Annotated in this window: 54 protein-coding genes (2 of these 54 only partly in view); 46 read left to right on the forward strand and 8 right to left on the reverse strand. The window is 45.2% G+C overall.

Annotated features, from left to right (window positions below):
* Positions 1–790 carry the 3' portion of an aldehyde dehydrogenase (NADP(+)) gene (locus O1D97_RS05215; RefSeq protein ID WP_269123494.1) on the forward strand. Its footprint begins 725 nt before the window's first position, so the window shows 790 of its 1515 coding nt (coding positions 726–1515); its start codon lies beyond the left edge, outside the window; it ends in the stop codon at positions 788–790.
* 455 nt (positions 791–1245) lie between these two features.
* Here O1D97_RS05215 and O1D97_RS05220 read toward each other — a convergent pair whose 3' ends face one another.
* The 4 genes from O1D97_RS05220 to O1D97_RS05235 form a co-directional block, all read right to left on the reverse strand.
* A complete protein-coding gene (locus O1D97_RS05220; protein ID WP_269123496.1) occupies positions 1246–2208 on the reverse strand; it encodes a dihydrodipicolinate synthase family protein in 963 nt (320 codons plus the stop codon).
* Positions 2209–2850: 642 nt separating this feature from the next.
* Positions 2851–4119 carry a translesion error-prone DNA polymerase V subunit UmuC gene (gene umuC / locus O1D97_RS05225; protein ID WP_269123498.1) on the reverse strand — a complete coding sequence of 423 codons (1269 nt, stop codon included), beginning with the start codon at positions 4117–4119 and terminating at the stop codon, positions 2851–2853.
* Positions 4119–4568 (reverse strand): translesion error-prone DNA polymerase V autoproteolytic subunit, encoded by a 450-nt coding sequence (gene umuD / locus O1D97_RS05230; protein WP_269123500.1) that lies wholly within the window; start codon positions 4566–4568, stop codon positions 4119–4121. The genes umuC and umuD overlap by 1 nt, the downstream gene beginning before the upstream one ends.
* A gap of 202 nt (positions 4569–4770) precedes the next feature.
* Positions 4771–5448: an HNH endonuclease family protein gene (locus tag O1D97_RS05235; protein ID WP_269123501.1), complete on the reverse strand. Its 678-nt coding sequence runs from the start codon at positions 5446–5448 to the stop codon at positions 4771–4773.
* An 895-nt stretch (positions 5449–6343) separates the two neighbouring features.
* On the opposite strand from O1D97_RS05235, the gene O1D97_RS05240 reads away from it, so the two are divergent.
* Positions 6344–7264 carry a 3'-5' exonuclease gene (locus O1D97_RS05240; RefSeq protein ID WP_269123503.1) on the forward strand — a complete coding sequence of 307 codons (921 nt, stop codon included), beginning with the start codon at positions 6344–6346 and terminating at the stop codon, positions 7262–7264.
* Between the two features lie 48 nt (positions 7265–7312).
* Here O1D97_RS05240 and O1D97_RS05245 read toward each other — a convergent pair whose 3' ends face one another.
* Positions 7313–7444 (reverse strand): hypothetical protein, encoded by a 132-nt coding sequence (locus tag O1D97_RS05245; RefSeq protein ID WP_269123869.1) that lies wholly within the window; start codon positions 7442–7444, stop codon positions 7313–7315.
* A 3-nt stretch (positions 7445–7447) separates the two neighbouring features.
* Here O1D97_RS05245 and O1D97_RS05250 point away from each other — a divergent pair, with 3 nt between their 5' ends.
* The 12 genes from O1D97_RS05250 (at position 7448) to O1D97_RS05300 (ending at position 24006) form a co-directional block, all read left to right on the forward strand.
* Positions 7448–7636 carry a hypothetical protein gene (locus O1D97_RS05250; RefSeq protein WP_428981091.1) on the forward strand — a complete coding sequence of 63 codons (189 nt, stop codon included), beginning with the start codon at positions 7448–7450 and terminating at the stop codon, positions 7634–7636.
* Between the two features lie 317 nt (positions 7637–7953).
* Positions 7954–8340, forward strand: coding sequence for a BrxR family helix-turn-helix transcriptional regulator (locus tag O1D97_RS19815; RefSeq protein ID WP_428981092.1), 387 nt, complete (start codon positions 7954–7956; stop codon positions 8338–8340).
* Positions 8341–8399: 59 nt separating this feature from the next.
* Positions 8400–8885 carry a WYL domain-containing protein gene (locus O1D97_RS19820; protein WP_428981093.1) on the forward strand — a complete coding sequence of 162 codons (486 nt, stop codon included), beginning with the start codon at positions 8400–8402 and terminating at the stop codon, positions 8883–8885.
* An 18-nt stretch (positions 8886–8903) separates the two neighbouring features.
* Positions 8904–11741 carry an SNF2-related protein gene (locus tag O1D97_RS05260; protein WP_269123505.1) on the forward strand — a complete coding sequence of 946 codons (2838 nt, stop codon included), beginning with the start codon at positions 8904–8906 and terminating at the stop codon, positions 11739–11741.
* Positions 11742–11743: 2 nt separating this feature from the next.
* Positions 11744–12511 carry a hypothetical protein gene (locus O1D97_RS05265; protein ID WP_269123507.1) on the forward strand — a complete coding sequence of 256 codons (768 nt, stop codon included), beginning with the start codon at positions 11744–11746 and terminating at the stop codon, positions 12509–12511.
* Positions 12512–12557: 46 nt separating this feature from the next.
* Positions 12558–14192: a site-specific DNA-methyltransferase gene (locus O1D97_RS05270; protein WP_269123509.1), complete on the forward strand. Its 1635-nt coding sequence runs from the start codon at positions 12558–12560 to the stop codon at positions 14190–14192.
* Positions 14182–15825, forward strand: a complete 1644-nt coding sequence (locus tag O1D97_RS05275) for a site-specific DNA-methyltransferase (protein ID WP_269123511.1) — start codon at positions 14182–14184, stop codon at positions 15823–15825. The genes O1D97_RS05270 and O1D97_RS05275 overlap by 11 nt, the downstream gene beginning before the upstream one ends.
* Before the next feature lie 3 nt (positions 15826–15828).
* Entirely contained in the window at positions 15829–18702 is a 2874-nt protein-coding gene (locus O1D97_RS05280; protein WP_269123513.1) for a DEAD/DEAH box helicase, read from the forward strand.
* A gap of 101 nt (positions 18703–18803) precedes the next feature.
* Positions 18804–20945, forward strand: a complete 2142-nt coding sequence (mobH, locus tag O1D97_RS05285; RefSeq protein ID WP_269123514.1) for a MobH family relaxase — start codon at positions 18804–18806, stop codon at positions 20943–20945.
* Positions 20946–20993: 48 nt separating this feature from the next.
* Positions 20994–22814, forward strand: a complete 1821-nt coding sequence (gene traD, locus O1D97_RS05290; protein WP_032482152.1) for a conjugative transfer system coupling protein TraD — start codon at positions 20994–20996, stop codon at positions 22812–22814.
* Between the two features lie 9 nt (positions 22815–22823).
* Complete coding sequence (locus tag O1D97_RS05295; protein ID WP_269123516.1) at positions 22824–23384, forward strand: conjugative transfer protein; 561 nt, start codon at positions 22824–22826, stop codon at positions 23382–23384.
* Positions 23371–24006, forward strand: coding sequence for an IncC plasmid conjugative DNA transfer DtrJ family protein (locus tag O1D97_RS05300; protein WP_213916555.1), 636 nt, complete (start codon positions 23371–23373; stop codon positions 24004–24006). Before O1D97_RS05295 ends, O1D97_RS05300 begins: the two co-directional genes overlap by 14 nt.
* A gap of 26 nt (positions 24007–24032) precedes the next feature.
* Here the strand turns inward: O1D97_RS05300 and O1D97_RS05305 are convergent, their stop codons facing one another.
* Positions 24033–24620, reverse strand: coding sequence for a P-loop NTPase family protein (locus O1D97_RS05305; protein WP_269123520.1), 588 nt, complete (start codon positions 24618–24620; stop codon positions 24033–24035).
* 288 nt (positions 24621–24908) lie between these two features.
* On the opposite strand from O1D97_RS05305, the gene traL reads away from it, so the two are divergent.
* The 18 genes from traL to O1D97_RS05390 all read left to right on the forward strand — a co-directional run bounded on the left by traL (position 24909) and on the right by O1D97_RS05390 (position 44618).
* The gene (gene traL / locus O1D97_RS05310) at positions 24909–25190 is read left to right on the forward strand and encodes a type IV conjugative transfer system protein TraL (RefSeq protein ID WP_000433891.1); all 282 of its coding nucleotides are present in this window, start codon (positions 24909–24911) and stop codon (positions 25188–25190) included.
* Positions 25187–25813, forward strand: coding sequence for a TraE/TraK family type IV conjugative transfer system protein (locus tag O1D97_RS05315; RefSeq protein ID WP_000667170.1), 627 nt, complete (start codon positions 25187–25189; stop codon positions 25811–25813). Before traL ends, O1D97_RS05315 begins: the two co-directional genes overlap by 4 nt.
* On the forward strand, positions 25794–26693 hold the full coding sequence (locus O1D97_RS05320; protein WP_346433181.1) for a TraK domain-containing protein: 900 nt from the start codon (positions 25794–25796) through the stop codon (positions 26691–26693). The genes O1D97_RS05315 and O1D97_RS05320 overlap by 20 nt, the downstream gene beginning before the upstream one ends.
* A 2-nt stretch (positions 26694–26695) precedes the next feature.
* The gene (locus tag O1D97_RS05325) at positions 26696–27985 is read left to right on the forward strand and encodes a TraB/VirB10 family protein (protein WP_169650375.1); all 1290 of its coding nucleotides are present in this window, start codon (positions 26696–26698) and stop codon (positions 27983–27985) included.
* 74 nt (positions 27986–28059) lie between these two features.
* Complete coding sequence (gene traV / locus O1D97_RS05330) at positions 28060–28632, forward strand: type IV conjugative transfer system lipoprotein TraV (protein WP_001944091.1); 573 nt, start codon at positions 28060–28062, stop codon at positions 28630–28632.
* Complete coding sequence (gene traA / locus O1D97_RS05335; protein WP_248434923.1) at positions 28629–29015, forward strand: TraA family conjugative transfer protein; 387 nt, start codon at positions 28629–28631, stop codon at positions 29013–29015. Before traV ends, traA begins: the two co-directional genes overlap by 4 nt.
* A 219-nt stretch (positions 29016–29234) precedes the next feature.
* On the forward strand, positions 29235–30026 hold the full coding sequence (locus O1D97_RS05340; RefSeq protein WP_269123536.1) for a type IV toxin-antitoxin system AbiEi family antitoxin: 792 nt from the start codon (positions 29235–29237) through the stop codon (positions 30024–30026).
* The gene (locus O1D97_RS05345) at positions 30019–30957 is read left to right on the forward strand and encodes a nucleotidyl transferase AbiEii/AbiGii toxin family protein (protein WP_269123538.1); all 939 of its coding nucleotides are present in this window, start codon (positions 30019–30021) and stop codon (positions 30955–30957) included. The genes O1D97_RS05340 and O1D97_RS05345 overlap by 8 nt, the downstream gene beginning before the upstream one ends.
* Positions 30958–31088: 131 nt before the next feature.
* Positions 31089–31781 (forward strand): DsbC family protein, encoded by a 693-nt coding sequence (locus O1D97_RS05350; RefSeq protein ID WP_001228926.1) that lies wholly within the window; start codon positions 31089–31091, stop codon positions 31779–31781.
* The gene (gene traC, locus O1D97_RS05355) at positions 31781–34180 is read left to right on the forward strand and encodes a type IV secretion system protein TraC (protein WP_078453671.1); all 2400 of its coding nucleotides are present in this window, start codon (positions 31781–31783) and stop codon (positions 34178–34180) included. Before O1D97_RS05350 ends, traC begins: the two co-directional genes overlap by 1 nt.
* On the forward strand, positions 34173–34520 hold the full coding sequence (locus O1D97_RS05360; RefSeq protein ID WP_269123542.1) for a plasmid-related protein: 348 nt from the start codon (positions 34173–34175) through the stop codon (positions 34518–34520). The genes traC and O1D97_RS05360 overlap by 8 nt, the downstream gene beginning before the upstream one ends.
* Positions 34504–35016, forward strand: a complete 513-nt coding sequence (locus O1D97_RS05365; protein WP_269123544.1) for a S26 family signal peptidase — start codon at positions 34504–34506, stop codon at positions 35014–35016. Before O1D97_RS05360 ends, O1D97_RS05365 begins: the two co-directional genes overlap by 17 nt.
* A 7-nt stretch (positions 35017–35023) precedes the next feature.
* Entirely contained in the window at positions 35024–36151 is a 1128-nt protein-coding gene (locus O1D97_RS05370) for a TrbC family F-type conjugative pilus assembly protein (RefSeq protein WP_269123546.1), read from the forward strand.
* A gap of 31 nt (positions 36152–36182) precedes the next feature.
* A complete protein-coding gene (locus O1D97_RS05375) occupies positions 36183–37163 on the forward strand; it encodes a TraU family protein (protein ID WP_428981094.1) in 981 nt (326 codons plus the stop codon).
* A 2-nt stretch (positions 37164–37165) separates the two neighbouring features.
* Positions 37166–40321 carry a conjugal transfer protein TraN gene (gene traN, locus O1D97_RS05380; protein WP_428981095.1) on the forward strand — a complete coding sequence of 1052 codons (3156 nt, stop codon included), beginning with the start codon at positions 37166–37168 and terminating at the stop codon, positions 40319–40321.
* 38 nt (positions 40322–40359) lie between these two features.
* Entirely contained in the window at positions 40360–40857 is a 498-nt protein-coding gene (gene traN, locus O1D97_RS19825; protein ID WP_428981103.1) for a conjugal transfer protein TraN, read from the forward strand.
* Between the two features lie 424 nt (positions 40858–41281).
* Positions 41282–42982 (forward strand): ATP-dependent nuclease, encoded by a 1701-nt coding sequence (locus tag O1D97_RS05385; RefSeq protein WP_269123550.1) that lies wholly within the window; start codon positions 41282–41284, stop codon positions 42980–42982.
* A gap of 1 nt (position 42983) precedes the next feature.
* Positions 42984–44618 carry a UvrD-helicase domain-containing protein gene (locus tag O1D97_RS05390; protein ID WP_269123551.1) on the forward strand — a complete coding sequence of 545 codons (1635 nt, stop codon included), beginning with the start codon at positions 42984–42986 and terminating at the stop codon, positions 44616–44618.
* A 191-nt stretch (positions 44619–44809) separates the two neighbouring features.
* Here the strand turns inward: O1D97_RS05390 and O1D97_RS05395 are convergent, their stop codons facing one another.
* Positions 44810–45493 (reverse strand): endonuclease, encoded by a 684-nt coding sequence (locus O1D97_RS05395; protein ID WP_269123553.1) that lies wholly within the window; start codon positions 45491–45493, stop codon positions 44810–44812.
* Between the two features lie 116 nt (positions 45494–45609).
* Entirely contained in the window at positions 45610–46212 is a 603-nt protein-coding gene (locus tag O1D97_RS05400; protein ID WP_000035786.1) for a hypothetical protein, read from the reverse strand.
* 367 nt (positions 46213–46579) lie between these two features.
* On the opposite strand from O1D97_RS05400, the gene O1D97_RS05405 reads away from it, so the two are divergent.
* The 14 genes from O1D97_RS05405 to O1D97_RS05470 all read left to right on the forward strand — a co-directional run.
* Positions 46580–46906, forward strand: a complete 327-nt coding sequence (locus O1D97_RS05405; RefSeq protein ID WP_269123555.1) for a plasmid-related protein — start codon at positions 46580–46582, stop codon at positions 46904–46906.
* A gap of 15 nt (positions 46907–46921) precedes the next feature.
* Entirely contained in the window at positions 46922–47341 is a 420-nt protein-coding gene (locus O1D97_RS05410) for a single-stranded DNA-binding protein (RefSeq protein WP_005398028.1), read from the forward strand.
* 79 nt (positions 47342–47420) lie between these two features.
* Positions 47421–48239 (forward strand): phage recombination protein Bet, encoded by an 819-nt coding sequence (gene bet, locus O1D97_RS05415; protein ID WP_014703121.1) that lies wholly within the window; start codon positions 47421–47423, stop codon positions 48237–48239.
* An 82-nt stretch (positions 48240–48321) separates the two neighbouring features.
* On the forward strand, positions 48322–48465 hold the full coding sequence (locus O1D97_RS05420) for a hypothetical protein (RefSeq protein ID WP_008844794.1): 144 nt from the start codon (positions 48322–48324) through the stop codon (positions 48463–48465).
* Between the two features lie 61 nt (positions 48466–48526).
* Entirely contained in the window at positions 48527–49543 is a 1017-nt protein-coding gene (locus O1D97_RS05425; RefSeq protein ID WP_269123563.1) for a YqaJ viral recombinase family nuclease, read from the forward strand.
* A 209-nt stretch (positions 49544–49752) separates the two neighbouring features.
* Positions 49753–50712 carry an AAA family ATPase gene (locus tag O1D97_RS05430; protein WP_269123565.1) on the forward strand — a complete coding sequence of 320 codons (960 nt, stop codon included), beginning with the start codon at positions 49753–49755 and terminating at the stop codon, positions 50710–50712.
* Positions 50712–51479 (forward strand): hypothetical protein, encoded by a 768-nt coding sequence (locus O1D97_RS05435; RefSeq protein ID WP_269123567.1) that lies wholly within the window; start codon positions 50712–50714, stop codon positions 51477–51479. The genes O1D97_RS05430 and O1D97_RS05435 overlap by 1 nt, the downstream gene beginning before the upstream one ends.
* A gap of 97 nt (positions 51480–51576) precedes the next feature.
* Positions 51577–52530, forward strand: coding sequence for a DUF3150 domain-containing protein (locus tag O1D97_RS05440; RefSeq protein WP_007104988.1), 954 nt, complete (start codon positions 51577–51579; stop codon positions 52528–52530).
* Between the two features lie 61 nt (positions 52531–52591).
* Positions 52592–53032, forward strand: coding sequence for a hypothetical protein (locus O1D97_RS05445; RefSeq protein ID WP_023584062.1), 441 nt, complete (start codon positions 52592–52594; stop codon positions 53030–53032).
* 69 nt (positions 53033–53101) lie between these two features.
* Positions 53102–54751, forward strand: coding sequence for a VWA domain-containing protein (locus O1D97_RS05450; RefSeq protein ID WP_269123571.1), 1650 nt, complete (start codon positions 53102–53104; stop codon positions 54749–54751).
* Between the two features lie 82 nt (positions 54752–54833).
* Positions 54834–55331: a RadC family protein gene (gene radC, locus O1D97_RS05455; RefSeq protein ID WP_225468059.1), complete on the forward strand. Its 498-nt coding sequence runs from the start codon at positions 54834–54836 to the stop codon at positions 55329–55331.
* Positions 55331–55672: a plasmid-related protein gene (locus O1D97_RS05460; RefSeq protein ID WP_224640830.1), complete on the forward strand. Its 342-nt coding sequence runs from the start codon at positions 55331–55333 to the stop codon at positions 55670–55672. The genes radC and O1D97_RS05460 overlap by 1 nt, the downstream gene beginning before the upstream one ends.
* 91 nt (positions 55673–55763) lie before the next feature.
* Positions 55764–56837, forward strand: coding sequence for a DUF7146 domain-containing protein (locus O1D97_RS05465; protein WP_269123577.1), 1074 nt, complete (start codon positions 55764–55766; stop codon positions 56835–56837).
* 89 nt (positions 56838–56926) lie between these two features.
* Positions 56927–57671, forward strand: the 5' portion of a protein-coding gene (locus O1D97_RS05470; RefSeq protein WP_269123579.1) for a hypothetical protein. The gene runs 8 nt beyond the window's last position; the window shows 745 of its 753 coding nt (coding positions 1–745); its start codon is at positions 56927–56929; its stop codon lies beyond the right edge, outside the window.

Genomic DNA, 57671 nt, shown 5'->3' on the forward strand with positions numbered 1-57671 from the left:
AGGCGGTCGTGCTTTGTTTGATTTGTGTGCTGCACGCCCAGAGCCGATCCCTTTCTTTGGTGAACTAGGTTCCGTGAACCCTATGTTCTTATTCCCCAATGCAGTATCACAACGTGGAGAAGCGTTAGCAAAAGGCTGGGCGACTTCGTTGTCCATGGGAGCAGGGCAATTCTGTACTAATCCAGGGATTGCCATTTTACTTGCTGGTTCATTTGGTGATAAGTTTTTATCTGTTGCGAGTCAGAGCTTGGCATCCGTACCGGCTCAAACTATGTTAACAATGGGTATTGCAGATGCTTATCGCGCAGGACAAAAACGTATTGCCGACACCACAGGAGTGCGTGAAGTACTCTCGACTTCTTGTTATATGAGGGATGCTACACCGTACCTGTATGCAACTACGGCAAAAGATTGGTTGAACAATGAAACATTAGCGGAAGAGGTTTTTGGGCCCTTAGGTGTTGTCGTGTTCGCTGAGTCTGTGGACGAAATGTTAGAAGTTGCTAAGCACTTAGATGGACAATTGACTTGTACGCTTCATATAGATGATGCGGACATCAGTGACGCCAAAAGTTTTTTACCTGTTCTGGAGCGCAAAGCAGGTCGAATTTTAGCAAATTCATTTCCTACAGGTGTGGAAGTATGTGACAGCATGGTTCATGGTGGCCCTTACCCTGCCTCGACAAATTTTGGTGCAACATCAGTAGGCACAATGTCGATACGTAGATTCCTGCGACCAGTGTGTTATCAAGATATCCCTTCAAGCTTGTTACCAGAAGATCTTATTTAATTTTTCACTCAGACATAAACTCCAATGCAGAATTATCTGTATTGGGGGGTAGTGGATATTAGGTTGAGGTTTATACTGTACCAATATATTTTCTTAAGACGCATGAGAGATGAAGAAGTATCACAACTAATTTGAACGATAAATACTGCATAACAAGAGCATATAATGTCTAAAATGAAGAGCTAAGTGTGCTATGTCTTGGTTAAAACAGCTATTCAAAAATCACCTCATAGCTATAAATACGTCATCCAATAATAGGTAGGGAGCCGAAGCGATAATACTGCTCAAAGTTGGCTGGTACTGATAAATTAAGTGCAGCTATATTTGGTTGAATTTCCACAGATGTTTAATAAACTACAGATACAGAAAAATTCCAGCGATCGTCGTTCTTTGTTTGATAAAATGACGATCGCTGGCTGATATCGGAAGATTTTAGCGATGATTTTACTTATAATCTACGCTAGACAATCACTAATCACGCCTCCTTGTTTCACCCATTGTGCAAACCAAGTATTGAAGAGCTTGAATTGTTTTTCACAATAGATGCGCTGCTCTTCATTTAATTTATCTGTTTCATTAAAGTGCAAGCTGTATTCTTGTTCGCCACTTAGTACCAATAGATATTTAAAAAACAAGACTAGTTCAGGACCTTCGTCAAAGCTTGCAAGTACAGACATAGCTTCTTCCAGTTCTTGAGCTCGTAAACGAGCTTCAGGATTACCTGAAGCCGCCATTTTTGATAGTTTGGTCAGCAATAAAACTTCCTTTGGCAATGCGGTACCTATACCTGTGATAGCACCTGTTGCGCCACAATTTACAATACCGTGATAAACTCTACTATCCACACCTACCATCAATAATACATCTTCATCTTTAGAAGTAATATTCTCTGCGGCATATCGCATGGCTTCTTTAGTTCCAAACTCTTTGAAACCTATTAGATTTTTGTGCTCTTCTCGAAGAGCAAAAAATACATCTGCTCTTGTTTCAAACCCATATACTGGACTGTTATAAATAATAGCAGGGGTAGAGGGTGCAGCATTAAGGATGGCTTTAAAATGGTCTTTCTGCGCTGAAATGACAGAACCGCGTGAGAGAACACGTGGGATAACCATTAAACCTGCAGCTCCAACTTTCTCAGCATGAGCGGCATGTGCTACTGCAGATTTGGTATTAATGGCTCCAGTACCAACCATGACAGGAATGCCAGCGTTAACTAGACGTTCAACCCCTTCCATACGCTCTTCGTCAGTTAATAATGGCCAGTCACCCATTGAACCGCAGTAAACGACAGCAGACATACCTGCATCTATCATCTGTTGCCCTTTACTCACAAGCGCATCGTAGTCTGGCGTGCGATCTGCTTTACAAGGTGTCATTAAAGCGGGAATTACGCCATAAAAGATTTCTTTGTTCATCATTTGATCCTTTTGTTTACTCATAAAAGACCGGTCGTTATGACTGGTATCATTGTTAGTAACGGCTGTCCTAGGTATCTATAGACGGGCCGTAATTTATGATATTGAGATTGTTCTATATCCTTATTTAGATGATAGCAGTCAGCTACAACTGTCATAAAAGCACCTCTATGTTTAGGATATTGGATACAAAATACATTTAGAAGGTGTTTTCGTCAAGGAGGAGAGTCAAATTACCAACAAATGAATGTATCTATCTAAAATAAGTAGAGGCGTCGCTTCTATGGTGCTATAGGGTTTCTTAATTCGAAAATTAGTAAGAAAGTAACTAATCATTTAGGGATATGAGAATAAGTCCTTATCATGAGGCAACTATGCTTTAAGACTTCGAATCATGCCATTTCACAACAATTTACTTCTACTGACAGTGAATTCAACAATACACGTCGTAAAATACCTAAGGAATTTTTCCTTTCGTGCTTAAATGAGCTGATGTATTAGGATCAACTAGAAGCAGTTAGTGATCCGTTATGTCCCAAACTGGGTAATGGCAGATTACACTCAGCTATTGCCTATCATGTTCTAGGCTCACTGCATGCAACATTCCGGCAGGAAAATTGGAAGTAATTAATGGATGATCAATTATTTTACCTTTGGTAACTGATTCCAGCGTGTCGTGTACGCTGGAGATAAATGATCTCGTTTCATCGACCAATCTTTCTTCAAGCCTTGTCCAGCAAAGAAAACCTTTCCTGCACCACTGTGGTTAATGTTGTCCAATACAGACATTAACTGTTGACTGTTAGAGCGGCTCGATACCTCATCAAATAGCCCAGGTTGAAACATCCCGAGATCGTAAAAGTCAGACAGCATTACGCCTACTTTGGCATAACGAAAACCATCCTTCCAAATCCGCTTGAGCAAGTGGTTGGCTAGCTCGATAAAATCTCGCGTATCGCAACTGGGTATTAGCAACTCACCCGATGCGGAGTTGCTGTATTGCGGCTCGTTGCCCTTGAATGGGCTGGTGCGTATGAATACGGTCAGCATCTTGGCTTGCTGCTGTTCTTTGCGTAGCTTCTCAGTAGCGCGAGTTGTGTATTCGCATAAGGCCTCACGTAGCAATTCAGATTGCGTCACTTTAACGCCAAATGAGCGGCTACAGACAATTTGTTTCTTGGTCGGTGGGATCTCTTCAAGTTCAATGCAGGAGTTACCATTTAGCTCTCTGACGGTTCTTTCTAGTACCACTGAGAACTGGTCTCTGATAGCTTCAGGGGAGGCATTTGCCAGTTCTAAAGCTGTGGTAATGCCCAGCATATTTAAACGCGTAGAAAGTCGCTTACCAACCCCCCAAACATCATTAACAGGGACTAATGCAAGCAATCGACGTTGTCGGTCTGGATTGGTTAGGTCTACCACACCGTGAGTAGCAGGGTACTTCTTGGCTGCATGGTTGGCCAGTTTGGCAAGCGTTTTGGTTGGTGCAATACCAACACAAACCGTGATCCCAACCCATTGGCTTATACGCTCTCGGACTTGTTTACCAAATTCGACTAGGGAAGTGACTGATTCAATACCGGATAAATCCAAAAAGGCTTCGTCAATGGAGTAGACTTCTACTTGTGGTGCCATCTTTTCCAAAATGCACATAACTCGATTGCTCAAATCAGCATAAAGTGCGTAGTTGGATGAGAATGCCAAAATGCGATGGCGCTCCACTTCGGCTTTGATTTGAAAGGCAGGAACGCCCATTTTAATACCGAGTGTCTTAGCTTCACGAGATCGTGCAACGACACATCCGTCATTGTTAGATAACACAATGACAGGGGTGTCTTTTAAATCAGGACGGAATAGCTTCTCACAGCTAGCATAAAAATTATTACAATCAACTAATGCAAATGTAGGCATTAATGTTTACGACGCATTTTTTTAACTACAAAAGTAACAACACCAAAGATTATCAATTCAGTATCCTCACTAATCGATATAGAAGAATAGCGGCAGTTCCTTGGGATTAATTTGATCTGAGGTCTTAATTGCAATTCTTTTACAGTAAATTCGCCATGAACACTTGCTATGACAATGTCACCTTGCTCTGCTTGTATTGAGCGATCAACTATTAAAATATCATTAGGGTGAATCCCGGCTTCGATCATAGAGTCACCTTCTACCCGAACAAAAAAGGTAGCAGCTGGCTGTTTAATGCAAAGCTCATTTAGGTCAAGGGTTTGTTTGATATAGTCCTGTGCAGGTGACGGGAAGCCAGCAGAAATGCTCTCCAAGAATAAAGGAATGTGAAACGGGGGACTTTTTATTGGTTCGTATGAATTGGTGTGGCCGATAATCTTAATGCTCATAGCAGACCTCATAAAAGACTGGATACTGTATATACATACAGTATCCAGTCTTTTGTCTTTTTTTACAACATTGTTATCGGTGTGTTTTTTTGTGCAGGTCGTCCTCGTCAACAGATGAGGGAATGTGCTTTAGAGTTGAAAGGCGAAAGGGGAAGCGCCTTCTAATATGATTCGCTGTCTGCACAGGAAATTATGAAATCATTTAGTAGTGTAGGCCGTATTTCAGGACAATTCTTTGAAAGCGCGCCTTGTATTGCACTATGTTGGCCGGAGGTAGCCACTCATCTAGTCCTTTGGCTCCTTTTGATCTGTTTAAAGATGCCTCTACGGGGACAAGGTTTATTGGGTCGTTTGCAAATTGTTCGCGTTTGTTTTTGCTCCAATTCTGAGCGCCATGTTCCCACGCCCATTTGAGTGGTACAACATGATCAATGTCTACTTTGGAGGCATCAAATAGTATTTCTCCTGAATACATAGATATCCAGCGTCCAAAAATGACTCTGCACTTCTGATCGTCTGCGAATCTTACAGAGGTTGTTGATGTAGAAATCAATACCTCTTGTCTGGTGTTTTGACAGTCCCTATCTTCGTCATCCCAACCATGACCAAAATAGTTACGTTTATATTTAACTAAACTGCTCTTGTGTTGTGCTGTTGCGTTTGAGGGTGAAGTGTCGTGTTGCTGCCCTTTTGGTAAGCGTCCGCCGCTTGCTAAGCAATCTTCAATTGTGTCGTATGGTTTGAAATTTTTAGTTCGAGAGTACGATGCTGAATCAGGCGCATGACAAATTGATGATCTCGATTTTTTAACGACTAAATCAGCCCATGCAGGCTGGTATAAAAGGGAAAAGAGCAGAAATAGGTGCAATAGTATTTTCAAAGTGGGCCTCAAAGTTTATTTCCTTTCATGTTCAATAAATTGCTAAGTGTATCCATTAAATAGATAAGCTTTTATGTGTATTAGTGAGCGCAGTCAGTGTACTTATGTTCGCTCTTATCTAATAAGTTTTAGATGGGCGCTCTTTACGGATTCTAAATGTACGGCGAAGCTAGTCCAGTGATTGTCAGGAAAAACGATAGTGCCATCGAGAACTATATTAGAAAGTGCAGAGAGTGGTATCTACTAATCGGTTGTAATTTTTTCATAAAACCCTTCCAGAGAAAAAACATTAAGACATAAGTGATTTAATGACTTTGAATCTCAGAACCAATTTTATTTTAAGCTTTAACTAGTCAAATTTACAGACATCATGAAATTTGAAAGGAAGAGGGTACTTAGCAAACAGTATCGAATTGAAACTAGCTCGGATAAAGCCTGCAAGGCTTGGACAATACTGCTTCTGCCTACTGATCTTGTTTCTGTTACTGATCCTGTTACTGCTACTGGTTAACGCATGGGTCAAGTAACCGTCAGATAAGGCTTGTTGAACCCTTTGCAAAGGGTTTCAAAACAGTTAGTAAAATTCTGCTTCGTATTGAATTTACTGGCCTAAAGCGAAGTCAGGAGCATCATTAAAATGCTCAGTCGAACTCAGTTCAAGCCTTCTGCAACCGTTTGAAAAGGGGTTGGCTAAGCCATACGTAAAGGGTATCGGTAAGGGTTACCTAAACGGTTTGGCTAAGGCTTTCTGAAAGCCTTAGCCAAACCCTTCATACATGGGTTCACCTAGTAGAAAGATTAAAAAAAACGCTGAGGTATCCAAGGTGCATTTTGTACAACCTGTGGCACAGTGAAATAACTCAAAGCGAACAATAGAATTGAAGAGGAACCATCAATGACAAGAGCCCCTGCGCCATTTCCGCTAGAGCGCCTCTCGGATATCCCAGAAAGACCAGAAGATTTTAGATTGCTGGAGCGTATTCCTTTAACGCGTGAGCCGCAGTCCTGGCCACTTGAACTCTCTCCTTTAGTCGGTGATGAACAGCCAATGGTGCTGCTCGATACAGAGACAACCGGACTGTCTGCCGATGACGAGTCCATTATTGAGCTTGGTATGGTTAAGGTGCTTTACAGCCAGTCAGCTAAGCGGATTGTGTCGATTGTTGATGTGATCAGCTTGTATGAAGATCCCGGTAAGCCAATCCCTGAGCTGATTACCGAGTTAACCGGTATCACCGATGATATGGTGCAAGGCCAGCACATTGATGATTCACTGGTAGCGAGTTGGTTATCCGATGATCCGCTGGTGGTTGCGCACAATGCACAGTTTGATCGTCCTTTCTTTGAAAAGCGGTTTGCCGCATTAGGCCATCTATCTTGGGCCTGTTCAGCCAGTGGCATAGATTGGAAAGCACTTGGCTTTGAAAGTCGAAAACTTGAGTACCTGCTGCTTCGCTTAGGTTGGTTCTATGAAGGGCACCGAGCTGCAACCGATTGTTTAGCGATGGCCTGGTTGTTCAATTTGTTGCCCGAGTCCGTTGCAAACTTGTTGTCAGAAGCAGACAGGCGAACTGTGTTAGTTCGTGCGTTTGGTGCGCCGTTTGACGTAAAGGACTATTTAAAAGAGCGCGGTTACCGCTGGCATGACGGTGTTAAAGGTGCCAACAAACATTGGTGGCGCGAAATCAGCGAAGACGAGTTGCCGCAGGAGCAAACTTACCTGGATGATTTGTACCATCGTGGCTCAGAGCATGCCCACTATGACTACAAAGATGCCCGCAATCGATTTAAAGCTTTGTCGCTCTCTATAAAGTGAGCCTTGCATATTTGAAAATCTCTGGAAAATGGAAAGTGAACTCATGGTTTAACCAATAAGAGGAATCTTTCCATGTACCAAGACACCTACATTGAATACTGGGGCGAAATCTTCGTCTCTGCCCGCATCATTGAATTTGGCATCACGTTCGAGCGCTTTCTTAAAGATCCATGGAAGCATTTGATGTCCTGTGGCCAAGAGTCTGCCCCAGACGCGATTGCTGAAGGGATGCTGCCATTGCTACCAGCTCAGGCAGAAGTTGCCAGGCGTATTCGGGAGAGTGAACAGCGAGCCCTGATGTCTACAGAGTCGGACAAAGGGGTATCTCATCGCGGTAACATCGTGGTGCCACTGGTTCGGGTAGCGCATTAATAGCAGCTATCAGCGATGACACGAAACAATGTTTTCACGCCCATATCTGAGCGGCAATTGCAATCCAGATCAAAAAGTTGCCGCTTAATCTTCCCTACAAAATAATTTGTGATAGGATGATACCTAATAAAATTAATTAGGTTGAAGCCTATTCAGTGTTTTATGGCCATCTGTCCAGCTTCAACCGGTAGAGGTTGATTTGTCATTGCGGATGAAAAGCAGCGTTAAGTGACGGTGTTTAATGTGATTACGCGATGTCTGACCGTACTTTATAAACAGAGTTTTAAGAATCTGGTTGAATTGGATAAACAAGACGCATGACAAATGATGGTCTGAAACAAACGATAGTGGCGAAGTCAGATAGGCTTTCGCCGATAGCGCAGTTGCCACAAGCAACCAGGGATCGCATTGCCCACATCGATTTCACCTTATTATTTAAGGGCGAAGCGGTACGGGCGGATTTAGTCGATCGCTTCAGCATAGCCGCTGCACAGGCAACGAAAGACTTCACAATGTACCGAGAGCTTGCACCAGGCAACATTGAGTATGACCAAAAGCTCAAATTGCATAAGCGTGGTGAAGCTTTTGAGCCCTTGTTCGACTATGACGTTGTGAGAGCACTGGCAACCATTAGCCAAGGGTACGGTGATGGCTTCACTGGAAAGGTAAAACCCCTCTGGCTTGTGAAGCGCCTTATCACTTAAACAAGCCAAGCCTATTTATAGTGGCGAAAGTCACCGAGGCCATACACAAAGGCAAAGCCTTGAGTATCACCTATGTGTCGTTATCGAGCGGTGAATCAACGCGTGAAATTGTACCTCATACGCTGGTGGACAATGGGCTGCGTTGGCATGTTCGTGGTTTTGACCGCAAGCATGGTGAGTTCCGTGACTTTGTGCTGACCCGCATTAAAGCAGCGGTTGTGCTTGAAGATTCCACTTTGTCTGAAACGGAGCTAGAAACCCAAGATCGGCAATGGAATCGCTTTGTAGAGCTAGAGTTAGTGCCGCATCCTCGTATTGAGCACAGCGAAGCGATAGAGCTTGACTATGGCATGACGAGTGGCGTTCTAAAGGTTGAGATTAGAGCTGCTACCGCCGGGTATTTGCTTCGGCTTTGGAATGTTGATTGTTCTAATAATTACTCATTAATTGGTCCTGAGTATCAACTTTGGTTAAGTAATGGGCAGGCGCTGTATGGAGTGAAAAATGATGCATTGCTTCCCGGCTATAGAACTGGTCAGAAATAAAAAAATGGAAGTACTAAATTGAATTATTCATCGCATCAAAAAGCTTGGTTAGCTCACTCTCTAACGCTCTCTGGAAAAGCAGAAGAGTCAATGACTCAAACTATTGCTAATTCAAAAGTTGATATGAACCCACATCAGGTTGAGGCTGCACTGTTTGCCTTATCATCACCTCTGTCTAGTGGCGTTATCTTAGCCGACGAGGTTGGATTAGGGAAAACGATCGAAGCTAGTCTGGTTCTAGCTCAGAAATGGGCAGAGCGTAAACGAAAGCTCTTACTGATTGTGCCTGCTACTTTAAGAAAGCAGTGGAGCCAAGAATTAGAAGAAAAATTTTCCTTACCGTCTGCAATTCTTGAAGCAACAACTTTTAACGCCGCGTTAAAAAGTGGTATCGCTAACCCTTTTGAAGTGGAAGTTAGTACAGGTAAGCCTGCTATATGTATCTGCTCCTATGAATTTGCAGCTAGGAAAGAAGTTGAACTAGCCCGGGTTTCTTGGGATCTTGTCGTCCTAGATGAAGCGCATAAACTTCGAAATATCTACAAAACTGATGGTGCAAAAACCGCGAAAAAATTAGAGCTTGCATTGCAGGGACGAAAAAAAGTAATGCTCTCTGCAACCCCTTTGCAAAACAGCATATTAGAGCTTTATGGGTTAGTTTCTATTTTAGATCCTCACTTTTTTGGTGATTTGAACTCATTTAAAGCCCGTTATGGCCGACAAAATTTGGATGAAATCGAACTAGCCTTATTACATGCAAGATTGAGCAAAGTTTGCAATCGTACGCTACGTCGACAAGTTCAAGAAGAGGGTGGTATTAGCTTTACTCACCGATATTCAATGACTGAAGACTTTCGTCCCTCAGCAGAAGAAGAACAACTTTACACAGAAGTATCTGAGTACTTGCAGAGGGAGGATCTTCTTTCTATCAAATCAGGTGCAAGGCATTTAGTTACACTTGTTATCCGCAAAATACTTGCTTCATCTTCCTATGCTGTACTAGGTACGCTTGAAACTATGATCAATCGATTAGAGCAAAAGCTACCAATCATCGAGGCTTTGCAGGATCTTGATTGCTTGAATGACTATCAAGATGAAGATGAAGATGAAGATGAAGATGCAGTAGAAGATGAAGATATCGATCCAGTAGCATTAAGTGCTGAAATTGAGTTGCTACGTTCATTTAAAGAGCTTGCACTAAAAATCAGTGGTAACGCCAAAGCTGAGGCTTTACTTCGTGTTTTGACAAGAGCATTTGATAAGACGAGTGAGCTAGGCGGAAGCAGGAAAGCTGTTGTCTTCACTGAATCCGTCAGAACTCAAACCTGGTTGGCAGAGTTGCTCGCAAGCAATGGATACAGTGGGCAGATTGTCTTGCTCAACGGAAGCAACAATGACGCTGCCTCGAAAGCTATTTACAAAGAGTGGCTAGAAAAACATCACGGTTCAACAAGGATATCAGGATCCAAAACTGCTGATATGAAGGCGGCTTTGGTCGATAAATTCAAAGATGAAGCCACTTTGATGATCTGTACAGAGGCTGGTGCAGAAGGTATTAACTTACAGTTTTGTTCGCTACTCGTGAACTACGATTTGCCATGGAACCCACAACGTGTCGAACAGCGTATCGGGCGTATTCACCGATATGGGCAAAAGCATGATGTTGTAGTGGTTAACTTTATCAATAAGGGGAATCGGGCTGACGAGCGTGTCTTTGAGTTGCTGAGTCAAAAGTTCCAGTTGTTTGAAGGGGTTTTTGGTGCGTCGGATGAAATTCTAGGCTCAATCGAGTCTGGTGTGGATATTGAACGAAGAATTTATGATATCTATCAGAATTGTAGAAGTGATGACCAAATTGAGCACGAATTTAACCAGTTACAAGAGCAGTTGAAAGAACAGCTTGAAGTAAAGGTTAATGAGACGCGTCGCTCTCTGTTGGAAAACTTTGACGCAGATGTTGTTGAGCGATTGAATACTCGCCGCAATAGAGTGACGGCCCAGTTATCTCAGTATCAGAAGAAATTACTTCTACTGGCGAGAATGACGTTTACATCAGATGGCTCTTTTACCGAGACAGAAAATGGTTTTAACGTGGGAGAAACTTTCTACTCTCTCGATTGGGCTTATGCAGTAAAGCATGACCACAGTTTGTTTCGCGTGTCTGATGGCTTGGGACTGGAGTTATTAGAACGTTACAAGGTTGATAGACTTGAAAACACCCATTTGGCATTCGTATATGAGCCTGAAGACACTCATTGGGCCGATGTAAAGAATTTAGTTTCTCAAAAGGGCATGTTGCGCATAACAAAAGTGAGCATTGGCTCTAGTGAAGAAAAACGTGAGCGACTAATTCTTACAGCGATTACCGATATTGGTCAGATTGTTCATCCTGAAACTGTAGAACGAATACTGCAATTGCCAATTTCGGTTCAAGGTAAACCTCAACCACTTGATTCTCATGTTGGACTGGATGGTGATATCAGTCACCAGCTTCAAGTGTTCATCAGTGAAGTTGAGCAAGACAATGAGCGGTATTATGCAGAAGAAGTTGAGAAGTTAGAGCGTTGGGCGGAAGATAAGAGAATTGCCCTAGATATCCGTATTAAGCAGTTAGACCTGGAAATAAAACAGGCAAGAAAAGCATCTCGGCAGCTTGGTACACTGCAAGAAAAAATGGCGGCAAAGCGAGCGTTGAAATCTCTTGAACGAGAAAGGGATCAAGTGATGCTCAATTACCATGAAGAGAAAAAGCTAATTGAGCAAGAGGAAGACCGCTTGCTAGAAGAAATTGAGGCTAGGTTGAAACTGGATACTCGTCTAGAGCTCATTTTTGAAGCAACATGGAGCGTTAATTGATCATGAAATTCACTCTTATGCCCGAAATAAACGGTTGGAGCTTCTACAAAGTGGAAGTTTTAGATGAACCGGAATTAATTGAGCTAGCAAAGCATCGAGCATTCAGAAAAGCCCCTAAAGTGGCTCATGGAGATCCAAGTGGGTCACCCAGAAGCCAACAAGAAAGATTCAGTCAAAACTTTCTAGGTGCTTTAGCTGATATTTCATGTAGCTATTTGTTGAGGAAGTTCTTTGAAAAGCATGATTTGCCAATAACAGTAGAAAGTTATGACCAAGTTCGAACAGACGACTTCCAAGAGCATGATTTATACGATATTAAAATAAAAACTGATGGTGCAGAGTCTATAGTGGAAGTTCGCTCTTCCTTATGTGTGCAAAAGAGCCTAGCTGGGGTTATTAATGATTGGCATATATTGGGGCCATACCAGTCTCAGTCGAAAGGAAAAACAGAGTCTGAAAAGGAGTTCTATATACGTCCAATGTTTCATTTGAAGAATTACCGAGACTACCAAAAAGATCATCAAAATAATATGCCACCAAAGAAAACTTACGATCGTTCAGATGGCATAAGGCTTTTTGAAGATGGAGAGGTTGATCTATATATTTTAGGTGGAGCGACTACTGAAATAATGTCTAGCAGTAAAGCTTGGGATGAAAAGGGTGAGACTTTGAAGCAGGGTAAGACGAGTTTTAGGGTTGCCTTTATAAAAGATGGACTTCAAACCCAATGTTTTTTGAATGCTATTGCTCGTGAGATGCTGGATAAATAATTTTCAATGGATGGTTATTAAACTGTCCACTATTAAGGTTTGTGAGATGAATAACATTAAAAATAACAAGTTGGAGCTGATCTGGATTGGTAAGGATAAGTTGCCAAGACTCGAGCCTCGAATTTTCTTGGAAAGTAAAGAATACTCATATTTCAATGTTTCAGAAGACATTGGCCAGGACGGTGGACAGGATTTTAGCAATTTACTGATTAAATCTGATAACTTATTGGCTCTCAAAGCACTAGAGCAAGATTTTACAGGTAAAGTTAAATGTATAGTAATTGACCCTCCCTATAATACAGGGAGTGCTTTCTCACATTATGATGATGGATTAGAGCACTCAATGTGGCTTACATTGATGAGAGATAGATTAGTGTTGCTCTATCAGCTCTTATCTGACGATGGCTCGTTGTGGATCACCATTGATGACAATGAATCTCACTATTTAAAAGTTATGTGTGATGAGATATTTGGAAGAGGAAACTTTGTTACTGATATTACTTGGCAGAGAAAATATAGTGTAAGTAATAATTTTAAAGGTATAGCCTCAATCTGTGACAGAATTCTTGTTTATCGAAAATCTGATAAATTTGTTAACAACTTGCTTCCTCGTACGGAGGATTCTGTTGCTAGATATAAAAATCCAGACAATGACCCGAGAGGGCCATGGAAATCAGTAGATTACCTAAACCAAGCAACCCCAGAAAAACGTCCTAATCTGTGTTACGACATTATAAACCCGAATACAGGGGAAGTGATTAAGAATACAAAGAAAGCTTGGAAGTATGATCGAGAAACTCACCGAAAACACGTAGAAGAAAAACGTATCTGGTGGGGTGTTAATGGTACGAATACTACACCAGCTGTGAAGCTGTTTTTATCAGAGGTGCGTGATGGTATGACGCCTCATAATTGGTGGCCTCATGAAGACGTAGGACATACAGACGAAGCAAAAAAAGAAATCATTCAGTTGTTTGGACGTCAAGATGTGTTCGACACACCAAAACCAGAGCGTTTAATTCAGCGTATATTGACCATCGCTACCAACCCTGGCGATTTGGTACTAGATTCTTTTGCAGGATCAGGAACTACAGGCGCAGTTGCACAAAAGATGGGGCGTCGTTGGATCATGGTTGAATTGGGTGACCATTGTGAAACTCATATTGTACCTCGTATTAAAAAGGTGATTGACGGTGAAGATCAAGGCGGTATCTCCAAGGCTGTCAACTGGCAAGGCGGCGGCGGTTTCCGTTACTTGCGTTTAGCACCATCTCTTCTGCAAAAAGATGAATGGGGTAACTGGGTTATCAATAAAGAATACAATGCAGAGATGCTATCAGCTGCCATGTGTAAACACATGGGCTTTACTTACGCTCCTAGTGAAACTCAATTCTGGAATCACGGTTACAGCACCGAGACTGATTTTATCTATGTAACCACAGGCTCGTTAGCGTATGACCAGCTCAAGCGTATCAGCGAAGACGTTGGTGAAGATCGAACGCTCCTGATTTGCTGCAAAGCCTTTATGAGTGAAGGAGCGGAGTTCCCGAACTTAACGATTAAGAAAATCCCTCAATTAATCTTGAATAAATGCGAGTGGGACAACGACGATTACAGCTTTACTTTGAACGTACTCGCTGAGCCTGAAGAATACGAATTGGATGACGAAGATGACCAATAAACAAAAACTAGAACTTACTTGGATTGGTAAAGAAAAACGACCTCGTTTGGAGCCACGGATTTTTCTTGAAGATAGTGAATTGTCTTTTCAAGGTGAGAAAAAAGAAGGGCTTTTTAATGATAACCTTCTTATTCATGGTGACAATCTTTTGGCCTTAAAAGCTTTAGAACAAGATTATGTTGGGAAAATTAAATGCATTTTTATTGATCCCCCTTATAATACGGGGAGTGCTTTTTCTCATTATGATGATGGTTTAGAGCATTCGATGTGGTTATCTCTTATTCGTGATAGGTTGTTAATTTTACAGTCTTTGTTATCTATAGAAGGGAGTATTTGGATTACAATTGATGATGCTGAGGGGCATTATTTAAAAGTACTTTGTGATGAGATTTTTGGTCGTTCTAACTTTATAGGTCAAGTCACTTGGCAGAAAACTACAAGTATTCATAATAATGCGATATTGTTTTCGTCAAATACTGATATGGTTTTGGCTTACGCCAAAAATATTGATTTTTTCTCAATGGGAAGAATTCCAAGATCTGAACGCAACACGCAAGATTACAAAAACCAAGATGATGATCCTAGAGGTCCATGGGCATCAAGTCCATTACATGTTAGTTTAACTTCTGGACAGAGGGGAAAACAATATGCACTGACTGGGAAAAGTACAGGCTTGTATCCTATAGTTGGACCTAATGGGCAAGAGGTTTATCCCCCCAAGGGCCGTTGTTGGGCATATTCTCCTGAGACAATAAAAGACTTTGAACGTCAAAATCTTATCTGGTGGGGGAAAGATGGAAATAATCAACCGCGCTTAAAAAGGTTTATTAAAGATAATAAAGAAGGTGTAGTTCCATCCACATTATGGCTTTCTGAAGACGTTGGCCACAATCAAGAAGCAAAGGCTGAAAATAATACTCTTTTACCAGATTTAGATAAGCTTTTTTCAACTCCGAAACCTGAACGATTATTAGAGAGAGTTATACGTTTAAGTACTAATCCAGGAGATATTGTTCTCGATTCATTTGCTGGTTCCGGTACTACCGGCGCAGTAGCACACAAAATGGGGCGTCGTTGGATCATGGTTGAGTTGGGTGACCATTGTGAAACGCATATTGTACCGCGTCTTAAAAAGGTTATTGACGGAGAAGATCAAGGCGGTATCTCCAAGTTAGTCAACTGGCAAGGCGGTGGTGGTTTCCGCTACCTGCGTTTAGCTCCGTCTCTACTGCAAAAAGACGAATGGGGTAACTGGGTAATCAATAAAGAGTACAACGCTGGGATGCTATCAGCAGCCATGTGTAAGCACATGGGCTTTACTTACGCTCCTAGTGAAACTCAATTCTGGAATCACGGTTACAGTACCGAGACTGATTTTATCTATGTAACCACAGGCTCGTTAGCGTATGACCAGCTCAAGCGTATTAGCGAAGATGTTGGTGAAGAGCGCACACTCCTGATTTGCTGTAAAGCCTTTATGAGCGAAGGCGCAGACTTCCCGAACTTAACGATTAAGAAAATCCCTCAATCAATCTTGAATAAATGCGAGTGGGACAACGACGATTACAGCTTTACTTTGAATGTGTTAGCTGAAGATGATGTTGAACTTTACGACGATGAAGAGGAAGCGTAATAAATGAGTGACGATGTAAAAGTAGCCAATCAAATTAGTGCTCGACTCTCTCTTCGTAATCCACAAGAAAAATCATTGCAAATTTTGTGTGATGTTCTTGAACAAATGGAATTGAGCAAAGATCCAGATTTGAATCGTTGGATTGAGGTATTAAGGCCACAATATCTTTCATTGAAAAAATTTGAACGTGATTTTCCTTCACTGTGTTTTGCACTGGCAACAGGTGTGGGTAAAACACGCTTGATGGGGGCGATGATTGCTTGGTTGTATTTGACCGGTCGCAGCAGACACTTTTTTGTTCTTGCACCTAACTTAACGATTTATGAGAAGCTGAAAAAAGATTTCCTTATGGGGAATCCAAAGTATGTTTTTCAAGGGATTCCGGAGTTAGTTCAAACACCACCTGTAATCATCACTGGTGATGATTATGAGGATGGTCGCGGTGTGCGATTAGACTATGCTGTTGCTGCGACAATGACAGGTGATTTATTTGCAGGCGAAGAGGCGCCACATATCAATATTTTCAACGTTTCGAAAATAAACGCGAAAGACAATAAAGTGGGCGCTAACAAATCTAATGATCCAAAAATGCGTCGATTGCAAGAGTATATTGGTGATTCGTATTTCAACTACCTTGCTGATTTGCCTGATCTTGTCGTTATTATGGATGAGGCACACAGGTACTATGCTTCTGCTGGTGCAAAAGCATTAAATGATCTGAAGCCTGTATTAGGTATTGAGCTTACTGCAACGCCCAAAACTGTTGGCTCAAAACCGAAAGAATTTTCAAATATTATTTATCATTATCCATTAGCAAGTGCTTTGAATGATGGGTATGTCAAAACACCAGCTGTTGCAACACGCAAGGAATTCAAACCTAGTGATTACTCTCTAGAACGCTTGGAGGAAATTAAATTAGAAGATGGCATTCACCATCACGAGTATGTGAAAACAGAGTTGGCTAGTTATGCAAACAATGCAGGAGTTAAGCTAGTTAAACCATTCATGCTTGTAGTGGCACAGGATACGTTACATGCAGAAGTCTTGAAGAAAAAAATTGAAGATGATTCTTTCTTTGAAGGTGCTTATAAAGGGAAAGTTATAACCGTTCACTCCAATCAAACTGGTGAGGAGTCAGAGGAGACGACTCAGAGATTACTTGCAGTTGAGCATGATAAAGATACGGAAATTGTGATTCATGTTAACAAGCTAAAAGAAGGATGGGATGTTACCAATCTCTATACTATTGTGCCTCTTCGTGCTTCTGCATCTGAAATTTTGACCGAGCAAACCATCGGTCGAGGGCTTCGTTTACCTTATGGAAAGAGAACAAATGTAGAGGCTGTTGATCGGTTGACGATTATTGCGCACGACCGATTCCAAGAGATTATCGATCAGGCAAACAATAAAGAGTCCATCATCAAAAAGACTCTTTATATAGGTTCCAGTGATGAAGATGATATTCCAGAAAAAAAACCTAAGCAGATTTTCGTACCTTCAATGGTGGATTACGCTTTAGGCAATAAGCCTGTTTACATTGACAACAGTTCAATAGGTGATGGGCGAGCGAACTATGAAGTAGGACGTTCGAAACAAATTGATAACTCTGATTCGAGCGATAATGCAACAAGCAAAGTATATAGCCCAACGCAGAAGAAGATTGCTGAGCTTACTGTTGCCATTGTTCAGCAAGAAGCAAAAAATCTCGACAGCAGTAAGCAACTGACAGCGGAGCACGTTAAAAAACACATTACTCAGCGTGTTCATCAAGTCGCGAAAGAATTATTTGTTATGAATGCTGAGGGATCAAATAGGGTGACTGAAGGGTATAACCACTCTGTTGCACAAGAAAAAGAGCAAGTCGAATTATTTGATGCCGCTACTGTAGATGAAATTGTTTCAACCGTTACACATAAAATCGCAGAATATACCATAGACATTCCCAAAATCGTGGTGCTTCCTACTCGTGATGTTAACTATGGTTTTAATGACTTTGATCTTTCAGGTTTGGGACGTATTTCTCTTAAACCACAGTCTAATGAAATCATCATAAGCAATCTGGAGACCAGTCAAATCAGTTCGATTAACTGGGAGCAAAGTGCTGTTTCAGAAGCTCGGCTTGAAAACTATTTGGTATTTTACCTCATGGATCACGACGAGATTGATTACGATGAGCATGCAGGAATGCTTTATAAGCTATCTGGTCAAATGGTTGCGCACCTAAAAAGCTATTTGAGCGATGTTGATGCAGAGGGAGTTCTTAAGTCGGCAGGCCGTATCTTAGCCGATTTTATTTGGTCGCAAATAAAACAGCACATGTGGACAACGCCAACTGACTATGTTGGTAGTGTGACTCAAGGTTTTGATGTGTTAAAACCTACTACTTTCAACTTTGCTAATGATGAGGAACCTAGAGACTTCCGTGCACCAATACCACCAGGGCAAAAGAACAAAGTAAGGCAGATGCTTTTCACTGGTTTTGACCGCTGTTGTTACCCATATCAGAAATTTGATTCAGTAGATGGAGAACTTCGTTTAGCTCAGGTGCTAGAGCAAGATCGAACAGTAGTTAGATGGATGAAACCAAGCCCAGGACAGTTCCGCATAGAATACCGAAGTGGCCAAAACTATGAGCCAGATTTTGTTGTTGAAACAGAAACGCTTTTCTTGTTAATGGAGCCAAAAAAGGCGAAAGAGTTGGAAGATGTTGATGTAATTGCTAAAGCAAAAGCTGCAACAAGGTGGTGTAGTTATGCGAATAAAAACGCAGCTAAAGTTGGCGGAAAACCTTGGCATTACGTTTTGTTACCTCATGATGCTATTACTTTATCAAGAACTGTTGATGGCCTTTTGAGTGAATTTGAGTACAAAGATTGACTAAATTGGCGTGATAGTGGCGATAGTTAGAAATTTTCATAACCTATCTGAATAGCAGCTCAGAAAGAAAGCCCAAATAATGTTTTTATTTGGGCTTTCTTATGTTCAAACTGTTTAATAAGCATGGTGAGAAAAAGGTAGATTTAATTTCTACAGAAATTCCACGCTACCCGCCATTCTTGAAGGGGTTGCCAGCAGCGTCCCCCGAGGATTTACAGTCCACACAAGACGAGCTAATAGCCAAACTGCGCCAGGTACTTGGCTTTAACCTGCGTGATTTTCAACGGTTGATTCAGCCCTGCATTGACCATCTGGCGGCCTATGTTCACTTGCTGCCAGCTTCTGAGCATCACCACCATAGTGGTGCTGGTGGTTTATTACGTCATTCGTTGGAAGTTGCTTTCTGGGCGGCACAAGCAGCTGAAGGGATCATCTTTGTTGCCAGTGGTACACCGGTTGAGAAAAAAGAGCTAGAGCCAAGGTGGCGTGTCGCGGCGGCTCTTGGCGGTTTGTTCCATGATATTGGTAAGCCTGTTTCAGATTTGTCCATCACAGATGAAGATGGACGCTATCAGTGGAACCCTTTTTTAGAAACCTTATCTCAGTGGACCACTAATAACAGCATTGAACGCTATTTCATTCGCTGGCGCGACGGACGTTGCAAGCGGCACGAGCAATTCTCAATTCTGGTGTTAAACCGGGTGATGACACCTGAGTTGCTCGCCTGGTTAACCCAGCCGGGCCCTGAAATTTTGCAAGCCATGCTGGAGGCAATTGGCAATACCGATCCCGAGCATGTCCTTTCTAAACTGGTTATTGAAGCTGACCAAACCAGTGTCCAGCGAGACCTGAAAGCTCAACGAATTTCCGTTGACGACAATGCCCTTGGTGTCCCAGTCGAACGCTATCTACTTGATGCCATGAGGCGATTACTTGCCAGTTCCCAGTGGTTAGTTAATCAGCGAGACGCCAGAGTCTGGGTACGAAAATCGAATCAATCAACCCATCTTTGCCTGGTTTGGAAAAGCGCGGCTAAGGACATCATTGAGCTTTTGGCCAAAGACAAGATACCTGGCATTCCAAGAGATCCCGATACCCTTGCGGACATCCTCATTGAGCGAGGATTGGCCACGAAATCCGCCTCAAATGAGCGATATGAAAGCCTTGCCCCTGAAGTGCTGATCAAAGACGACAAGCCAATCTGGTTACCCATGCTGCATATATCTGAGGCCGATTTATTGTTCAGCTCGAATGTGCCAAGTGGTGTTACGCTGTTTAGTAAACCTGAGTGGGAAGCAACACAACAAACACAAGCAGAACCTCAGAGTCGTTCCAGTGAGCATCCAGACTTGCCTGAAGAGTCATCATCAATCGAACATAGAAAATCGGATGAGTCACCATCGACAAACTCGTCCGACCAAGATGATGAACTTCGCCATGCCAGTGATGTTAATCACCTTCAGGCAAATGAAAATGCTCCAGGTGATGGATGTAAAAAGCCTAACAATTCATATGATGGCGCTATCTCAAATAACGTAAACCAGCACGATGCAGAAGCATTGAATCTCCCTGAATTTTTGGCGTGGCTTCCAGAGGCCAGCAGTGCGTTGGTCATGGTTGGTGAACAGATACTGATCCGCTATCCCGATGCAGTAAGGCCTTGGTGTGCGCCTCGAAAACTGCTTGCTGAACTCAGTCGATTAGATTGGCTTGAACTAGATCCCGCAAACCCGACACGTAAGGCCAGAACTGTTACTACGAAAGATGGCGTTCAGGAGCAAGGGTTGCTGCTGAAAGTATCGATTTCTAAAGGGCTTACTTCACTGATAGACATCTCCAAACAAGACGCAGAATCAGCGGCAGCAATTCAGAACGAAGAGGCTTCACAGCGTCCGAGTCGAACTGAGACAACCAATGCCCAAGCAAAAGAACCCGCCACAAGAACGGAGCGAAAGCAAAAGCCGATTGCGGCCAATGCGAACTCAATTACAGACCCCAAACACGAGCAGCGGCAAAAGATGGTTAATTTTGTGAAAGATTTGCCCATCTTACTGACCGATGGCGATTACCCAGACGTGGATCATAGTGCCGATGGTATTCGCGTCACGATACAAACCTTACGCCAAGTCGCCAATGAGCATGGTATTCCAGCCGGACAGCTGCTTCGGGGGATCTCGGCCAGTGACCAATGCCAGTTTGATGAGGGGGAAACGGTTCTGTTTACCGCTCACGCTGAACGTTAATCCATTTTAAGTTGAGCAGATTGCAAACGGTTATTTTGCGGAGCATGAATGAAAGAAAACGCATACGAGATGCCCTGGCGCACGAACTATGAAGCCATGGCAGCAGCAGGTTGGCTGGTCGGAGCAACTGGGGCAATTGCCGCAGAAATGCTGACAGAGTTACCACCTGAGCCATTTTGGTGGATGACAGGGATTTCCTCGGGCATGGCGTTGTATCGCCTTCCTGAGGCTTATCGCCTTTATAAGTTGCAGATGGGGCTAAAAGGCAAACCATTGGCATTTATGGAGCTGTCGCATTTGCAAAAGGTGATGGCAAAACATCCTGATGAATTGTGGTTAGGGTATGGCTTTGAGTGGGATCAACGTCATGCCCAACGCGCTTATGAAATCCTAAAGCGGGATAAGCAAACCTTGCTTAACCAAGGTCACGGCAAACAAATGGGTTCAACCTGGATTCATGGTGTTGAGCCCAAAGAAGAAGATGTGTACCAGCCAGTTGGTCACACAGAAGGCCATACCTTAATTGTCGGCACAACCGGTGCTGGAAAAACCCGTTGCTTTGATACGATGATCACTCAGGCCATTTTGCGCAATGAAGCCGTGATTATTATTGACCCCAAGGGAGACAAAGAACTTAAGGATAATGCACAGCGAGCCTGTATTGCCGCCGGTAGTCCTGAGCGATTTGTGTATTTTCATCCGGGTTTTCCAGAGCATTCAGTACGTCTTAATCCCCTGAGAAACTTTAACCGGGGCACTGAAATTGCTAGCCGAATTGCGGCCTTAATCCCATCTGAAACCGGTGCTGATCCATTTAAAGCCTTTGGTCAAATGGCACTGAATAACATAGTGCAAGGTCTGTTGCTTACGTCACAACGTCCTGATCTGAAAACACTGAGACGATTCTTGGAAGGTGGCCCAGAAGGCTTGGTAGTAAAAGCCGTCACGGCCTGGGGGGAGCAGGTGTATCCGAACTTTAGTGTGGAGATCAAGCGCTTTACCGAAAAGGCCAATACCTTGGCTAAACAAGCTATGGCGATGCTGCTTTTCTACTACGAACGCATTCAGCCCGTTGCCGCCAATACTGATTTAGAGGGGCTATTGAGTATGTTTGAGCATGACAGAACCCACTATTCAAAGATGGTGGCCTCATTGATGCCGGTGCTCAATATGCTCACATCAAGTGAACTAGGTCCATTGCTATCACCGATTGCAAACGATGTGGATGACAGCCGGTTAATTACGGATTCTGGCCGTATTATCAACAATGCCCAAGTGGCCTATATCGGGTTGGATTCATTGACCGACGCCATGGTTGGCAGCGCCATTGGTTCGTTGCTTTTATCCGATCTCACCGCCGTGGCCGGTGACCGCTATAACTATGGTGTTGAAAATCGTCCCGTAAATATCTTCATCGATGAGGCGGCTGAAGTCGTCAACGATCCCTTCATTCAACTGCTCAACAAAGGCCGTGGCGCAAAAATGCGTTGTGTTATTGCTACTCAGACCTTTGCTGACTTTGCAGCTCGTACAGGCAGTGAAGCTAAGGCTCGCCAGGTGTTAGGTAACATCAACAACTTGATAGCCCTTCGGGTGATGGACGCCGAAACGCAGCAGTACATTACTGACAATCTGCCTAAGACTCGGTTGCAGTACATCATGCAAACTCAAGGTATGTCGTCCAACTCGGACAGCCCCGCGTTGTTTACCGGCAATCATGGCGAACGCTTGATGGAGGAAGAAGGCGATATGTTTCCACCGCAGTTATTAGGCCAGCTTCCCAACCTGGAGTACATCGCCAAGCTTTCAGGTGGCCGCGTGATCAAAGGCCGCATTCCTATTTTAACCAGCTCTACACAGGCAGCATAAGGAGTCTGTATGCATCATTCTGTCTGTCTGAAAATGACAACACTTACCAGTAAAGAAATGCTCGCTCAGTGGCAGCAACATAACCCCCAGTTCAAGGAAACCTTAAGACTGCTTGAAACCGACTGGCCTCATGCTTTGGCCTCGGTGTATTGCTTGGCGGACTACTTAACGGATGCGTTCACGTTAGATGGCCATTCCATCTTTGATTTGTGTCTGTGTAATGGCTTGGGCAGTTATGAAGAAGTTAGTTGTGATGATGACAGTGTACGCCTTTGGCATTTCATTGAGGCACTGACCTGGACTGCCGCCAGTGCTTTAACTGGGATTCGCCTGCGTGATCCTGACCATTTCGAGTGGGCCGCCGTGGATGGTGTGTATTTCCACGCCTGGATTCGTAATCGTCCAAATCGGATGGCGTATTTGGCTGAAGGACGCATCGACGTGCGTTATGTCAGTGGCCATACGACGACAAAACGGCTTCAACAAGTGATTAAAGCCCGGATTATGACGCCAACCGTTGCAGCCATGCTGGCGCGAGTAGAAGAGGATGTTTGGCATGAGCAAGCATAAGTCGGTTTGGCTGCTGTGTCTGGCACTGATGCTGGAGATTATTGCCATTGGCGTGTTAGTGCCCGGTGATTGGACTGGCCGGGTTATTAGTAAAGAGAAGCAGATGATCCAAAACCAATTGGGCGCACAAACAAGCTATTGGATTGGTCAAACTAGCCATCGCTGGTATCAGTCATGGGTTGTGGATACGCAGATGGAGCAATCTGTGCGTGATTTTCTGATCCCCACTGAAGAGCAGCGACTTCGTTCTAAAGGGATGGAGAACATGGGAGGCTTTTGGTTCGTCTGGGTAGAAGACCGCATTCAGGCATTTTTTGATGTGTTGTACCAGGTGTTTACTCGATTTGCTTTGCTGATGGTCTGGTTACCCTTTGCGCTTATTCTCATGTTACCGGCGTTGTGGGATGGCTTAATGACCTGGAAGATTAAGAAGACAACCTTTGATTTTTCTAGCCCTATCATTCACCGCTATAGCATGATAATTCTGGGTTCAGGCGTCATCTTACTGTTTATGGGATTGTTCGCCCCGTTGGCCATTCCACCTGTGATGTTACCGTCGCTGATCATCGGTTTAGCATTGATGGCAGGGTTGGCGTTAAGTCACTTGCAGAAGAAGATATGAGGCCAGTTAGGCCTCATCTTGTAGAGCTAAAACCTTACGCCTACGGTATTGCCGTTCTCATCTTCAGCTGGCAAATGATAAGTATCAATAAGGTGACCTTGAAGCCAAATATATTGCGGCATCCAAAACGAGTACTGTCGTATAAGAGCCAATACTTCTTTCAGCGGTTTGTTTGCGTGAGGTTCGGCAAGACGGAAGTACATGAATGAGCAATAATCTCGAAAGTACTCCTGAAGCTCTGAATCCGATAGCGTTTCTTTTAGCGGCCTGTTTTGTTCGTCGTCCTCGTCAGGGGAGTTGACATAAATTTCAAATAGCTGCTTTTCAGTAAGCATTTCCAAGAAGTGGTCTTCAATTAAAACCCCATCACTGGTATCGACATCCATACCATCTTTGACATCAAAAGCCATGACACATCCTGAAGATAATGCCACTTCTGATGGTTTCAGTGCGTCATTAGCTTGTACAACCTGATGCCAATGATTAAAACCAGCAGATACTGCAATTTCATCGAGTGCTTCAGTGTGTGTAATGGATGTTTCACGTTTAAGCTTTCGTGCTTTTTGCTTTAAACGTTCAACCGTGGCAGAGGAAATGATTTTAGTAATTTGCATTGAGTTTCTCCTATTAGCGAATACGGTGCCCACTGCCGAGGTCGCAGAAAAAACCTAAGCAAAAAATAAATTTGATATGCATGTCGTCCCGTCCGGGTTTGCTAAAGTGGGCAGCTGGTCTCGACACGACCAATATCCCCATCATATCAACAGCATTAAAAAGATCAATTGTTAGTATTGTCTTAGTAGAACCCTCAAAACCTTCAAGAATTCGGCATCTAGCTGACCACTGAACCTGTCAATCTCAAGGCATTCTTCATTTCTCAATTCAAACAACGAGGAGTGACTATGGAACCTGTGAGTATTCCGTCCTATATCGATGACCCGCCGCACTTCCTGCTTTGGAGTGCCGATGAGATGGCTCCCATTCTGTTGGGGCTAGTGATCGGCATTTTTACCGGTAATGCCTTGGTTTTATGCCTGTTGGGGTTGGTGACAACCAAGCTCTATCGGCGTTTTCGTGATGGTCGCCCTGATGGTTTTATTCTTCACGCCATCTACTGGGCTGGGCTGTTGCCAACCAAAGCCAAGACGATCCCTAACCCATTTATCAGGAGCTATCTGCCGTGAAGTTCGACGTGTTTTTAAAATCATGGCAAGGCACGCAATTAGAGAACCGATGGCAGCGGTTCCTGATTGCAGTGCTGGTGCTATCTAATTTGCTGCTTGCGGTAGCGGCATTTTCTCGCAATACAGTGGTAGCCATTCAACCACCAACCTTGTCTGAAACGGCTGAAGTGTCACGAAACCAGGCTACTCAGCCTTACTTGGAATCCTGGGGGCTCTATCTGGCTGAGCTTATGGGCAACGTGACGCCGGGTAATGTGTCTTTCATCCGGGTTGCCATTGAGCCGCTACTTTCTCCAGCGGTGTACCAGCAAGTGGTCGATGCACTGGAGATTCAGGCAAGACAAATCCGCGAAGACCGGGTCACGCTCAAATTCCAACCCAGACAAGTGGAGTATGAGTATGAAACCGGGCATGTCTTTGTGACCGGCTATTCCTTGGTCTCTGGGCCATCTGGAGATGAACAGCGCCAAACTCGCACCTATGAGTTTGACATCGATATTGAGCAATACCGTCCAAAACTTAGCTGGATGGATACGTATGAGGGGCAAGCTAGAACGAAGCGCGTTCGTGAAAAGTTGACCCAAGAGCAAAACCGGAGGGTGAATGATGCGAACCAAAATTAGTCGATGGATGACACCAAGCTTAATCGCAATGAGCTTGAGTGGCGTCCTGTTATCTCAAGCGTCGTATGCAGACGTGGAATTGCCGATTGTGCCAGCCAGTGTGATGAAGCAGTCTGCTACTGCAAATCCACCGGTTCAAACCAATACGGTTTCAACGGATGTGCCAACAACGCTACTGATGACACCGGGGATTAATGAACTGATCCCTGTAGCACTTGGCCATCTGAACCGGATTGTGACGCCGTTTGAATCGCCTCAGGTGAGAACAACCAGTGATGCTCAGACGCAAATCAAGGGGAATGTTGTATATGTGGCCACGGACAAAGAATCACCGGTTTCACTTTACATCACTCCGCCTGGTCAGGAAGCTACCGCATTATCTGTCACCTTAGTACCTCGTCGTATTCCACCGCGTGAAATCACCTTAGCGATTGATGGTCAGCAGTGGCCTATTAAGGGCGTCGTGAACCGAAAAGCCGCCACTTGGGAAACGGCTCAGCCATACGTCGATAGCTTACGTGATTTACTCAGACGCCTTGCACTAAATGAGTTACCACAAGGCTATGACATCCGTTTCGCTGGCCAAACTGACACAAGCCCGAAATGTTTTCAGCCGGGCTTAAAGTTTGGTTTTAAGCAGGGGCAAATTGTGACGGGACATTACTTCACCGTCTATGTAGGACTGGTTGAAAGCTTTGCCGATGAGCCGATAGAAGCCAGAGAAATAGCCTGTCATGCACCGGATATAGTGGCAAGCGCCTACTGGCCTCGCAATATCTTGTTGCCGGGTGAAAAGACTGAGTTGTATGTGGTTGTTCGCAATCATCGTGAAGAAGCGGTGGAAAGTCTGCGACCTTCGCTTCTTGTGGGAGGTGAATAACGATGAAAGCACAATGGGAACAAATGAGCCCGAACATGAAGCGGGGTCTATCGGTTGCTGGTATTGCTGGTGGTCTCATCCTTATGGTGATGGTGTTTTCACCTAATCCTGACGATGGCTCAAGCAGTCGGAACCGGCAGGAAACGATCCGGCACATTCTTACGGATACCAATACTCGTGATGTTGGGGTCGATAGTTTGGCTGCGAACGTAAAACTACTCAGTGAGCGCAATGAACAGTTACGTCGTGAAGTTGAGCGCTTGCGTCGTGACGTCGATTCAGGACGGCTAAGCCCTGGTTCGCCTTCTATACCAAGTGAAGTCAATGCGGAGCTGGCCCGCCTTAGAGCGGAACTTGATGATGTTCGCGCTGGAGGTGATGCAGCAGTTGAAGGCACAAATAGCCGCTTTGAAGTGCCTTTATCTGCCATGGAATTGCCTAAAGAAGAAAAGCCATTGCCGTCTAACCCAGACGACTATTTTGCCAATGCGCCGCTGCCTGATCCGCTCTATCAGCAGCCAGCCAATGGCCAAGGCACACGAGCTCGGGATGTTCCATTGCCGCCAATCACGATTCGTATGATTGAGCCTGAAGTGGTTGCCGAACCAGACGTTGTTGTGCAAGAAGCGCCGCCTTTGTATCTACCGGCGGGCAGCATCATCTCAGGTACTTTGATCACGGGTTTGGATGCCCCTACTCACGAGTCCGCAAGACGCGAGCCTTTTCCTGCATTGCTGAGGATTCAAAAGGAAGCCATTTTACCCAACCGATTTAGAGCGGATATCAAAGAGTGTTTCTTGATCGCCGCAGGTTACGGTGATTTGAGCTCTGAGCGTGCTTATTTGCGAGGCGAGACCATTTCATGTGTGAGAGAAGATGGTGGCGTCATTGAAACACGACTGGATTCTTATGCCGTAGGTGAAGACGGCAAAGCCGGTATTCGTGGCCGATTAGTGTCGAAACAAGGCCAGCTGGTGGCCAAATCGATGATGGCCGGATTCCTTCAGGGCTTGGCAGGCGCATTTGATGTGAATCCTGTTCCGACGATTCAGACGGGTAATGCCGGTGATACTCAGTTGTACCAGCAAGTCATGAGCCAAGAAGCATTACAGGGCGCTGCGATTAAAGGCACAGGTAAAGCATTAGATCGAGTGGCCAAGTTCTATTTGGACATGGCTGAAAATATGTTCCCAGTCATAGAGGTAGACGCTGCAAGGAAAATTGAAGTCATAGTCACTCGTGGGGCCTCATTGTCATTGGCCACTTCACAAGGGGGAGGTGCAAGAAGATGAAAAAATCCTGCATGTTGCTAACCGATCGAAGTCCGTTTCAGACAATAAGATGTGTATCCAGAGGAGAGTTAACCATGACGACATCAATGCAGAACAACCCAAAGCACCAGTCAAAACAGTGGTCTAAAGCTGGATTACTTTTATTGGCAGTCGGCTCAACCTTATTGTCTGGCTGTAGTTCATTGGGTCTTGGGAGTAGTGAATATGGATGCCCAGGTATGCCTGACGGTGTGCGCTGTTTATCCGCTCGTGAAGTCTATGAGCTTACCAGTAATGGCGCTGCACCCAAGACGATTGATGCTGTGGCGACTCGAATTGGTTCTCCCTCTGGGTATTCACAATCTGATTTAGAGACAGGACTGCTGAGCCATCCGGCATTACCCGAGACGCAGCAATCTGCACCTATTCGCATTCCTTCAAGGGTAATGCGGATTTGGATTGCGCCTTGGGAGGATGACCGTGGGGATCTGAATTTATCCAGCTACGTGTTTACCGAAATTGAACCGCGCCGGTGGGATATTGGGGTGTCAGCACCTCGAACGGTTTCGCCAGTGCTACGTCCACTTCAGACTCAAAGCGATTCTGCCTCAGCGGGAGCTGATGGTAAGCGCGATAACTTGAGTATCTACGGAGAAACTAACGAATGACAAATGCAGTTCGCACCATTCAAACTCAGCGCCTAATGACCATTGGTGCGCTTGGTTTATTGGCGTTAATGATTTCGGAGCCCTCATTTGCGGGCACCGGTGGTGATGCTTTCACTGATGTGTGGGATACCCTAAAAGATTGGACCCAAGGTACTTTGGGACGGATCGTAGCGGGAGCCATGGTTCTGGTGGGTATTGTGGGCGGTATCGCTCGCCAAAGCTTGATGGCTTTCGCTCTGGGCATTGGTGGCGGTATGGGTCTCTACAATACGCCAACCGTCGTTGAAAGTGTTATGTCTGCAACCTTACCTGTTGTTGCCAGCACTCAAGAAGTCATTGGCACAACAGTTCCAGCAATCAGCGCCGTTTTACTGGGCACCTGAATGTGAGCCACAGTAGGCAGTTCACTTAAGGTAATCAAACTAGGTCTACACAACATCGGGTTATTGGTGATGTTGTGTAGACCTTTTCATTTCAACAACGCCGCATTAGCAGGCTTGGTTTACAGTATTTGGTATATTAATACCTAAAGTGTTAAAATCACTGTCACAATAAACTATATGGTTTATACTGTTCGTGATATTCATACTTTGGGTGTTAAAATGTCATCTAAGATAAACTGGCTTGTTGCTCATACTTCTCCTGGTGCGCTAGTACTTCAGCAATGGCTGACTGAAAACGGTGTGAGCTACTCCCTGGCTCAAAAGTACGCGCAGAACGGTTGGCTGAAGAAGCTATGTTCTGGCGTGTATTATCGTCCAGATGCGCAGGGCGATATAAAGCCAACTTGGGTTGATGCCATTCAAGCATTGGATGTGCAATTGGGCGTTTCAGTTCATTTGGCTGGATTGAGCAGCTTAACTCACCAAGGACTGAGTCACTATTTGCAGCTGAACAAAGAGCAAGTTTGGATTTGCGTTAAAAATAAGTCGTCCTTACCGAAATGGTTTCGTGAATTCCCTTATCAGAATTGGTTTTACTGTGGAAACCATAAGCTTGAAGTGAATCCCGAGAAAGATTTGAAAAGGATCACGGTTAAAGAGAAAGAACTCACTGTCAGCTGTGCAGAACTTGCTGCCTATGAAGTGGTAGACGGGATTGGGAAGCTGATTTCATTTGAGCATGTCGCAGAATTATTTCAGGGTTTAGTCAATCTTAGCCCTAGAAAAGTACAAGATATTCTTGAGCGAAGCAGCTCTGTTCAGGCAAACCGAATATTTCTATTTCTGGGTCGATACTACGATCACCAGTGGGTCAATCGCATAGATGAAACAAGAATTGAATTGGGTGCAGGAAAGCGGCAGGTTGTCGAAAAAGGACGTTTTGATGAGCGATATCAAATCACAGTGCCAGAGATATTAAGCGTCAAAAAAGGTGAACAACATAATGGATAAAGATAGCCCATATTACAAACAGGTTTCCTTGCTCATAAGAATGCTTCCTTTGGTAGCGACAGAGACGGTTTTTGCACTTAAAGGTGGCACTGCCATTAATTTATTTGTGAGAGATTTTCCTCGGTTATCTGTAGATATTGATCTTGCTTATCTTCCACTTGAACCAAGAGATGAGGCTTTGATTAATGTCAGGGCTGCATTGCAGCGCATTACAGACAGAATCAATACTCAACCAGATATCCGAGCGGCATTTCAGGATAATAAAGTTGATGAACTGAGAATAGTTGTATCAAGTCCGGTTGCGACGATCAAAATTGAAGTTTCGCCCGTCGCCAGAGGTACATTGCATAGTGCAGAAATAATGCCAGTTCAAGAGTCTGTTGAAGACGAGTTTGGTTATGCTGAGATTCAGGTAGTCAGTCTTCCCGATCTGTATGGTGGGAAATTGTGTGCTGCAATGGATCGCCAACATCCTCGCGACTTATTTGATGTGCGTATGTTACTTGGCAGTGAAGGGATTTCGAGAGAGATTTTGGTGGGTTTTTTAACCTATACATTAAGTCACCCTCGGCCTATTAATGAAGTCATGTCGCCAAACTGGCAGCCTCTGAATGAGAAATTTCAGGCAGAATTTGACGGAATGACTTTTGAAAAAGTTGAATGCGAAGACTTAGCCTCTGTTAGGCCCATGATGTTAATTGAACTGCAAAAACATTTCACAGAAAGGGATCATGCCTTCCTCATGTCATTCAAAAGAGGGCAGCCTGACTGGGCATTGTTTGATTATCCTAATGCAGCAGATTTGCCAGCGATTCGTTGGAAGTTGCAGAACATTAACAAATTGGCAAAGAATCAAGCAAAACATCAAGAGCAATTAGATAAATTGAAGCAAGTGCTTGATGATTGGCTTGTTAACGCAAACGCCGAGTAATTCGTTTATAACAAACCTCAACGAGCTATAAGCCCCCTAGTTAGATTGCGATTTCTTCAATCTATCTAACCGAGTCCACATAGGACAACTGCATAGACTGGAGCCTCGATTTACATTAACGAGGACTCCTCATGCGAAAACTATCTCCAATTATTCTGGCGCTTGCGCTGTCTCCATTGGTTCAAGCTGAATCTGTGTCTGAAGTGTCGCCCGTTGGCAAAATTGACGGCATGGTTTCTTTACCTGTCACGGGTATGAAAGCGGTCGAAAGCAATGGCCGTATTGTTTTCATGTCAGACAGTGGCCGGTTCGTCATTGATGGCACGCTCTATGATGCCTGGTCGAAAAAGCCGCTTACCAGCCTTGAAGAAATTCGTGAAGCGGGTAACACGCTGGACTTAAGTCGTCTTGGCTTAAAAATGGATGATTTGAATCCACTGACGCTGGGTGAAGGCAAAAAGAAAGTGGTGGTCTTTGTTGACCCACGATGCCCGCACTGCCATGAGCTTTTGAAACAAGCTTTACCGTTAACCAAAGAATACACCTTCCAAATACTCCCTGTGCCAGTGCTTGGTCCTGATTCAGAGCGTCAGGTTCGCCAGCTTGGCTGTGCGCGTGACAAGAAAGCGGCCACCGATGCATTGCTGAATGGCCGGATTGGTAACCTAGAACAGGATGATGCCTGCAACTTAGAACCAATGCAGCGTACCTTGGTGACGGCTCAAATCCTGGGCATTCAAGGTGTACCTTTCATCGTCGCCAATGATGGTCGCATCAGCCGAGGCCGTCCTTATGATCTTTCTGCTTGGTTGGAGGGGCGTTAATGAAAGCCTCTCTGTATTCAGGGCAACGCGCTTCAGAGCTGTTGCCAGTATTGGCCTATTCAGACGATGAGCAACTGTTTTTCATGGAAGACCAGAGTGTTGGCTTTGGTTTTCTATGTGACCCATTGCCGGGTGGTGATGAGTCTGTTGCAGATAGGGTTAATGTTCTACTTAACAACGACTGGCCAAAAGACACTTTGCTGCAATTTGGCCTGTACGCCTCGCCTGATATTCAAACCGACCTTCAGCGCATGATGGGCTTACGGCATCGTCAATCCGATCCATTGCTTAGGGCGTCGATACGCAAACGTGCGGATTTTCTCGATGGGGGCACGGTTCAACCGATAGAAGAATCGACCCAGACTCAGGTACGCAACTTTCAACTGATCGTCACCTGCAAATTGCCTTTGGAAAGTCCTTTACCGACGGAGCGTGAATTAAGTCGAGCATCCGCGCTTCGAGCTTCTTTTTCGCAGGCGCTGGCAACGGTTGGTTTTCGTGTCACTGAGATGACTGACCGAAATTGGCTCGCGGCATTAAGTGCGCAGCTTAACTGGGGAAAAGATGCTTCTTGGCGCAATCCATCACCGATCCGCAGTGAGGCAGATAAACCACTTCGAGAGCAAGTGTTGGATTATGACCGAGCTATCAAGGTGGATAGCCAAGGTCTGATGCTCGGTGATTACCAAGTTAAAACCTTATCGTTTAAACGCTTGCCTGAGCGGATCTGGTTTGGTCATGCCGCAAGTTTTGCGGGCGATATGATGACGGGCAGTCGCGGTTTACGCGGAAGCTTTTTGCTGAATGTCACCATTCACTTTCCTTCAGCTGAGGCGATGCGATCTCGTTTAGAGACGAAGCGTCAATGGGCGGTCAATCAGGCCTATGGCCCGATGCTCAAGTTTGTGCCGGTGCTTGCAGCCAAGAAAAAGGGATTTGATGTTCTTTTTGAAGCCTTGCAAGAAGGTGATCGTCCTATTCGGGCAAATATGACTTTGACGCTGTTTTCACCAACGGAAGAGGCGTCCATCAGTTCTGTTTCAAATGCTCGAACTTACTTCAAAGAACTCGGATTTGAGCTGATGGAAGACAAGTACTTCTGTTTGCCCATTTTTCTGAATGCCCTGCCATTTGGTGCTGACCGCCAGGCGATGAACGACTTGTTTCGATTCAAGACTATGGCGACACGACATGTGATCCCTCTGTTGCCTTTGTTTGCGGATTGGAAAGGTACAGGCACGCCAGTGATTAACTTTGTTTCCCGTAATGGCCAGATCATGAGTGTGTCTCTTTATGACTCGGGCAGTAATTACAACTGTTGCATAGCGGCGCAATCGGGGTCGGGCAAGTCTTTCCTGGTGAACGAAATCATCTCCTCCTACTTATCAGAAGGCGGGCAATGCTGGGTGATTGATGTTGGCCGCTCTTATGAAAAGCTGTGTGAAGTCTATGACGGTGAGTTCTTACAGTTCGGGCGGGACAGTGGCATTTGCTTGAATCCGTTTGAAATCGTTGAGGACTATGACGAAGAAGCGGATGTGTTGGTTGGGTTATTGGCCGCAATGGCCGCACCTACGCAGTCATTAACCGATTTTCAGATGGCCAACCTAAAGCGTCAGACCCGTGAACTGTGGGAGAAAAAAGGTCGTGCCATGTTGGTTGATGATGTGGCAGAGGCCTTAAAAAATCACGAAGACCGACGTGTGCAAGACGTGGGTGAGCAGCTCTATCCGTTTACGACACAGGGCGAATATGGTCGCTTCTTTAATGGTCACAACAATATTCGCTTCAAAAACCGTTTCACCGTTCTGGAGTTAGAAGAGCTCAAGGGGCGTAAGCATCTGCAACAAGTGGTGTTGCTTCAACTTATCTACCAAATCCAACAGGAGATGTACTTAGGTGAGCGGGATCGTCGCAAGATTGTGTTCATCGACGAAGCCTGGGATCTGCTGACTCAAGGTGATGTCGGTAAGTTCATTGAGACGGGTTACCGGCGATTTCGAAAATATGGCGGCAGTGCTGTGACGGTAACGCAGTCGGTCAACGATTTATACGATAGCCCTACAGGTAAAGCCATCGCTGAAAACTCGGCCAATATGTACCTGCTTGGCCAAAAAGCCGAAACCATCAACGCGCTCAAAAAAGAAGGCCGTTTGCCATTAGGTGAAGGCGGCTACGAATACCTGAAAACGGTTCATACCGTCACGGGTGTCTATTCCGAAATTTTCTTTATCACCGAAATGGGCACCGGGATCGGCCGCCTCATCGTCGATCCGTTTCACAAGCTGTTGTACTCGTCCCGTGCAGAAGATGTAAACGCGATTAAACAGTTAACGCGCAAAGGCCTTTCTGTTGCTGATGCCATCTCTCAGTTGTTGAAGGAGCGAGGCTATGAATAAGACCACGCTTTGGCCATTTATGGCCTCTATTACTTTGTCTATTGCTGGTAGCGGTTTAATGACCAGTTGGCTCTTAATGAAAACACTCGAACCCGTCCACAGCCAGTTGGCGTTAAGTACGCCCATTGCAGTCGTGGATTTTGGGGAGGCGGTGCTGTCACTGGGCCCCAATGCCAGCGAACAAGACATCGAATCCAGGTTGCTTCAGACCAATCAGCAAATTGAAAAGTTAAAAGCAGCCGGTTTTATCGTATTGGATGCCCAAGCGGTGGTGGGTGCTGATGATTCCGTATTTGTGCCAGTAGGCTCAAAGGAGGTGTCTCATGCAGATACTCCGTAAAAGAATGCCTTGGCGGCCATATCTCATTCGGTTGACCGTTCTTGCGTTAATCATGGCCTTGGTAGGCACCTACGCCATGATGCGCTACCGAATAGGTATTGATACCCAGCAAGAGCGCTGCCTGCCTGATACCACGGTGTATCTGATTGACCTGTGGAATAAAGAGCCGGTTAAGGATGGTTTGTATGCCTTCCACTCAAAAGGACTTGCTCCGTTATATAACGACGGTACTCGTATGCTGAAACGCCTTACAGGGATGCCTGGGGATGAAGTCAATGTGACTCCTGAGCATGTGCTAGTGAACGGTGCTCAAGTCTCAATCGGCATGGCATTAGCCCAGCGTCTTGGTGTGGCGGAATCACAATTTAGCCGTTCATTGACGCTGCAAGAAAACGAATATTGGTTTTCCGGCGAGGCTGCTACGAGTTTCGACTCCCGCTATTGGAATGCCGTTAAGCGCGAGCAGATTGTCGGTCGCGCTTGGCCGCTTTGGTAGGAGGTAGATGATGCAAAGACTATGTCTCTTATTTTCGTTGGTTGCTCCATTGTCTTGGGTTCAAGTTTCCTGGGCACAAGAGCCTTTTCTGTTGTCTGACGAGGACAAAAAGATCGTCGAAATGAGCCGCAGCATTTTACAAAGTGCTGTGGATGGCTCATCTGAATTTATTGAGCCTTTTGCACCGGTTGAACAACCTGTGTCGCTCAAACACAGCGATGAATGGTTGATATTTGCGTCGTCCTCATTGGGTGATTCGTCACTGAAGCAGCTATTTAAAGAGGCCAGTGCTACCAGCGCTATTGTGTTGTTTCGGGGAATTCCTGAAGGAAAGACCTTGGGGGCGGCTATCCGTGATTGGCATACCCTGATGGCGGGACTTGATCCTGTTCCTCAGGTTCGAATCGATCCGAAAGCCTTTGTGCACTGGCGGGTGACTAGCGTGCCTGCCATTTTCCGCATAGAAGATGACAAGGTGACTGCAAGTGCACTAGGGGTTTACAGCAAGGACTGGTTGCAGCGCCAAATTGAAACTGGCAATAGCGGTTCATTGGGTCAACGCGGTCCAATTCATTCGATTTTAGAACCGGATTTGATGCAAGTGGCGATGCAGCGTTTACAGTCGCTTGACCTCGGCGCGTTAAAGAAAAAAACCATTGAGCGTTTCTGGTCTCGCCAAACATTTACTGACTTACCCAAAGCCACGCAGTATCGGATAAGAATGGTTGATCCAACCATCGTCATGCAGCGGCCACTATTGGATGCCAATGGCCGAACATTGATCCCAGCAGGAACGCGTATTAACCCGCTAAAAGCCTTGCCATTTACTCAGCAGCTCGTGGTGTTTAATGCGTCGAACGCTGAAGAAGTGGACGCAGTAGCGCATTGGCTTGAGACGCAAGATAGGACACTGCGTCGCATTACGCTTATCACCACGCAGCTCGACCGTGCCCAAGGCTGGAATCGCCTCAATGCGCTCGAAAAGACATTGGACAGTCCGGTTTACCTTCTCAATGCCTCGCTAAAGCAGCGCTTTGATCTGCAAGTCACCCCATCGTTTGTTCAAGCAAAGGGGTTTGCGTTTGAAATAGAAGAAATTCCAGCAAAGGAGCTTGTTCATGAAAAAGCTCAATAATACGTATCGTCGGTTGCGTAATCTCGTTGTCATGCTTGTCCTGGGCGCATCTATTCCTGCTAAAGCCGAACTGACCTGCCCAGACGCGGGTTTATTGTCGGGTAAGTTGCTGACGGATGTTTGCTGGTCATGCATTTTTCCTATCCGGGTTGCAGGGCTTCCGCTTGGCTCTGGCAGTGTCCCAAGCGGCGCATCAAATAAGTCATTTTGCTTATGTGAAGACAACTTAGGCGTGCCAAGGCCAGGTATTGTTACCAGCATGTGGGAGCCAGCGCGTTTGATTGAACTGGTCAGAACGCCGGGTTGCTCGCCTTCCCTGGGAGGGATTCGTTTACCGTTAGGTGATAGGCGACTGCAAGGTGGTCATGGCGAGGGTGAATACGATACCGGTGATCTTGCTTTCTACCATTACCATTATTACGCCTTTCCGCTTTTGGTCATGCTCGATTTGTTCATGGATGGCAATTGCAATGCCGATGGTTACATGGACTTTGACTTGATGTATTTGTCCGAATTGGACCCAACATGGCTGAACGATGAACTGGCTTTTTTTACTCAGCCTGAAGCGGCGGCCGTTGCCAATCCATTGGCTATTTCGGCTTGTACCGCTGACGCAGCCTCATCAACGCTTGGTAAACCCATCGACCAGTTGTTTTGGTGTGCTGGCAGTTGGGGCCATCTCTACCCGTTATCAGGCCACACCTTAGCCTTTGGCTCATTAGCAGAAAATACCAGCCATTTAGCGGCGCGTGCAATCGCGGCTCAACACAGGCGTGGTCTTGCTAGGCGAACAATGGGGAACAGTGCGCTATGCCGACCTGTTATCGACCCCATGCTGCCGAAATCCCAATACAAGATGAGTATGTTCTTCCCTGTACCGGAAACTGAAAGTGCGCATGTCATCGGTGAAAGCACCATGAAATGGGGAGAGTGGCGAACAATCCCCGGTGCCGGTGAAGATGCGCTCTACATTTTGTGGCGCTGGCAAGACTGCTGTAACTCGGGAGGTTAACTATGAAACCAACACTTTTTACCCGAGTGTTAGCGGGTATTTTATCTATCACTATGGCTTGCTTGCCCCTACATGGTGTGGCCGCTGATGTGCAGCGTCAATCCGGCCTAAGCGGACAACAAGAAGGTAAGCAATTGCTGCAAAGCTGGACGATGCCCGCACTTAACGGCAATACATTGTTGGTGCCGAGTGGCAGTGGTAATGAGTCCATTAACTTGCAAGAGCTATTTCCTGGTATGGATCAAGGCTCATTAGATGTCTTAACGGGCGTTTATGGCTCTGATGCCAGCATGAATCAATTGGGGACGCAGCGCCAAGAGAGCATGGTATCCGAAAGTGGCGCTACGGGTGAAGCGTTTCGCTCGCTACAGCAAATCAAAGACAGGTCTCGGCCAGATATGGTCAATGATCCGCTTTGGGCATTAACTGATGCGGTTCAAACTGACCCCAATCTATTAACCCAAAGCTTCCCCGGCTGTGAGTCTCAAGGTGAAGGCAGCCCAAATTACCAGCAATGTGACAGACTCAATACAGCGGTTAACAGCTGCACTATTACTCACGATTACACGGCAGGCATTATTGAGCATGTTTCAGGACCGATGAACCTTCGCTCTTGTGGTGAGGGGTGTCTTGAAGTTTGGATAGGACGAATTGGCGACAACTACTGGAGTGGTCGTTGTAAAGTGTTCGAACAGGCCATCACACTCAAAGTCGTGAACCCCGATGCGATTACCTCAGCCGTTCTTGAGTACGCAAAATGGGATGACTACATGCAAGTGTGGCTTGGCGATCAGAAAGTCTGGTCTGGGCCGAACAATAACTTTCCACCAGAAACGGCAGGTCGCTGCGAGCTTAGTACCAGTTGGGAACGCAATCCTAATACTGACTTAACCGCCAAGCTAAAAGCGGTAGAGCCCGGTTTAGAAGTGCCAGTCAAAATTCGCGTATCGGTAACGGGTAGTGGTGAGGGGTATGCACGTATCAAGGTGCGCTTTGATCCAACCAAGGTGGTGATGAATGATGGTTGGTCGCCACAATCCTGTATCGAACAAGCAGCGGATATCCCGGCTAAGTTTTCAGACTACAGCATTCAATGCACGGATCAGCCGTCTTCAACCAACGGATGTACGGTGGTCAATGGTGTTTCAGTTTGTGAATCCTACTTTGCCCCAAGCCCAGTGGCTGGCATATCGCCTTTGTGTCGGCGTGTACAAGTGAGTGTGGATGATGAAAGCTATAAGGGGATTGAAAATCAGGCCTGCCAAGTGCTTGAAGCGAATCCTTCCTGTGGATTCATGTCGTCAGAATGTGCCGAGACCAATGATAAAGGTGAATGCATTCGTTTTACCGATACTTATGACTGTGGATTACAAACCAGCGATCCAAAGTGCGTGGTATCCAATCTTATGCCGAGTAGTTTTGAGGCCTGTGAGCCTACTCAGACGATTACGCCATTTACTGAAACCAAGCATGTACCGGATTACCAGGTGTGCGAAAAGATCAGCACGCTTACTCAGTGTCAGTTAGAGCGACGTGTATCCGCCCAAACACATCAACAAAGCTTGTCCATTGAGCGCGGTTGCTTTAGCTCTGAAACGCTCAGCTTTGTTCCACAGCACAGCAGTACTATGCAAACTGGAAACACGACACTGAGGATTATTGATAATCAAAATACTGGGATAAAAATCACCGAGTCGCCATCCAAGGCAAATGGTTGGAAAACGACACTCTCACTGACGGGCAATAAGGAAACGGTGACTGAGACGAAACCGTCCATTAAGTACCCTGAAATGACCTGTCCAAAAGGAACCTTGGTTGGCTCATTGTGCAAGGTCGTTAATGGGTCGATTATTTCGTGGCATGAACCCCAGGAAGTCAATCGTTCCAGATGTGAGTCTGGCTGGAACAAAGTCGATTTCGATACTTGCAGCCGAGAAGTTCAGAAGTGTTTGGCTCCTGCGAAACTGAGCGCTTCATTGACCTTCTCTGGCAAATACTTAGAGCAAGACATTGTTCATCAATCAAGTGATCCGGGCATAGACCAATGCTTGATGCAAACGGATCAGTTTACTGCGGTGCAGTGGCAGTGTTTGGATACGGGCACAAAACGAATCGACGGGTTAACGGTTGGTAGTGGCGAGTTGGCCAATCTTGGAAGTCTTTATCCGGCGGTTGTTTCGTCTCCTGCTCATTTAACCAGTCGTGGCAGCTCTGATGGACTGGGGTTCTCATGCTGGAGGGCAAGAGCGACCTACAATGCTTCGACTGCTCACCCAGAGTTCAACATGGGCAGCTCAGATAGCTGGGTAGATGCCAATGGTAATACACAAACCATCGTCAATAACGGACAAAACACGACCACCAATACGTGTGCCGCGCTAGAGCAAAACCCGGCCTGCCAGTACGTCAGAACCGAATGCACTGAAGGCGGGGCTGGTCATGAAGGCTTCTGCTATATCCAAAGTTTGGTGTATGACTGCGGACAAAGCGTCGAAGTGCAAAATGCACGAATGGAAACTCAATACAACTGTGAGGGGCCAGTTCGCTGCATGGGCACAGATTGTTTAGAGCCAGAGTCAATCAAGCAGGCTAACTTTGCAGAGGCCGCTGCGATGCTTAATGCGGCGCAGTTTATGACCAATGATATGTCATGCACGGGAGCTGATGGCCAAGATAACGTCGAGTGTACGGTCTTTAAAGGTAATGCTGGCCAGTGCAAAAAAGCCGTTGGCGGCATAGTCGATTGCTGTGAAAAGCCAAGTGGCGTGTCGTTATCGGACTACATTACGATGATAGTGGCGGTTAACAAGCTTGATACGGCAGTCATGGCCATGAATCCGTCTTCGGCAATCTATGGTTCTTGGAATACGCTCAGGGAGCCAATCACGAGCACTTGGAGTGCGGTCAAAGAGCCTTTTGTGTCAGCATGGGACTCTCTCATGGGAGCTGGGCCATCAACGGCTGCTGGCGCGGGAGCGGAGCAAGCTGCGACTGGCTTCATGCAGGTGTTGACCAACAAAACGGCTGAATGGGTAGGTACTACCTTTGGTTCGGGGGCGCAATCGGCACTGTTTAGTAACGTTGGTGGCGCGGTTGGAGCCGATGGTGTTGTTTCGGGCGGTAACTTTGCCCTGGGGGCGCTGCGGGCGCGGTTCTGAGTACGGTTATGACGGCCTACATGATTTATTCAGTCACCATGATCCTCATTCAACTTATCTGGAAATGTGAGCAGAGTGAGTTTGAAATGAACGCTAAGCGGGTATTGAAGAGTTGCCATTATGTAGGCTCTTACTGCAAGTCTAAGTTCTTAGGTGCCTGTGTTGAGAAACGGCAGTCATATTGCTGCTTTACTTCGCCGCTTTCACGGATCATTCAGGAACAAGTACGTCCGCAGTTGGGCCTTGGCTGGGGCAGTGCAAAGTCACCAAACTGCGAAGGTTTGACCGCGAGTCAGTTAAACCAGGTAGATTGGAGCCAAGTCAATCTGGATGAATGGATAGGTATCTTGTCGATCACGGGCAACTTACCCGAAGTACCGTCACTGGATCTGGAACGACTCACAGGCTCAGGAAGTACGCTAAACGTTGATGGAAACCGTCAAAGTGCCGCAGACAGAGCTATTGAAAGGCTAAACGGAATGGATGCTCAGAAATTACGCCAGGAGGCGACGGAAGAAGTCTCGGGGAACAATTAAAAGAAATTGCTCCGTTAGTACGGTTTTGCAGGGCTAATGAAGCATATAAAAAATAATAAATATGCATTGAATTAACTGCGACTATTTTGTAACAGATGTGTTTGTAGTAATGTGTTGTGGTAGCTCATATCTGAGCTTACAGTTTCGATGAATAGGGTTGGACTTCATCGAGCAGAAAGCTTTGAGCTAGGAACTGACGGTCAGAAATGCTCGCTTTTGGACAGAAAAAATTCATCCGGCTGATAAAGGTTAATTGTAAGACAGCCTCTGATTTCTTGAAATCAAGGTGAATGAGCTTTAATGTTCAGCGATTACTAGCTAACAATAATGTACAACCAATTTAATTGCGGCCCTTTGGTCGTTCCATATGCAACGCAGAATAGCTTACAGTGTATGTTGAAGGAAAAGTCGCAAGGAGCATAGTTTGAAAATCGAAAAAGTAAATCTCACTGGTTTTAGAAATTTTAAAAACGCATTAGTGAGTTTTAATGATAGAACTTTAATGATTGGCAGTAACGATGTCGGTAAAACAAACTTGCTTTATGCTTTGCGCTTGTTACTAGATAAATCTCTATCAGACCGAGATATAGAACCAGAACTAACTGATTTTTATATCGACGGTGATGGTGAACAACCTGAAACCTTTACAATAAATATATATTTTTCAGAAATTACAGAAGATGCTGTTTTATCTATTTTAAAAGGACATGTTAGTGACGAAGGAACATGTGTAATTTCGATGGTTGCAGATAGAGCTACACTAGATTGCCAAATCTTAATAGGTTGTTCAGCAGAAGAGTTAGAATTAGTTCAATCTCGATTTTACTTAAAGCGTTTAAATCTAAGATATGTGCGTTCTAGAAGAGACCTAGAAAAATTCATTAATATAGAAAAGAAAAAGCTTCTAAAGCAATCTCAAGATAGTCTTGAAGAGGCTGACCTTGCAGCCGATCAAGCAGAAATGAATGTAATTTCTGGGCAGTTAAATCAAATCAACGAAAAAGTGGCTGGGCTTAATTACGTTAAAGACGCAACATCTATAGTTAATGAAGAGCTAAAGAAGTTATCACATACAAATGGCGACTATAGCGTCCATTTAGATACCGGAGCCATTAAAGTTAATCAATTTATTGATAATTTGGAGCTTGGTGCTTCAACTTCAGGCTCTAAAATAATGCTAGGAGGTGATGGGAGAAATAACCAGATATTGTTAGCATTATGGAAGGCAAAAAGTCAGAGGGAGTTTGACCCTGACCATGAAGTAACATTCTATTGTGTAGAAGAACCTGAAGCTCACCTGCATCCGCATCAACAACGTAAATTGGCTGACTACTTAATACATGAATTACCAGGCCAAACAATTATCACCAGCCATTCACCACAAATAACTGAGCGCTATAAACCTGATTCCATTATACGACTCTTCTCTACAGCAGAAGGTTCTAAAGCAGCAAAAAATGGCTGCTCCGATTGTATTTCAGATGCATGGGATGAGTTGGGCTATAGAATGAGTATACTTCCGGCAGAAGCTTTTTTTGCTAGTTGCGTATTTCTTGTTGAAGGGCCTTCTGAAAAATTGTTTTATGAAGAGCTAGCGACTCAATTAGGGTTTGATTTAGATTTTTACAACATAACCATCTTATGTGTTGATGGTATTCAATTTAAAGTTTATTGCCAGATACTGGATGCAATGGAAATTCCTTGGGTGCTGAGAACTGACAATGATGTTTCTGGAACCAGGGGGAGAACTGATAAAAGAGCCGTAGGGTTTAATCGCTGTTTTTCTCTAATGGGTTTACCCAATGCTCCATATTATCCGGCGAATACTACATCACAAGACCTTGTTGATAATGGCGCTTGGCAGAATGCTTCTAACCAAGTAAATCCAAATGGTATGTTCTTATCAAAGATAGACCTTGAGAATGATATCGCTCTTGAGTTGGAAGCTGAACTCTTAGCTTTCGCTGGTGAAACGGACGTTGTAGATGCCATCAAGTATTTGCAAGGTAAAAAAGCGATTAGAATGCGAGAGTTTATTTCACAAAATAGAGGTGCGTTTGTCAATTTGGTCGGTGGTGAACTGGCAAAACCCTTAGCATTCGCAGTTGCTCAGGTAACAGCTTAGTATGGCCAATTTTGAATTTACTCCAGATCAAGAAGCTGCAATTGTGTCAGGTTCTAATATGGTTATTACTGCTTGCCCAGGAAGCGGTAAAACAACTGTTGTCGTAGAAAAAATAAGAAATGAAGTGCAATCGCTTCCTGACTATAAGGGCGTGATTGGTATTACGTTTACGGTAAAAGCCAGCAAAGAATTAAAACAACGGTGTAAAAAAGATGCGTGTGATTTAAAGGCTAGTTTTTTCGGGACAATTGATCATTTTTGTTTAAGCGAAATTATTTATCCATTTGGTTCCAGATTGATAGGCCACTTTTCGTCAGTTATTGAGTGCAAATTATTCAATGAGATTCCCCAAGCATTAAAAGATCAACTACCTACTATTTCTGCTTACTCTGGCGACATCAAAAATGACATTTATCCAACATTTGAACAAGACATTAAAACTTTGTATGAGAATGGATATGTTTTGCTTGAGCTTTTAGGGGTAATGGCTAACCATATTCTAAGTAACTCTTTAGCCTGCCAAAACTACTTTCGAGCAAAGTATTCTTCTATTTATGTTGATGAATATCAGGACTCATCTGAACCTCAACATATGCTATTTTTGAAGTTAATAGAACTGGGTTTAACAGGCGTTGCTGTTGGGGATACACAGCAATCGATTTATGCATGGCGAGGAAGTAACCCCGAATATATTACAAGTTTGACCACGCAGCCTGATGTCTTTGAACATCACATAGTTAACATAAACCACAGGTGCCACCCTTCTATTACCAACTATTCGAACAGATTGTTTAACCCAGCTTGTGATTTAATTCCCACTGATGAAATAAGAGTTCATAGATGGAGTTATCAAGGTACTCAGCTTGATGTGTCTGAACAAGTTAGTGACTCTATTCTCGATATTATTGAAAAAGGTATAACAGACTCTTATTCTAAAATAGGTATTCTAGTTAGAAATAATATATCTCTGGAGTTTCTAGAGCAAAAACTAAAAGTCCCTTTTAGAATTTTTGATGAAGATCCATTAGCTGTTAGAAATACCCGTATTACTAATTTGTTTACAAGCTTACTGCGGTATCGTTTTAATACTGATTATAGGGTTAACGATGTAATCGAAATGGTTGAACGGTACATAAGAATTCAAGAGCAACAAGTCCCTAACCTTCGCAGATTGATTGTTGATGTTATGGGTAAAGATCATGAAGAGCTTGCAGAGTCGATTATTTATACTTCTGAAAATATTTTTAATTGTATTGTTTCAGATTCAGATAAAGCGCTAATTCATAATATTTGTGTTGATAGTAAGCTACTAAAACATTATCTGCCAATTGACGAAAATGAAGTACAAGTAATGACTCTACATAAATCCAAAGGACTGGAATTTGATGTGGTTTATCATTTAGATCTTTATGACTGGGTTCATCCTAAAAGGCTTGTTGTTCCGGGCTCATGGGATGTTCATTACGATAACTGGGAGCAAGAGCTGAATCTACATTTTGTTGGTATTACTAGAGCAAAAAAGCACTGTATATTAGTTACCAGCAGCAATCGCATTAACTATCAACATCAAGTTAAAAACGGTAACCCATCTCAGTTTTTTGATTTACCTGGATTAGAGGGTTTATATACGCAATAATTGCATTTTTAAGTCCTGTATTTAGCAGGAATATACCACCATCATCATTGTTTCGAGGCGCTTGTACAAGCATAAGGGACAGTTTTTTGGGGGGCACTGAGCGGTAAAGTTAACACTAAATGGGGTAAAAGTGAGTTAGAGTCGCCCCCCCATTTGTTAATAGAAGACTTTATTCAACTAATTTTTTTCAGTTAACAGCCATATGTTACATAGCAATTCGAGTTGCCTTGAATAGTTTCAATCTTCAAATCACGTACTTTTTCCCATTCATCAACCGGGTCAATTCTTGCCCAAGCTTCAAATAGCTGAGTTTGTTGCCTACTTAGTCTTAGGCCGTATTGATCTCGCATGTAGAAATAAATTCTAGCAATATCACCCTGACGGTTAGCTGGTGGTTCTGCTCGGCGGTCTTTGAAATCAACTTCGAAATCACATTGACCATAGGCCCTTGGCTCGTTCGGAATCATGCCAAATCGAAAATTTGATCTATCTCCGTTAAGCTCTCCAACTGATGGTACGAGGTTATGGAGATCCGAAACCATTTTAGAAAACTCAGGATCATTCTTTTCACAGTTCCGACATCCACCGTTTTGCCAGCATTGGCGTTGATGGCCAATTTCCCATGCTGAGACAACATGCTCCCACTCTAAGCGTTCACCTCGTTTCGGTTGCTTCCTTGGTTCATATCCGCAAGATGCAGCATCAATCGCACCATCATTGCTATAGCTACATCCGCAGTAAAACGTACTTTGGTTGTCTTGGTAAATTTCTCGGGCAAATCGTTTTGCTTGGCTGAACGATGATGGGTGTTCTGCAAAAGCAGGGATAGTGAACAGCGCTATTAAGAAGGTAACGAGAAAATTAGTTCTATTCATGTAAATTGGCCAAAAATGACAGTTAAATTCATTTTAATGATTTTGATAGAAAATACAGCAAGATGAAGAGCCCCTTCGAGAGGGGCTGGTTGATGGGAGCCTAGTTGGCTAGTTGGCTAGTTGGCGGGGTTATCTGTTTCCTCTTCAGTGATATCGTCATCGGTTGAAGGCACCGCTTGCTCAACTTCTGCTTCTTTACCTTTAGCTTGAGCTGATTTTCGTGCTCGAATTTCGATATCAATAATGCGTCGAGCCAGTTTGATGATGCGCTGTTGCCATGCGTAGTTGCCATCAACACGTTGCTTGTTGCTAAGCACGCTAGATAACCAGAGTGTGTCCATTGAGATCATCAGCGCATCGAGTTTGCGAACTAAGCCGACAAACTGGCCAACCTGAGGCGAGCTTATTTTGGCGTTGAAGGTAATCGGATCGGTGTAGTCAGGTACTTCATCGATACCGTTGGACTCCATCAGTTTGTCCAAACGAGCTTGTTCGTTGTCTACCGCCTTAGCGCAATCCTCGATCAGCTGACTAATGATCTGTTCCACTTCATCAATTTCGTTCTCATCGCCAATGATGCGTAGGATGACATCGATTCCGTAGAGCGCACTGACCGTCCGTCTAAAAACACGGTCAACGACACGTTGCGCCTGTAAGCTATTAATTGTGAATGATTGTTCAAAGATGGGTTTTGAGTAATTGGGTTTTGCTTGGGCCATAAGTTTGCTCCTGATATGACAATAATCAGTCCCTAGCCTAATCCTCTGTGAGGTAATGGCCTTTCAGCTAGGTGGAAGAATTGAGCATCTTTCTGACTATCCTGTCTGGATAAGACGGTTACACTGACTATCAAATATTGCTGATCTGCTTCAGTGATATCTGCGCCTGAGAGCATGAGCTCAAAGGAAGCCCGCCGCTGAGTATTCTCAGTGGTACTAAGAGGTAGCTAGCCTCCTTAAACAAATAGCCTGCATGTTTTTACATGCTCAACCATGCGTTCCTTGCGGTTCGCCTTTTCACCACCCAACTGGGGGAGTTTTCCCCAGTTGGGGGTGACTCCTTCAAAACCCAATTAAGGAGTCACCAATGGATTATATCTTCGGATTTATTATCCAAATCGCAGGCATTATGTTGCTTGCAAAACTGAGCTGGTCGCTTTTGCGATTGCTTGCTCGTCAAAGCGTGCGCCCGTTTCGATTTGGACTTACACAAATCAAGCGATTGCTCACACCAACACCAAAGCGTCGTCCAATGGCAGTGCCTAAAGCTCCTGGTATGCCCCGTTTGACATCTGCGTTTTACAAAGAGCCACATCAGTACGACATGGCTTTACTCGAAATACCAACCTATCTGCGCCGTCAGTCTTCTTTGCCCAGCCGGGCAGAAACGACTGTGTGCACAGAGTTCAACTAAGACGAGGAGAACATCATGAAAAACCAAGTAACACTCATAGGCTACGTTGGCGCTGAGCCAGAGACGCGAGCCTATCCATCAGGTGATTTGGTGACCAGCATTTCACTGGCCACTTCTGAGAAATGGCGCGACCGTCAATCCAATGAGCTCAAAGAGCATACGGAATGGCATCGGGTCGTTTTTCGAGATCGTGGTGGATTTAAGTTAGGGCTAAGAGCAAAAGATTTAATCCAAAAAGGAGCGAAGCTTTTTGTTCAAGGGCCTCAGCGCACGCGTTCATGGGAGAAAGATGGCATTAAGCATCGATTGACCGAAGTGGACGCGGACGAGTTTCTGCTTCTTGATAGTGTGAACAAAGCATCTGAGCCATCAGCGGCGGATGATGCGAGCTCCCAAGCTAATTGGGCACAAACTTATCCTGAACCAGATTTTTAACCGAGCGATAACGCTTTAACCCAGCCGGGAGTACTTTCCCGTCAGGGGCAGACTCCCACTTTGATTGTCGGAGTCCAAAATGGAAAAACCAAAGCTAATCCAACGCTTTGCTGAGCGCTTTAGTGTCGATCCAAACAAACTGTTCGATACCCTAAAAGCAACAGCATTCAAGCAACGTGACGGTAGTGCACCGACCAATGAGCAGATGATGGCGCTCTTGGTGGTTGCAGATCAGTACGGCTTGAACCCTTTCACCAAAGAGATTTTTGCGTTCCCTGATAAACAAGCTGGAATTATTCCAGTGGTAGGTGTCGATGGATGGTCTCGCATCATCAATCAACACGACCAGTTTGATGGCATGGAGTTCAAGACTTCAGAAACCAAAGTCTCACTGGATGGCGCGAAAGAATGCCCGGAATGGATGGAATGCATTATCTATCGGCGCGACCGTTCGCATCCAGTCAAAATCACTGAGTATCTGGATGAGGTCTATCGACCGCCTTTTGAAGGTAACGGCAAAAATGGTCCTTATCGAGTGGATGGTCCATGGCAGACGCACACTAAGCGAATGCTAAGGCATAAATCCATGATTCAGTGTTCCCGTATCGCTTTTGGCTTTGTGGGAATTTTCGATCAAGACGAAGCGGAGCGAATTATCGAAGGCCAAGCAACACACGTTGTTGAGCCATCAGTGATTCCACCCGAGCAAGTTGATGATCGAACCCGAGGGCTTGTTTACAAGCTTATCGAGCGGGCAGAAGCTTCAAACGCTTGGAATAGTGCATTGGAATATGCCAATGAACATTTTCAGGGTGTTGAACTGACGTTTGCGAAACAAGAAATATTTAATGCACAACAACAAGCAGCCAAAGCGCTCACACAGCCTTTAGCTTCTTAGCGCCACGCATTCATTTTACTAACCCTGGCGGGATTATTCTCCCGTCAGGGGGAAGGTCTCGTCTTTTATTTGGAGATCTTCCATGACTAAATCAGCCTCACTTTTTCGCTTGGTATTGGTTGTTGCCCTTGTCGTAGGTTCGATTCAAGCCGGTATAGCGGCAATTGATTCGGTTCAAGCAAGTGTTGTTCAGCACCAAACAGCGTTAGCACAAGCTGCAAAGTAACCACTTAACCCTGAAGGGGAGTTCTCTCCTTCGGGGGAGTCTCCCCCTCAAAGGAGACAATATGAAGGTTATCGACCTATCACAACGTACTCCTGCATGGCACCAGTGGCGCATTGCAGGGGTTACGGCATCTGAAGCCCCAATTATTATGGGGCGTTCACCCTACAAAACACCTTGGCGATTATGGGCAGAAAAAACTGGATTCGTATTACCGGAAGACCTGTCGAATAATCCAAATGTGCTTCGCGGTATACGGTTGGAGCCTCAAGCAAGGCGAGCATTTGAGAATGCGCATAATGACTTTCTTCTGCCGTTATGTGCTGAAGCCGATCATAACGCAATCTTTCGAGCCAGCTTTGATGGCATCAACGATGCGGGCGAACCCGTTGAACTGAAATGTCCTTGCCAGTCAGTTTTTGAGGATGTGCAAGCTCACAGAGAACAAAGTGAGGCGTACCAGTTGTATTGGGTGCAAGTGCAGCATCAAATACTGGTCGCCAATAGCACGCGTGGTTGGTTGGTATTCTATTTTGAGGATCAACTGATTGAGTTTGAAATACAACGAGACGCGGCGTTCTTAACTGAATTGCAAGAAACAGCGCTTCAGTTTTGGGAGTTAGTACAGACCAAAAAAGAACCGTCAAAATGCCCTGAACAAGATTGTTTTGTTCCCAAGGGTGAAGCCCAATACCGCTGGACATCGTTGTCTCGGCAGTATTGCTCAGCACATGCTGAAGTTGTCCGACTGGAAAATCACATTAAATCTTTGAAAGAGGAAATGCGAGACGCTCAGTCAAAATTGGTCGCCATGATGGGTAACTACGCTCATGCGGATTATGCTGGGGTCAAACTCAGCCGCTACATGATGGCGGGTACGGTGGACTATAAGCAATTGGCCGCCGATAAATTAGGCGAGCTGGACGAACAGGTTTTAGCCGCTTACCGAAAAGCGCCACAAGAGCGGTTGCGCATCAGCACCAATAAGCCAGATCAGCCCGTTGAAACACCAATCAAAATCAGCCTTGAGCAAGAGAACTTGGTTCTGCCAGGTGACTCGCCGAGCTCATTTTATTTTTAACGTTCACTTGGAGCCGATTTCGGCTCCTTTCTCATGCACTTACATCGAGTGCATCAGAAAGCAGTTTCACTCGTAGCCAATGCTGGGTACGAATGATAGAGCGAGCTGAACTCTTACATACACAGCCATACCACAATCAACACACCACCCGACGGGGACTTCAGTCCCTGTTGGGGCATGGGGCCTCGTCAAAACTGATGAGGTTTACCATGACTGAACAATCCCCATTTTTGGTTCAAGTGAATCAAGCGTTTAATGTCCCGGCTCCTGATGCTTTCGTTCTGGAAGGATTTAGTGCCGACACTACCCATCCAAACATTCCCGTTCGCAAGGACGAGTATGTTTTTAGAAAAGAAGACTTACGTGACGTATTGGCGTTCTTGTCTAACCCAGACTGTGACGGTTTGTATATTACAGGCCCCACGGGATGCGGTAAGACCTCGCTAATTTGCCAAGTTGCTTCTCGATTGAATTGGCCTGTTCAGCAAATTACTGCGCACGGTCGATTGGAGTTGTCCGATCTTATCGGTCACCACACACTGGTTAATGGCAACATGACCTTTGTGTATGGACCGCTGGCACTGGCTGTAAAGCATGGCCATTTGCTGATCATTAATGAAATGGATCTTGCTGAGCCTGCTGAACTGGCTGGGCTCAATGACATTTTGGAAGGTGCCCCGTTGGTCATCGCACAAAATGGCGGTGAGATCATCATGCCACATAACAAGTTTCGTTTTATCGCAACCGGCAACAGTGCGGGCAGCGGTGACCAGACGGGCTTGTATCAAGGTGTGCTTCAACAGAATTTGGCTTTTCTTGATCGCTTTAGAATCATCGAAGCGACCTATGCAGAGCCTTCTGTAGAGGAAGCCATTCTGGAGAACGTTGCGCCGGGCTTACCAGAAGTCTTTCGCCAAAAAATGGTGAAAGTGGCTGGTGACATTCGCCGTCTTTTTATTGGGGGCGCGGATGGCGGTGCTGAGCTTAGTATCACCATGTCCACTCGGACCTTGGTGCGCTGGGCAAAGCTAACACTTGCTTTTAAAGGCGCTCCTAACGCTGTGGAGTATGCACTGGTTCGGTCTTTGACGGCTCGTGCTGAGTTGGAGCAACGTGAAGCCATTCACCGTATTGCCGCTGACGTCTTCGGTGACCACTGGGAGGATTGATGATGGAAAAGTGCTTTGCTCTTTACCGTTACAGTCATTCTGATGGGACAGCCAAAGAATGGGCCATTTACGTTGGATCAGACACCCAGGAGATTGAAGTTCGGTTTGGAAAAGCTGGTCAATTGTCGCAGCAGCGATTGATTGACTCGACTGATCCTAACGCAGAAGCAGACCGAAGAATCAATGAGAAAATCAACAAGGGTTATCGATTTGTTGGACAAGTCGGCATTGATCATCAAGGGCGGCCATTTGAACTCTCAAATGCGCTTGATAGCGTCGCGTGCGCCAATAACGTCAGTTGGGAGTTTCGTACTCGCAAGGACGTCAATGGCCAAATCTCGCTGGCTCAAAAAGCGTTGTTCGATATGGCAAAGCTGCTTGAAGCCTATGGCTTGGCTGTTATTGATGATAACCAGGTCAGGATTGGAGAATGGTCATTAGGGTTTTGCAAAGGCGCATTACCTAGTACCAATCAAATCAGCATTGTGTCAGGTGAAGGCGCTGGCATTGTTAACACTGATGATGGCCCGTGGCCATTGTTGCTGTTGCTGGCTTTTAAGCGTCAATTACCACCTCTGTGTTCGCTCACAGTAGCGAGTCCTGAAGGGATAGAAGTATCCGACCAACTTAAGTTGGAAAAAGATGTATTGCGGTTGCTAGGCAGTGATTTAGAGCGGGTTCGCCCGATAGCTGAAGCACTGGACTTAATGCCTGCGAAAATCGATCTCAACCAATCGTCGCCTGATTCGCAAAATTACTATTTCTGATAGTGGTGTTGCCATTAGCGCGTCAACTACTACCACCCAAATGGGGCCATTGCTCCTGTTGGGAGTGGTGCGTCCCCATCTCGCATGAGGATGCACTATGAGTATTCAAACCCTCGACAAACTTTTGATTTGTCACATCGACTGTTCCATCTGGAGCGGTAGAAAAAAACTAAGGCCTGAAGATTTCAGATTAGCCAATGGCAGCCAACTTCCACCGAAGGATGTTGCCAGCTTAGGGAGTAAAAAAATTTGCGACCCAGAGGCATTGGCGAATTTTGAAAGGCTTAAGAAAGAAGCGCAGCGCTTGTGTGAGCAAGTCGGTGTGCGGTTCTTAGGTGGCTATGCTGTCCCTGAAGAGCGAATTGATCAGATTGTTCCAGAGCTTGACCGAATCGGTCAGGAGTTTGCGCAGTGCAAGCAGTTGTTCCTGGACAACTATGATCAGGTGACGTTTGACTGGGTTGCAAAACACCCGGAATTTGCAGATGCAATCCGACGTGCATTATCACCCATCGAAGACGTGGAACAACGGCTTCAGTTCGATTACGCCATCTATCGAATGCAACCGGCTGACCAAGCTGGTGGCTTAGATGACAAGGTCAATGGTATGGGACACACCCTCTTTAGGGAGGTGGCTCGTGATGCCAATGAACTGTTTGAGCGTTCCGTTGCAGGTAAGAATCAAATCAGTCAGCGAGCCCTTAACCCTCTCAAACGGTTAAGAGACAAGTTGGATGGTTTGTCATTCCTGGATCACCGAGTTCAGCCAATGGTTGAAGCGATGGACAATTTATTTGTTCGTCTGCCGAAGACCGGCCCTGTGACAGACAATCTCTATCACGAACTGATGGCGACCATTTTAATTTTGTCTGATCCAGACAAGATGAGAATGCACGGTGAAGGTCAATTGGATATCAGACAACTGATGCCCAAACCTGAACCTAAACCCGCACAGCCAGTATCTGCTCAGGCAGATAACTTACGTGCAATACCACAACCAACCGTCAGACCAAACCTTGGTTCGACTGTACCAAACTCATTTTATTTCTAACGTCCTTGAGGGCATGTTGCCCTGAAGGGCGCATGTCCTCTGAACTATGTAAGAGGAAATTATGCAATCAACCATCCATAACCCCAGCCAACTGAACCAGTTTGAACCACATTTTCGTGGTGTGACTGATGCTGTTGAAAGCGAATCGATACCAGAAGTGGCGTGTTGTCGAGCGTTAGTACAACGGTCGTACTCAACACATAGTGTTTTGATCCCCAAGAACCCTGTGCTGATCGCAGATGCGGACGGGCAAGGTGTTTGGGTAACGGCCATGGTATTTGTTCCAAACATGGCATTGCAGCAAACCGCTTTTGAGCGGGCCTGGCTGCAATATCAACACGAGGTGTCTACTCAGTTACAAGACCAGTACGGTCTGACATTGGATGACATCCTGAGTTTAGACCAGCTTAAAACGTCATTTGAACAGCACGAGAGTCCAGCTCAATTGGTGGCTTGGTTAGGTCAAAAATACGACCTGGATAAGCTAAAAGCACAGGTTTAAACATCCACATTCCCAGCGGGGAAACGCTCCCGCTGAGGGAGTATTCCCCCTAATGATTAGGAGACTCCCATGAATCATCCATTAAAAAACGCACTGCCAATCGTTGCCGCCGCTTATGGCGAAAAGTTTGGTGTGAAGGTGCTTATTCAAGGACAAGATGCGTTTACCGATGGTGAGCGGATTGTGATCCCAACAGCAAACCCAGACGACCCACACTATCAACAGATAGCTTGGGGTTATCTGGCTCATGAAGCGGCGCATATTCGGCATACTAATTTTGACATGGTGCAGAAGGCGTCGTCCAAACCGATCCGTAAGGCACTTCTCAATATCATTGAGGACGTTCGCATTGAAAACGAATTGGCAAAGGATTACCCCGGAACCCGGCGCAGTATTTCGCAAGTGATTGAGTACATGGTGGACACTCAACAAATGTGTGTACCTGAACAGCTTGAGCCTGCATCTAACTTGCAAGCATGGTTGTTGTTCCGCTTGAGATGCCATTTTCTCGGTCAGAAAGCACTGACGCCTTTGTATCAAGCAGTTGATGAAAGAGTGAGACAACTCTTTCCTGCCGCAGCGATGAGCCGGTTAAGCGCCATGCTGACAGCAGTGCCTAGCTTAGGCTCTACAGGTGAAGTGCTGAAACTTGTAGATGCCATCGTTGCCATGTTGGAAGACGAATCTCGTCCACCACAGGGTGAGTCGGATGCTGATAGCGGTAATGACATTGGACAAGCTGTGAGTAATGACAGCAGTAGTGACAGTCAAACCCCAGAAACAGACTCGTCTGTAACAGGGGATGCTGCTGAAACGGGTGATTCTGATAACTCTGCTCAAGCTGACAATTTGCGACAAGCCTTAGAGGCCAGTGCTGCTCAGTTTGAACCCGATACCTTTGCACAAGTGGCAGAAGTGTTGTCGGAACAAGCTGAAGGGCATCAGGGCGTCACTCCACTCAGTTTACCCCAAGCAGAGCAAGCTGTGTTGGGTGATGAGGCCATTTTGACCTTATCGGCGTCTGAGTCGGCTCAAATTCGAGCCCGACTTAGGGGCATGGTTCAGTCCAGTCAGGACAATCGGAATCATGCCAAGAGGCACGGTCTTCGAGTTGCAACCCATCGTCTTGCCGCTTCACAAGCAGGTGAGTCGAGATTGTTTATTCAAAGGCAACCTCGCATTGCGCCTAATGCTGCTGTGCACTTGCTGGTCGATATATCGGGTTCAATGGGTAAACCCATTGGCGAAGGTAATCGAAAGTACTTTCATGTTGCCAATGAAGCCGCTTTGGCTTTGGCCATGGCACTGGAAGGCATACCGGGTGTTGTACCTGCGGTCAGTTATTTTCCTGGTATTCATCAGGAAGTTTCTATCGCGTTATTGCCCAAGCAATCGGTTCGACATCGGGCCGCCTGTTTTGACCAAAAACCACGAGGTTGTACGCCTATGGCACAAGCGATGTGGTTTGCGGCAAACAGTTTGTTAGCGCAAAAACAGAAGCGAAAGCTAATGATAGTGCTAACGGATGGTGACCCAGATGATTGGGCTGCCACGCATGACATTGTTGACCGGTGCAGACGCAGTGGCTTTGAGCTGCTGGGGATCGGGATTCAAACACGCAGTGTTGAGAAATTCTTTCCTCAAAGCATTGTGATTAATGACGTCAAAGATCTAAAGCGTGAGTTATTCGAAGTAACACAACAACTGTTAATTCAGTAACCACATCAATTTTACCACCCTGCGGGGACGATTCCGTCTCCGTCAGGGCATGGGTTCGTCTCCGCTTTTTTTGGAGACTCCTATGAAAAACAGAAAGTTCTTAGCTGGCGAACAAGCCGGTACTTACATCGTTCCTGAGCAAGTGACTGAAGCGGATATTTTAGATATGGCGCTTAAGCTTGCCCGTGGTCGATTGAGTAAAGGTCGAAAAATTGAACAGCCATCGTCGGCGTTCTCATACCTGCAAACACTGATGCACGAGTATGAGCACGAGGTTTTTGGTGTGCTGTTTCTTGATACAAAGCATCGCGTCATTCGATTTGAAGAGCTGTTCAAAGGCACTTTAGATGCGGCGAGCGTGTATCCAAGGGAAGTAACAAAGCGAGCGCTAGAACTTAATGCAGCAGCAGTGATATTGGTTCATAACCATCCATCGGGTGATCCTGAGCCAAGTGAAGCTGATAAACGCATTACTCATCGACTCCGTGACGCCTTGTCACTTGTTGATATTCGAACGCTTGACCATGTTGTGGTCGCATCCGAGGGCTGCGTTTCGCTTGCCGAACGCGGTTATCTTTAATGAATGGGCGCATTGCCCATTCTCCTACATCACAAAAGCAGTCCCATCAACACACGTCATCACAGCTCGAATTTCTATTTGAGTTTGATGATGCCCCAGTCACTTGGTCTGACACGGAAATCTGGCAGTTACGCGAAGGCATTCTATTGGATGCGATCCGAGTATTGCTGGACGGTCGTGTCAGCACTCGGTTGCGCAAGGATGTGTTGTCGTGGATTCAAAATGACGAAATAGCGCCATTTTGCTTTCGTGTTTGCGCGATGGCTGCGGTTGTCGATCCTGATGTGCTTCGTGATTCCATCATGTGGCTATTAAGACGACATGATATCCAGCTTGACTAACGTTCCTGCATTAACCAAACGGCTTAATGCAGGACCCAAGCTGACTTTTACCACCAGTGGTAGGAGTCGGCTTTTTACTTAAGGAGGTTATATGGCGTTACCTTTACAGATTGAAACAGTGAGGCCATATCTTAATGGCCAATGGCTTCAAGTATTAGCGGTATTGGTGCCAGAACTTAATGCCGCCATTGCTAGAAAGGGCCGTCATGTGGCTTGTCCTGTTCATGGCGGTCGTGATGGCTTTAGGCTCTTCAAAGATGCTGAATATACCGGAGGTGGCGTTTGTAACACCTGCGGTATCTTTCATGATGGTTTTGAACTGTTGTCTTGGATTAATGGATGGAACTTTGCTCAGTCTATTGAAGCAATCTGCCAGGTTCTTGGTATTCAATCCGGACAAATACAAGCGCCTATTCGGCCAATACCGAGTAACGCAGTTGATTGGAGGGCTAGAAAGCAGGACGAGGACAAAGCGATTATCCATCGGTTGAATCAAACCTGGGGAGAAACGTTTTCTCTTGCAGATACTCGTGCGCAACCAGTTTGGAACTACATGCATCGTCGTGGCATTGTTACCCGGCTTCGTCCTGAATGGGATTCGGTGCTGAGGTTTCATCCAAACTTGCCTTACCATGATGAAGATGGCCTGTTTATCGATAGCTACCCAGCGCTGCTAGGTAAAATCGTTACTCAGCAAGGGCGTTCGGCCACGTTTCATCGGATCTACCTAAGTGAAGATGGATTCAAAGCGCCGGTTGAAAAGCCTAAAAAGATGATGCCGATACCAAGTGACAGAACAATCACTGGTGGTGCCATTCCTATAGGTGAGCCTGGTGAAGTACTAGGTGTTTCTGAAGGTATAGAAACGGCCCTAGCGGTAACCAGAGCAACGGGGCAAACATGTTGGTCGGTTGTGAATGCAACGCTACTGGCTAGGTTTGAACCACCAAGTAATGTGAAAATGCTGTACATCTGGGCAGATCACGATCTCTCTGAGACCGGCCTGAATGCAGCGAATGAACTCAAGAAAAAAGCCTGGCAAAAAGGCATTCTAACACAAGTGTTGATCCCCCCGATACCAACGTCACTCGGCGTGAAAAGTTGGGATTGGAATGATGTGCTGAATGTTTACGGTGCCATGGGCTTTCCGAAAGTTCATATCTAATCTAAGGGGCTTCGGCCCCTTTTTTTGCGCCTTGCATATTTGAAAAAACATGGAAAATGAAAAATAGATAACCAATAGGAGAAACAAACATGATGGTATTAACCCTGTTAACAAAGCAGATTGATGGTGAGTTTACGGTTTACTGGAAGACCGGACTTCGAAGAGGTGGTGAGCTAAAGGTCGATTTAGGTGAGCAATACGACAAGCTACCTGAGCAGCAAAAGCCAATTGCAGCTGAGCTTTATGCTATTCATCACCTACTGTCAGTGAAAGAGGTGATGGGGAGTAACCGAAGCGGTAATGGGCTTCAAATCGGGGTCAGTAAAGGAGCTATCAAAAAGTTACAGAAACAACGCTCAACTCAGCATTCACTTTACATCTTGACTAGGTTCTTGCTCACCCGTTACCAAGAAGCACAGATATCGGTAGAGAAGCGGGACGATTGGCTCTCACATTCCTTCGAAGAATACAGCGTCGATAATGCTACAGTGAGAGAAATCGATGAGGTCATCAACGTTCCGAACATTGGACCTGTCGTGGTGACTCGTCATGCACTGGAACGGTTTGTGGAACGGCTTTCAGACGGTGCACCTAAGCATCCTTGGAAGGCTTTGACTTCAAGGTTATTTAGCTCATCATTGACAAAAGCAATTTTGCCTGAAAAGGTAGCTCTTCATAAGAACCAAAAATATAGTAACAAAGCTGATATTTGGCGGCACAGTAACAGTGATTTGCATTTTGTGGTCGTTCCGTCAGGAGCAATGAAGACTTTGGTTACTGTTTTCAGGCTAAATGAGTCTCTCACAAAAGCGCAAAATGAATTCAAGATGTGTG

This window comes from Marinomonas phaeophyticola (genome assembly GCF_026966905.1).
Classification (GTDB): Bacteria; Pseudomonadota; Gammaproteobacteria; order Pseudomonadales; family Marinomonadaceae; genus Marinomonas; species Marinomonas phaeophyticola.

Excerpts from the sequence above, each read along its gene's own strand:
- O1D97_RS05220 (WP_269123496.1), bottom strand. The coding sequence starts at position 2,208 with ATGAACAAAGAAATCTTTTATGGCGTAATTCCCGCTTTAATGACACCT.
- umuC (WP_269123498.1), bottom strand. The coding sequence starts at position 4,119 with ATGCCTACATTTGCATTAGTTGATTGTAATAATTTTTATGCTAGCTGT.
- umuD (WP_269123500.1), bottom strand. The coding sequence starts at position 4,568 with ATGAGCATTAAGATTATCGGCCACACCAATTCATACGAACCAATAAAA.
- O1D97_RS05240 (WP_269123503.1), top strand. The coding sequence starts at position 6,344 with ATGACAAGAGCCCCTGCGCCATTTCCGCTAGAGCGCCTCTCGGATATC.
- O1D97_RS05245 (WP_269123869.1), bottom strand. The coding sequence starts at position 7,444 with ATGCTTCCATGGATCTTTAAGAAAGCGCTCGAACGTGATGCCAAATTC.
- O1D97_RS05250 (WP_428981091.1), top strand. The coding sequence starts at position 7,448 with ATGTCCTGTGGCCAAGAGTCTGCCCCAGACGCGATTGCTGAAGGGATG.
- O1D97_RS19815 (WP_428981092.1), top strand. The coding sequence starts at position 7,954 with ATGACAAATGATGGTCTGAAACAAACGATAGTGGCGAAGTCAGATAGG.
- O1D97_RS05265 (WP_269123507.1), top strand. The coding sequence starts at position 11,744 with ATGAAATTCACTCTTATGCCCGAAATAAACGGTTGGAGCTTCTACAAA.
- O1D97_RS05270 (WP_269123509.1), top strand. The coding sequence starts at position 12,558 with ATGAATAACATTAAAAATAACAAGTTGGAGCTGATCTGGATTGGTAAG.
- O1D97_RS05275 (WP_269123511.1), top strand. The coding sequence starts at position 14,182 with ATGACCAATAAACAAAAACTAGAACTTACTTGGATTGGTAAAGAAAAA.
- O1D97_RS05280 (WP_269123513.1), top strand. The coding sequence starts at position 15,829 with ATGAGTGACGATGTAAAAGTAGCCAATCAAATTAGTGCTCGACTCTCT.
- mobH (WP_269123514.1), top strand. The coding sequence starts at position 18,804 with ATGTTCAAACTGTTTAATAAGCATGGTGAGAAAAAGGTAGATTTAATT.
- traD (WP_032482152.1), top strand. The coding sequence starts at position 20,994 with ATGAAAGAAAACGCATACGAGATGCCCTGGCGCACGAACTATGAAGCC.
- O1D97_RS05295 (WP_269123516.1), top strand. The coding sequence starts at position 22,824 with ATGCATCATTCTGTCTGTCTGAAAATGACAACACTTACCAGTAAAGAA.
- O1D97_RS05300 (WP_213916555.1), top strand. The coding sequence starts at position 23,371 with ATGAGCAAGCATAAGTCGGTTTGGCTGCTGTGTCTGGCACTGATGCTG.
- O1D97_RS05305 (WP_269123520.1), bottom strand. The coding sequence starts at position 24,620 with ATGCAAATTACTAAAATCATTTCCTCTGCCACGGTTGAACGTTTAAAG.
- traL (WP_000433891.1), top strand. The coding sequence starts at position 24,909 with ATGGAACCTGTGAGTATTCCGTCCTATATCGATGACCCGCCGCACTTC.
- O1D97_RS05320 (WP_346433181.1), top strand. The coding sequence starts at position 25,794 with ATGATGCGAACCAAAATTAGTCGATGGATGACACCAAGCTTAATCGCA.
- O1D97_RS05325 (WP_169650375.1), top strand. The coding sequence starts at position 26,696 with ATGAAAGCACAATGGGAACAAATGAGCCCGAACATGAAGCGGGGTCTA.
- traV (WP_001944091.1), top strand. The coding sequence starts at position 28,060 with ATGACGACATCAATGCAGAACAACCCAAAGCACCAGTCAAAACAGTGG.
- traA (WP_248434923.1), top strand. The coding sequence starts at position 28,629 with ATGACAAATGCAGTTCGCACCATTCAAACTCAGCGCCTAATGACCATT.
- O1D97_RS05340 (WP_269123536.1), top strand. The coding sequence starts at position 29,235 with ATGTCATCTAAGATAAACTGGCTTGTTGCTCATACTTCTCCTGGTGCG.
- O1D97_RS05345 (WP_269123538.1), top strand. The coding sequence starts at position 30,019 with ATGGATAAAGATAGCCCATATTACAAACAGGTTTCCTTGCTCATAAGA.
- O1D97_RS05350 (WP_001228926.1), top strand. The coding sequence starts at position 31,089 with ATGCGAAAACTATCTCCAATTATTCTGGCGCTTGCGCTGTCTCCATTG.
- traC (WP_078453671.1), top strand. The coding sequence starts at position 31,781 with ATGAAAGCCTCTCTGTATTCAGGGCAACGCGCTTCAGAGCTGTTGCCA.
- O1D97_RS05360 (WP_269123542.1), top strand. The coding sequence starts at position 34,173 with ATGAATAAGACCACGCTTTGGCCATTTATGGCCTCTATTACTTTGTCT.
- O1D97_RS05365 (WP_269123544.1), top strand. The coding sequence starts at position 34,504 with ATGCAGATACTCCGTAAAAGAATGCCTTGGCGGCCATATCTCATTCGG.
- O1D97_RS05370 (WP_269123546.1), top strand. The coding sequence starts at position 35,024 with ATGATGCAAAGACTATGTCTCTTATTTTCGTTGGTTGCTCCATTGTCT.
- O1D97_RS05375 (WP_428981094.1), top strand. The coding sequence starts at position 36,183 with ATGCTTGTCCTGGGCGCATCTATTCCTGCTAAAGCCGAACTGACCTGC.
- traN (WP_428981095.1), top strand. The coding sequence starts at position 37,166 with ATGAAACCAACACTTTTTACCCGAGTGTTAGCGGGTATTTTATCTATC.
- traN (WP_428981103.1), top strand. The coding sequence starts at position 40,360 with ATGATCCTCATTCAACTTATCTGGAAATGTGAGCAGAGTGAGTTTGAA.
- O1D97_RS05390 (WP_269123551.1), top strand. The coding sequence starts at position 42,984 with ATGGCCAATTTTGAATTTACTCCAGATCAAGAAGCTGCAATTGTGTCA.
- O1D97_RS05395 (WP_269123553.1), bottom strand. The coding sequence starts at position 45,493 with ATGAATAGAACTAATTTTCTCGTTACCTTCTTAATAGCGCTGTTCACT.
- O1D97_RS05400 (WP_000035786.1), bottom strand. The coding sequence starts at position 46,212 with ATGGCCCAAGCAAAACCCAATTACTCAAAACCCATCTTTGAACAATCA.
- O1D97_RS05405 (WP_269123555.1), top strand. The coding sequence starts at position 46,580 with ATGGATTATATCTTCGGATTTATTATCCAAATCGCAGGCATTATGTTG.
- O1D97_RS05410 (WP_005398028.1), top strand. The coding sequence starts at position 46,922 with ATGAAAAACCAAGTAACACTCATAGGCTACGTTGGCGCTGAGCCAGAG.
- bet (WP_014703121.1), top strand. The coding sequence starts at position 47,421 with ATGGAAAAACCAAAGCTAATCCAACGCTTTGCTGAGCGCTTTAGTGTC.
- O1D97_RS05420 (WP_008844794.1), top strand. The coding sequence starts at position 48,322 with ATGACTAAATCAGCCTCACTTTTTCGCTTGGTATTGGTTGTTGCCCTT.
- O1D97_RS05425 (WP_269123563.1), top strand. The coding sequence starts at position 48,527 with ATGAAGGTTATCGACCTATCACAACGTACTCCTGCATGGCACCAGTGG.
- O1D97_RS05430 (WP_269123565.1), top strand. The coding sequence starts at position 49,753 with ATGACTGAACAATCCCCATTTTTGGTTCAAGTGAATCAAGCGTTTAAT.
- O1D97_RS05435 (WP_269123567.1), top strand. The coding sequence starts at position 50,712 with ATGATGGAAAAGTGCTTTGCTCTTTACCGTTACAGTCATTCTGATGGG.
- O1D97_RS05440 (WP_007104988.1), top strand. The coding sequence starts at position 51,577 with ATGAGTATTCAAACCCTCGACAAACTTTTGATTTGTCACATCGACTGT.
- O1D97_RS05445 (WP_023584062.1), top strand. The coding sequence starts at position 52,592 with ATGCAATCAACCATCCATAACCCCAGCCAACTGAACCAGTTTGAACCA.
- O1D97_RS05450 (WP_269123571.1), top strand. The coding sequence starts at position 53,102 with ATGAATCATCCATTAAAAAACGCACTGCCAATCGTTGCCGCCGCTTAT.
- radC (WP_225468059.1), top strand. The coding sequence starts at position 54,834 with ATGAAAAACAGAAAGTTCTTAGCTGGCGAACAAGCCGGTACTTACATC.
- O1D97_RS05460 (WP_224640830.1), top strand. The coding sequence starts at position 55,331 with ATGAATGGGCGCATTGCCCATTCTCCTACATCACAAAAGCAGTCCCAT.
- O1D97_RS05465 (WP_269123577.1), top strand. The coding sequence starts at position 55,764 with ATGGCGTTACCTTTACAGATTGAAACAGTGAGGCCATATCTTAATGGC.